Source organism: Nocardia sp. bgisy118 (genome assembly GCF_057708605.1).
In genome coordinates this window covers 57,240-113,966 of record NZ_JBYISM010000003.1, presented here as the reverse complement: position 1 = coordinate 113,966, position 56,727 = coordinate 57,240, and the positions used below count along the sequence as shown (strand labels likewise).

Annotated in this window: 49 protein-coding genes, 4 tRNA genes and 1 pseudogene (2 of these 54 running past the window's edge); 22 read left to right on the top strand and 32 right to left on the bottom strand. The window is 69.1% G+C overall.

The annotated features are described in order from the left end of the window. Positions 1-636, top strand: partial view of a hypothetical protein gene (locus AC3EO7_RS04735; protein WP_435590531.1) — the 3' portion only. Its footprint begins 204 nt before the window's first position; only the last 636 of its 840 coding nucleotides appear in the window; its start codon lies beyond the left edge, outside the window; the stop codon is at positions 634-636. Between the two features lie 7 nt (positions 637-643). Here AC3EO7_RS04735 and AC3EO7_RS04730 read toward each other — a convergent pair whose 3' ends face one another. The 4 genes from AC3EO7_RS04730 to AC3EO7_RS04715 all read right to left on the bottom strand — a co-directional run bounded on the left by AC3EO7_RS04730 (position 644) and on the right by AC3EO7_RS04715 (position 5,171). Then, a complete protein-coding gene (locus tag AC3EO7_RS04730) occupies positions 644-2,035 on the bottom strand; it encodes a M1 family metallopeptidase (protein ID WP_435590530.1) in 1,392 nt (463 codons plus the stop codon). A gap of 72 nt (positions 2,036-2,107) precedes the next feature. Beyond that, complete coding sequence (locus AC3EO7_RS04725) at positions 2,108-2,746, bottom strand: LysE family translocator (RefSeq protein WP_431963789.1); 639 nt, start codon at positions 2,744-2,746, stop codon at positions 2,108-2,110. 57 nt (positions 2,747-2,803) lie between these two features. After that, entirely contained in the window at positions 2,804-3,472 is a 669-nt protein-coding gene (locus AC3EO7_RS04720; RefSeq protein WP_435590529.1) for a DUF3239 domain-containing protein, read from the bottom strand. Positions 3,473-3,512: 40 nt separating this feature from the next. Further along, positions 3,513-5,171: a DNA repair helicase XPB gene (locus tag AC3EO7_RS04715; protein ID WP_431963785.1), complete on the bottom strand. Its 1,659-nt coding sequence runs from the start codon at positions 5,169-5,171 to the stop codon at positions 3,513-3,515. 242 nt (positions 5,172-5,413) lie between these two features. Between AC3EO7_RS04715 and AC3EO7_RS04710 the strand changes: the two genes are divergently transcribed. The 3 genes from AC3EO7_RS04710 to AC3EO7_RS04700 all read left to right on the top strand — a co-directional run bounded on the left by AC3EO7_RS04710 (position 5,414) and on the right by AC3EO7_RS04700 (position 7,672). Beyond that, positions 5,414-6,058, top strand: a complete 645-nt coding sequence (locus AC3EO7_RS04710) for a LysE family translocator (protein WP_431963783.1) — start codon at positions 5,414-5,416, stop codon at positions 6,056-6,058. A gap of 159 nt (positions 6,059-6,217) precedes the next feature. Further along, positions 6,218-6,907, top strand: coding sequence for a trimeric intracellular cation channel family protein (locus tag AC3EO7_RS04705; protein ID WP_431963781.1), 690 nt, complete (start codon positions 6,218-6,220; stop codon positions 6,905-6,907). A 93-nt stretch (positions 6,908-7,000) separates the two neighbouring features. Further along, positions 7,001-7,672: a CPBP family glutamic-type intramembrane protease gene (locus tag AC3EO7_RS04700; RefSeq protein ID WP_431963779.1), complete on the top strand. Its 672-nt coding sequence runs from the start codon at positions 7,001-7,003 to the stop codon at positions 7,670-7,672. 112 nt (positions 7,673-7,784) lie between these two features. On the opposite strand, the gene AC3EO7_RS04695 is transcribed toward AC3EO7_RS04700, so the two are convergent. Further along, positions 7,785-8,972: a pyridoxal phosphate-dependent aminotransferase gene (locus AC3EO7_RS04695; protein ID WP_431963777.1), complete on the bottom strand. Its 1,188-nt coding sequence runs from the start codon at positions 8,970-8,972 to the stop codon at positions 7,785-7,787. Positions 8,973-9,150: 178 nt separating this feature from the next. On the opposite strand from AC3EO7_RS04695, the gene AC3EO7_RS04690 reads away from it, so the two are divergent. Next, on the top strand, positions 9,151-9,369 hold the full coding sequence (locus AC3EO7_RS04690; RefSeq protein ID WP_431963775.1) for a hypothetical protein: 219 nt from the start codon (positions 9,151-9,153) through the stop codon (positions 9,367-9,369). 48 nt (positions 9,370-9,417) lie between these two features. Here AC3EO7_RS04690 and sigJ read toward each other — a convergent pair whose 3' ends face one another. After that, a complete protein-coding gene (sigJ, locus tag AC3EO7_RS04685; protein WP_435590528.1) occupies positions 9,418-10,338 on the bottom strand; it encodes an RNA polymerase sigma factor SigJ in 921 nt (306 codons plus the stop codon). Positions 10,339-10,442: 104 nt separating this feature from the next. On the opposite strand from sigJ, the gene AC3EO7_RS04680 reads away from it, so the two are divergent. Continuing rightward, positions 10,443-11,045, top strand: a complete 603-nt coding sequence (locus AC3EO7_RS04680; protein ID WP_435590527.1) for a GNAT family N-acetyltransferase — start codon at positions 10,443-10,445, stop codon at positions 11,043-11,045. Continuing rightward, a complete protein-coding gene (locus AC3EO7_RS04675) occupies positions 11,038-11,691 on the top strand; it encodes a class I SAM-dependent methyltransferase (protein WP_435590526.1) in 654 nt (217 codons plus the stop codon). The genes AC3EO7_RS04680 and AC3EO7_RS04675 overlap by 8 nt, the downstream gene beginning before the upstream one ends. Positions 11,692-11,758: 67 nt before the next feature. Here the strand turns inward: AC3EO7_RS04675 and AC3EO7_RS04670 are convergent, their stop codons facing one another. The 4 genes from AC3EO7_RS04670 to AC3EO7_RS04655 all read right to left on the bottom strand — a co-directional run bounded on the left by AC3EO7_RS04670 (position 11,759) and on the right by AC3EO7_RS04655 (position 18,271). Then, the gene (locus AC3EO7_RS04670) at positions 11,759-12,901 is read right to left on the bottom strand and encodes a 3-deoxy-7-phosphoheptulonate synthase (protein ID WP_431963767.1); all 1,143 of its coding nucleotides are present in this window, start codon (positions 12,899-12,901) and stop codon (positions 11,759-11,761) included. A 276-nt stretch (positions 12,902-13,177) separates the two neighbouring features. Next, positions 13,178-13,651, bottom strand: coding sequence for a carboxymuconolactone decarboxylase family protein (locus AC3EO7_RS04665; protein ID WP_431963765.1), 474 nt, complete (start codon positions 13,649-13,651; stop codon positions 13,178-13,180). Positions 13,652-13,815: 164 nt separating this feature from the next. Next, on the bottom strand, positions 13,816-14,694 hold the full coding sequence (locus AC3EO7_RS04660; RefSeq protein ID WP_431963763.1) for an oxidoreductase: 879 nt from the start codon (positions 14,692-14,694) through the stop codon (positions 13,816-13,818). Positions 14,695-14,761: 67 nt separating this feature from the next. Continuing rightward, positions 14,762-18,271 carry a non-ribosomal peptide synthetase gene (locus tag AC3EO7_RS04655; protein ID WP_435590525.1) on the bottom strand — a complete coding sequence of 1,170 codons (3,510 nt, stop codon included), beginning with the start codon at positions 18,269-18,271 and terminating at the stop codon, positions 14,762-14,764. 155 nt (positions 18,272-18,426) lie between these two features. Here AC3EO7_RS04655 and AC3EO7_RS04650 point away from each other — a divergent pair, with 155 nt between their 5' ends. After that, positions 18,427-20,034 (top strand): (2,3-dihydroxybenzoyl)adenylate synthase, encoded by a 1,608-nt coding sequence (locus tag AC3EO7_RS04650; RefSeq protein ID WP_435590524.1) that lies wholly within the window; start codon positions 18,427-18,429, stop codon positions 20,032-20,034. A 138-nt stretch (positions 20,035-20,172) separates the two neighbouring features. On the opposite strand, the gene nbtS is transcribed toward AC3EO7_RS04650, so the two are convergent. Beyond that, positions 20,173-21,486: a nocobactin biosynthesis salicylate synthase NbtS gene (gene nbtS / locus AC3EO7_RS04645; protein WP_431963757.1), complete on the bottom strand. Its 1,314-nt coding sequence runs from the start codon at positions 21,484-21,486 to the stop codon at positions 20,173-20,175. Between the two features lie 276 nt (positions 21,487-21,762). On the opposite strand from nbtS, the gene AC3EO7_RS04640 reads away from it, so the two are divergent. The 3 genes from AC3EO7_RS04640 to AC3EO7_RS04630 all read left to right on the top strand — a co-directional run bounded on the left by AC3EO7_RS04640 (position 21,763) and on the right by AC3EO7_RS04630 (position 26,240). After that, on the top strand, positions 21,763-24,210 hold the full coding sequence (locus AC3EO7_RS04640; protein WP_431963755.1) for a glycerol-3-phosphate 1-O-acyltransferase: 2,448 nt from the start codon (positions 21,763-21,765) through the stop codon (positions 24,208-24,210). Beyond that, complete coding sequence (locus AC3EO7_RS04635) at positions 24,207-25,727, top strand: HAD-IB family hydrolase (RefSeq protein ID WP_435590523.1); 1,521 nt, start codon at positions 24,207-24,209, stop codon at positions 25,725-25,727. The genes AC3EO7_RS04640 and AC3EO7_RS04635 overlap by 4 nt, the downstream gene beginning before the upstream one ends. A gap of 69 nt (positions 25,728-25,796) precedes the next feature. Further along, positions 25,797-26,240 carry a DUF6069 family protein gene (locus tag AC3EO7_RS04630; protein ID WP_431963751.1) on the top strand — a complete coding sequence of 148 codons (444 nt, stop codon included), beginning with the start codon at positions 25,797-25,799 and terminating at the stop codon, positions 26,238-26,240. Between the two features lie 129 nt (positions 26,241-26,369). Here AC3EO7_RS04630 and AC3EO7_RS04625 read toward each other — a convergent pair whose 3' ends face one another. From AC3EO7_RS04625 to AC3EO7_RS04590, 8 genes are all read right to left on the bottom strand, one after another. Next, entirely contained in the window at positions 26,370-27,089 is a 720-nt protein-coding gene (locus AC3EO7_RS04625) for a polyprenol monophosphomannose synthase (protein WP_431963749.1), read from the bottom strand. A gap of 249 nt (positions 27,090-27,338) precedes the next feature. After that, a complete protein-coding gene (locus AC3EO7_RS04620; RefSeq protein ID WP_067790454.1) occupies positions 27,339-27,521 on the bottom strand; it encodes a hypothetical protein in 183 nt (60 codons plus the stop codon). 123 nt (positions 27,522-27,644) lie between these two features. Continuing rightward, positions 27,645-28,340, bottom strand: a complete 696-nt coding sequence (locus AC3EO7_RS04615; RefSeq protein ID WP_431963746.1) for a HEAT repeat domain-containing protein — start codon at positions 28,338-28,340, stop codon at positions 27,645-27,647. Positions 28,341-28,351: 11 nt separating this feature from the next. Next, a complete protein-coding gene (locus AC3EO7_RS04610) occupies positions 28,352-29,905 on the bottom strand; it encodes a ComEA family DNA-binding protein (protein WP_435590522.1) in 1,554 nt (517 codons plus the stop codon). 413 nt (positions 29,906-30,318) lie between these two features. Then, positions 30,319-30,395: transfer RNA gene (locus AC3EO7_RS04605), tRNA-Phe, on the bottom strand. Between the two features lie 57 nt (positions 30,396-30,452). Continuing rightward, positions 30,453-30,526, bottom strand: a tRNA-Asp gene (locus tag AC3EO7_RS04600). Positions 30,527-30,555: 29 nt separating this feature from the next. Further along, positions 30,556-30,628 (bottom strand) — tRNA-Glu (locus AC3EO7_RS04595). 94 nt (positions 30,629-30,722) lie between these two features. Beyond that, positions 30,723-31,388, bottom strand: coding sequence for a TetR family transcriptional regulator (locus AC3EO7_RS04590; RefSeq protein WP_431963742.1), 666 nt, complete (start codon positions 31,386-31,388; stop codon positions 30,723-30,725). Between the two features lie 850 nt (positions 31,389-32,238). On the opposite strand from AC3EO7_RS04590, the gene AC3EO7_RS04585 reads away from it, so the two are divergent. After that, positions 32,239-32,311: transfer RNA gene (locus AC3EO7_RS04585), tRNA-Lys, on the top strand. Between the two features lie 943 nt (positions 32,312-33,254). Further along, positions 33,255-34,220, top strand: coding sequence for an acyl-ACP desaturase (locus AC3EO7_RS04580; protein WP_431963740.1), 966 nt, complete (start codon positions 33,255-33,257; stop codon positions 34,218-34,220). 70 nt (positions 34,221-34,290) lie between these two features. Here AC3EO7_RS04580 and AC3EO7_RS04575 read toward each other — a convergent pair whose 3' ends face one another. After that, the gene (locus AC3EO7_RS04575; RefSeq protein ID WP_431963738.1) at positions 34,291-34,941 is read right to left on the bottom strand and encodes a hypothetical protein; all 651 of its coding nucleotides are present in this window, start codon (positions 34,939-34,941) and stop codon (positions 34,291-34,293) included. Positions 34,942-35,107: 166 nt separating this feature from the next. Between AC3EO7_RS04575 and dusB the strand changes: the two genes are divergently transcribed. From dusB to phoU, 3 genes are all read left to right on the top strand, one after another. Further along, positions 35,108-36,250: a tRNA dihydrouridine synthase DusB gene (dusB, locus tag AC3EO7_RS04570; RefSeq protein WP_431964513.1), complete on the top strand. Its 1,143-nt coding sequence runs from the start codon at positions 35,108-35,110 to the stop codon at positions 36,248-36,250. Positions 36,251-36,501: 251 nt separating this feature from the next. After that, positions 36,502-39,030 carry an LCP family glycopolymer transferase gene (locus tag AC3EO7_RS04565; RefSeq protein WP_435590521.1) on the top strand — a complete coding sequence of 843 codons (2,529 nt, stop codon included), beginning with the start codon at positions 36,502-36,504 and terminating at the stop codon, positions 39,028-39,030. Positions 39,031-39,296: 266 nt separating this feature from the next. Further along, the gene (phoU, locus tag AC3EO7_RS04560) at positions 39,297-39,959 is read left to right on the top strand and encodes a phosphate signaling complex protein PhoU (RefSeq protein WP_431963734.1); all 663 of its coding nucleotides are present in this window, start codon (positions 39,297-39,299) and stop codon (positions 39,957-39,959) included. A gap of 281 nt (positions 39,960-40,240) precedes the next feature. On the opposite strand, the gene pstB is transcribed toward phoU, so the two are convergent. The 6 genes from pstB to AC3EO7_RS04530 form a co-directional block, all read right to left on the bottom strand. Further along, positions 40,241-41,017 (bottom strand): phosphate ABC transporter ATP-binding protein PstB, encoded by a 777-nt coding sequence (pstB, locus tag AC3EO7_RS04555; RefSeq protein WP_067790438.1) that lies wholly within the window; start codon positions 41,015-41,017, stop codon positions 40,241-40,243. 18 nt (positions 41,018-41,035) lie between these two features. Next, on the bottom strand, positions 41,036-41,941 hold the full coding sequence (gene pstA, locus AC3EO7_RS04550) for a phosphate ABC transporter permease PstA (protein ID WP_431963731.1): 906 nt from the start codon (positions 41,939-41,941) through the stop codon (positions 41,036-41,038). Continuing rightward, on the bottom strand, positions 41,941-42,915 hold the full coding sequence (pstC, locus tag AC3EO7_RS04545) for a phosphate ABC transporter permease subunit PstC (RefSeq protein ID WP_431963729.1): 975 nt from the start codon (positions 42,913-42,915) through the stop codon (positions 41,941-41,943). Before pstC ends, pstA begins: the two co-directional genes overlap by 1 nt. 88 nt (positions 42,916-43,003) lie before the next feature. After that, a complete protein-coding gene (gene pstS, locus AC3EO7_RS04540) occupies positions 43,004-44,116 on the bottom strand; it encodes a phosphate ABC transporter substrate-binding protein PstS (protein ID WP_431963727.1) in 1,113 nt (370 codons plus the stop codon). A 336-nt stretch (positions 44,117-44,452) separates the two neighbouring features. After that, positions 44,453-45,367: a mycothiol synthase gene (mshD, locus tag AC3EO7_RS04535; protein WP_435590520.1), complete on the bottom strand. Its 915-nt coding sequence runs from the start codon at positions 45,365-45,367 to the stop codon at positions 44,453-44,455. A gap of 129 nt (positions 45,368-45,496) precedes the next feature. Beyond that, the gene (locus AC3EO7_RS04530; RefSeq protein ID WP_431963723.1) at positions 45,497-46,258 is read right to left on the bottom strand and encodes a winged helix-turn-helix transcriptional regulator; all 762 of its coding nucleotides are present in this window, start codon (positions 46,256-46,258) and stop codon (positions 45,497-45,499) included. A gap of 185 nt (positions 46,259-46,443) precedes the next feature. On the opposite strand from AC3EO7_RS04530, the gene AC3EO7_RS04525 reads away from it, so the two are divergent. From AC3EO7_RS04525 to AC3EO7_RS04500, 6 genes and pseudogenes are all read left to right on the top strand, one after another. After that, a complete protein-coding gene (locus AC3EO7_RS04525) occupies positions 46,444-47,256 on the top strand; it encodes an LmeA family phospholipid-binding protein (protein ID WP_431963721.1) in 813 nt (270 codons plus the stop codon). Further along, positions 47,253-47,702, top strand: a complete 450-nt coding sequence (locus AC3EO7_RS04520; protein ID WP_431963719.1) for a thioredoxin family protein — start codon at positions 47,253-47,255, stop codon at positions 47,700-47,702. The genes AC3EO7_RS04525 and AC3EO7_RS04520 overlap by 4 nt, the downstream gene beginning before the upstream one ends. Before the next feature lie 280 nt (positions 47,703-47,982). Beyond that, positions 47,983-48,456: pseudogene (locus AC3EO7_RS04515) on the top strand (DUF4395 domain-containing protein); the annotation flags it as partial. Between the two features lie 128 nt (positions 48,457-48,584). Beyond that, positions 48,585-49,418: a sulfurtransferase gene (locus tag AC3EO7_RS04510; RefSeq protein ID WP_431963717.1), complete on the top strand. Its 834-nt coding sequence runs from the start codon at positions 48,585-48,587 to the stop codon at positions 49,416-49,418. Between the two features lie 5 nt (positions 49,419-49,423). Continuing rightward, the gene (locus tag AC3EO7_RS04505) at positions 49,424-49,729 is read left to right on the top strand and encodes a DUF1416 domain-containing protein (RefSeq protein WP_431963715.1); all 306 of its coding nucleotides are present in this window, start codon (positions 49,424-49,426) and stop codon (positions 49,727-49,729) included. A gap of 183 nt (positions 49,730-49,912) precedes the next feature. Next, positions 49,913-50,641, top strand: a complete 729-nt coding sequence (locus tag AC3EO7_RS04500; protein WP_431963713.1) for a heme-binding beta-barrel domain-containing protein — start codon at positions 49,913-49,915, stop codon at positions 50,639-50,641. A 78-nt stretch (positions 50,642-50,719) separates the two neighbouring features. On the opposite strand, the gene AC3EO7_RS04495 is transcribed toward AC3EO7_RS04500, so the two are convergent. The 6 genes from AC3EO7_RS04495 to AC3EO7_RS04470 form a co-directional block, all read right to left on the bottom strand. Beyond that, positions 50,720-51,058, bottom strand: coding sequence for a Uma2 family endonuclease (locus AC3EO7_RS04495; RefSeq protein ID WP_435590519.1), 339 nt, complete (start codon positions 51,056-51,058; stop codon positions 50,720-50,722). 9 nt (positions 51,059-51,067) lie between these two features. Then, on the bottom strand, positions 51,068-51,304 hold the full coding sequence (locus tag AC3EO7_RS04490; RefSeq protein ID WP_435590518.1) for a hypothetical protein: 237 nt from the start codon (positions 51,302-51,304) through the stop codon (positions 51,068-51,070). 285 nt (positions 51,305-51,589) lie between these two features. Further along, complete coding sequence (locus tag AC3EO7_RS04485; protein ID WP_435590517.1) at positions 51,590-53,254, bottom strand: ATP-binding cassette domain-containing protein; 1,665 nt, start codon at positions 53,252-53,254, stop codon at positions 51,590-51,592. A 112-nt stretch (positions 53,255-53,366) separates the two neighbouring features. Then, positions 53,367-55,289: an ABC transporter ATP-binding protein/permease gene (locus AC3EO7_RS04480; protein WP_435590516.1), complete on the bottom strand. Its 1,923-nt coding sequence runs from the start codon at positions 55,287-55,289 to the stop codon at positions 53,367-53,369. A gap of 6 nt (positions 55,290-55,295) precedes the next feature. Then, on the bottom strand, positions 55,296-56,327 hold the full coding sequence (gene cydB, locus AC3EO7_RS04475) for a cytochrome d ubiquinol oxidase subunit II (protein ID WP_435590515.1): 1,032 nt from the start codon (positions 56,325-56,327) through the stop codon (positions 55,296-55,298). Positions 56,328-56,338: 11 nt separating this feature from the next. Next, positions 56,339-56,727: the end of a cytochrome ubiquinol oxidase subunit I gene (locus AC3EO7_RS04470; RefSeq protein WP_431963701.1), read on the bottom strand. Its footprint extends 1,102 nt past the window's final position; the window shows 389 of its 1,491 coding nt (coding positions 1,103-1,491); its start codon lies off the right edge, out of view; its stop codon occupies positions 56,339-56,341.

Genomic DNA, 56,727 nt, shown 5'->3' with positions numbered 1-56,727 from the left:
CTGCGGCTCGGCGACGCCCTGCGCACAGCGCAGCGCAAGCTGTCCGGCGAGCAATTGCGCACCCTCACCACGCAGCGGCAGCAGGTGGTCAACGCACTGGCCCGGCGGGCGGGGGCGCTGGCCGCCGAGGTGAGCAAGCCGCTGAGCGAAAGCGCGCTGCGCGAGGTGGGCCAGACGCTGACCGCGGCCCTCGCCGACCCAGAGGTCGCCGAGCAGGTGCGCACCGGAACGCTGGCCACCGCCGCGAGCTACGAGGGATTCGGCCCCGCGGGTCCCGCGCTGGTCGCGGTCGACGGCAAAGGCTCGGCGCCGTCGAAGAAGAAGGCGCGCGAAACGCCGAAGAAGCAGCCCGACGCGGAGGCCGAGCGGGAACTCGAGGACGCGCGCGCCACCCTCGAATCCGCCCGGGCCGCACTGGATTCGGCGCAGCAGCAGGCCGATGAGACGACGGCGCGGCGCACCGGGATCGAGGACAGGATCAGCGAACTACGCGCCGAACTCGAGCACGCCGAGCACGAGAAGCAGTTCGCCCGCACCGCCGAACGCAGCGCGCAGGAGCAGCTGCGCGCGGCGCAGCGTCAGCTCGACCGGGCCCAGCGGTGGGTGCGGCGGGCGCAGGATCGGGTGCGGGACTGACCCGAGGTCAGAGCCGCAGGTCGCCGGGGTACAGATATTCGTCGGCGGGCGGGGAGGTCTGGTTCAGCCACGCGTCGAAGAATCCCGTCAGATCCGTCCGGGTCTTCGACTGCACGAAGGTGCGGAACTCGGGCATCGAGGCGTTCCCGTAGGCGTGCCTGCCGAGGAATTCCCTGATCGCGCCGAAGAACACGTCGTCGCCGAGCTGCTTGCGCAGCGCGTGCAGGAACAGCGGGCCGCGATAGTAGACCGAGGTGAATTCGAAACCGGCGCCGGGATTTTCCAGCGGGATGTCCCAGAAGCGCTGCTTGTCATACCATTTCGCGATGGTCTCGCGATACTGCGCGTCGACGTCCTCGCCTTCCATCCGCTCCGGCCACAGGTACTCGGCGGTGTAACTGGCGAAGCATTCGTTCAGGCAGATGTCGGACCACTGCCGCACCGACACCGCGTCGCCCCACCACTGGTGCGCGATCTCGTGCACCACGGTGTGCAGATCGCTGCGCGGCGAGTAGATCGGACGGGTCTGGGTCTCCAGGGAGAATTGGATGTCGGCGTCGACGTAGATGCCACCTCCCGCGTCGAACGGGTACGGCCCGTAGAGCTGCTCGGCGAAATCGAGAATCTCGGGCAAGCGCTCCTCGTTCTCCCTGCTGTGCTCCGCATCGGGAGCGAAGGCACTCAGCAGCGGGGTGCCGTTGGCGCGCCACTGCTCGAGGAAGCTGAAGTGATCGATGGCGACGGTGGTCAGGTAACCGAGGACCGGCATGCGCGATTCCCAACTGACGGTGCGCTTGTCGGCGAGCACCGTGTTCTGCGTGCGCAGCCCGTTGGACATGACCTCCCACTCGGCGGGCACCGTGGCGTGCAGCGCGAAGGTGGCCTTGTCCAAAGGGGTGTCGTTGAGCGGGTACCAGGTGGTCGCGGAGTGCGGCTCACCGGCGACGAACGCGCCGCCGCTCGGCGCGAAGGTCCAGCCTTCGCCCACGGTGCTCGTCATCTCGCCCGCGTAGTCGACGGTCACCGTGAAGGGCAGTCCGGGCAGGATCGGCAGCAGCGGGGTGACGGTGAGTTCGTGCTCGCCGTTGCGGTCGAAGGAGGCGGGCTGATGGTTGACCGAGACCATCCGCACCTCCGGCCCGGCGAAGTCGAGGTTGAACGCGCGCAAAGCCTGCGTCGCGACGGCGTCGATGCGGGCGGTGCCGGTGAGCTGATAGGTCGGCGGGTCGTAATCGATGGTGACGTCGTAGTGGCGCGCGTCGTAGCCGCCGTTGCCGTCCATGGGGTAGTAGGGATCGTCCAAGCCGGGGGCGCCGACGAACAGATCGGCGTTCGCGGGCCCGGCTGCCGTGAGCAGCAGGACGGCGACCGTGCCACACACCAAGCCGGACAACCTCATTCGACCACCGCCCCTTTCCACCACACCCCGAACTCCGGTACCGACGTACCGCGCACGTGGATGGTAGCCGGTTCAGTCGGCCGTGCCGCTGAGCGCCACCGACGCGCCGAGTCCGACGATCATCGCGCCGCCCGCGCCGCCGACGGCTTCGAGCCTACGCGGCGACTTGGCGAACCAGCTGCGGGCCGAGGCCGCCAGCAACGCCCACGCGCTGTCGGAGACCAGCGCGATGGCGAGGAACACCGACCCGAGGACGACGAACTGCCACGGCAGCGAACCGGAGGCCGGATCGACGAAATGCGGCAGCACGGCGGAGAAGAACACGATGCCCTTCGGGTTGGTCACCCCGACGATCACGCTCTGCCGGAAGACGCGTCCGTCGGCGACGGTGTCCGCGCTCGCGCCGAGCGCGTCGCGCAGCGCCTTGCGTTCCCGAATCGCCTGCACGCCCAGATAGACGAGGTACAGCGCGCCCGCGAACTTCACCACGGTGAGAGCCAACGACGACGCCGCGAGCAGCGTGCCGAGCCCGATCGCGACGAAGATCAGGCAGACCAGCACGCCGACGCAGTGGCCGACGGCCGAGATCAGCGCGGCCCGCCTGCCGAGGGCCAGCGCCCGTCCGACGGTGAACAACACGCCGGGACCGGGTATGACGACGATGAGAGTGGCTGCGGCCATGAACGCCACCAGGTTGGTCATGGGAACCATCGGGGCAGTCTAATTCGCGGCGCCGCCGACGCGGCGTGTCGCGCGAGACCCGCCGGGTCAGTTGCCGAGATCGTCCGGCAGCTGCTGCGGATCGAGCAGCAGGCGCTTGGCCGAGGTGCGGCGCACCTGCGCGGCGAGCGCGAGATTGTCGGTGAGCAGCCGCCATTCGACCTCGCTGATGGCGGCGCGCGCCCGATCGATGACCCGGCCGTCCCTGGTCCCCCAGGCGATCGGCATGGCGCTCACCGACTGCCAGCGCTCCCCCACCTGGCGCGATGCGCGGTCGGTGCGGATCGCGACCGAGGGCACCCGCTCGCCCGCCCGCTTCTGGTGGCCGGGCAGATCCCGCACCTTGCGGGTCACCAGTGCGTAGCGCGGATCGGTCGCTTCCGGTGTCGACACGTCGACGAGCGCGAGCAGCACGACCCCGGTCGGATAGGTCTCCGAGACCACGGCGGGCACGAGTTCACCGTCGGCGTAGAGGCGATCGATGCTGGACCGGTGCGGCGCCCACAGCGCCACCCACAGCGACGTCACCGCGCCGAGCGTGGAGGCGACCGCGAGCAGGTAGGACCACGGATGGCCCAGCCAGATCAGATAGGCCGTCACGGCGGCGGATACGACGGCCGCGGCGATCGCGACGACGCGCAACCGGCGCAGATCGGCGAACACTTCGTTCACCGCATGGGCATGCCTGCGGTCCACCGCGAATTCGAAGCGTCGCACGTTACTTTCCTAGCACACGTTGCGGAGGATTTGCCTCCGCTTATCCGATGGCAGGCCCGAGCAGGTCGTCGGCGTCCGTGATGCGGTAGGCGTAGCCCTGTTCGGCGAGAAAACGCTGGCGGTGCGCCGCGTATTCGGCGTCGAGGGTGTCGCGAGCGACCACCGAATAGAAGTGCGCCTGCCCGCCGTCCTGCTTCGGCCGCAACAACCTGCCCAGCCGCTGCGCCTCCTCCTGACGCGAACCGAAGGTACCCGAAACCTGCACCGCCACGGAGGCTTCCGGCAGATCGATGGAGAAGTTGGCGACCTTGCTCACCACGAGCACCGGAATCTCGCCGCGCCGGAACGCGTCGAAAAGTTCTTCGCGCTCTTTGGTTTTCGTGGAGCCCTGGATTACCGGCGCGTTCAGATCGGCGCCCAATTCGTCGAGCTGGTCGAGGTAGGCGCCGATCACCAGACTCGGCGCATCCTTGTGCTTGGCCAGAATCGATTCCACCACAGCGATTTTGGTGCGCGCGGTCGAACACAGCTTGTAGCGCTCCTCCGGCTCCGCGGTCGCGTAGGCCATGCGCTCGGCGTCGGTGAGCGTCACCCGCACCTCGATGCAGTCGGCCGGGGCGATCCAGCCCTGCGCCTCGATGTCCTTCCACGGCGCGTCGTAGCGCTTCGGGCCGATCAGCGAGAACACGTCGCCCTCGCGACCGTCCTCGCGCACCAGCGTGGCGGTGAGGCCGAGCCTGCGGCGCGACTGGAGGTCCGCGGTCATCCGGAAGACCGGCGCGGGCAGCAGGTGCACCTCGTCGTAGATGACCAGGCCCCAGTCGCGGCTGTCGAACAGTTCGAGGTGCTTGTACTCGCCCTTGGTGCGGCGGGTGATCACCTGGTAGGTCGCGATGGTGACCGGCCGGATCTCCTTGCGCTCGCCGGAGTATTCGCCGATCTCGTCCTCGGTCAGCGAGGTGCGGGCCAGCAGCTCGCGCCGCCACTGCCTGCCCGCGACGGTGTTGGTCACCAGGATCAGCGTGGTGGCCTTGGCCTTGGCCATCGCCGCCGCGCCGACCATCGTCTTGCCCGCACCGCACGGCAGCACGACCACGCCGGAGCCGCCCGCCCAGAACGAGTCCGCGGCCATCTGCTGGTAGTCGCGCAGATGCCAGTGGCCGCCGGTGTAATCGAGCTCGATGGCATGCGCCTCGCCGTCGACGTACCCAGCCAGGTCCTCGGCGGGCCAGCCGATCTTGAGCAGCATCTGCTTGATCCGGCCACGTTCGGACGGGTGCACCACCACGGTGTCGTCATCGATGCGCGCGCCGAGCATGGGGGCGATCTTCTTGTGCCGCAGCACCTCTTCGAGCACCGCGCGATCCAGGCTGACCAGCGTCAGGCCGTGCGCCGGATGCTTCACCAGTTGCAGCCTGCCGTACCGGGCCATCGTGTCGACGACATCGACCAGCAACGGCTGCGGGACCGCGTACCGGGAGAAGCTGACCAGAGCGTCGACCACCTGCTCGGCGTCGTGCCCGGCCGCGCGCGCGTTCCAGAGCGCCAGCGGCGTCACCCGGTAGGTGTGCACGTGCTCGGGCGCCCGTTCCAGTTCGGCGAAGGGCGCGATGGACTGGCGCGCCGCGTCGGCCAACTCGTGGTCGACCTCCAGCAGCAGCGTCTTGTCACTCTGAACGATCAGCGGACCGTCGGTCACAGTCTCTCCTCGTATCGGGCGGTGCGGACGTCGTTCGCCCGTGCGCGCCGGTTTCGGCGCTCATTCTCCCCTGGCCCACCGACAACCCGCAGGCTGCGGTGGGTGTGCGCAGCGGGGTCCGGCTCCGGAGATACCAGCGTAGGCCGCGTGCGTTTTGTTCCGTTGCGCTGGTCACGGTCGGGGTCCACCGGCCCCGAAGTGGACCGAGACGCGGCGCGGTCCGGTCGGCGACGATCGTGGACATGATCGAAACAGCGGCGATACTCGGCGTGGCGGCGGCCGCGCTCGGCATGGTGCTCACCCCGGGACCCAACATGATGTACCTGGTCTCCCGCACGGTATCGCAGGGGCGACGGGCCGGGCTGATCTCGTTGACCGGGGTGGCGGCCGGTTTCGGCGTCTATCTCACCGCCGCCGCCGCGGGCATCACCGCGGTGTTCGCGGTGGTGCCGGGGCTGTACGTCGCGGTGAAGCTGGCGGGCGCGGCCTATCTGCTGTGGCTGGCGTGGCACGCGCTGCGGCCGGGCGGCGTCTCGGTGTTCACGCCCTCGGAGCTGCCCACCGACCGAGCGCGCAGGCTGTTCGCCATGGGCCTGGTCACCAACCTGCTCAACCCGAAGATCGCGATCATGTACCTCGCGCTGATCCCGCAGTTCGTCGTGCCCGAGCGCGGGCTGATCTGGCTGCAGAGCCTGTGCCTCGGCGCGGTGCAGATCGCCGTCGCGCTGACCGTGAACGGCCTCATCGTGCTCGCCGCGGGCATGATCTCCGGCTTCCTCACCGGGCGGCCACTGTGGCTGCGCGCCCAGCGGTACGTGATGGGCACCATGCTCGGGTCGATCGCGGTGCTGCTCGCCACCGACCGCGCCCGCCCGGCCCCGGCCTGACGGCGTCGCCGCCGCAACACCCTGGCGATCTCCCCCGCGTTCGCCCCAGTGACAGCTGGTCACCGGGGCGAACGCGGCGTCGGCGGAGGACCCGCCCGTCGCGTGCCCGCAATCGGCGTGCAAACCTGCTGGGCGGAGAAAGAGGAAAGGAGCGGTTTCATGATCGCCGGGTTGGACGTCATGGCCACGCAGCTCGATTCCGCCGTGAACGCCGCCCAGCGCATCGGTGAGCTGCTCGGGGTGATCTCGTTCGCGGCGTCGGGCGCGCTGCTGGCGATGCGCCGGAATCTCGACGTCTTCGGCATGGCGGTGCTGGCCTGTAGCACCGCGCTCGGCGGCGGCGTCATCCGCGACCTGCTCATCGGCCGCACCCCGCCCGCGGCCTTCACCGACCTCACCTACCTGTGCGCATCGCTGCTCACCGCGCTGGTGATCTTCTTCAAGCACCCTTCGCACCGGCTCACCCGCGGCCCGCTCGAGGTCTTCGACGCCATCGGGCTCGGATTGTTCTGCGTGACCGGCACGGCGGTCGCGTATGCCAGCGGGGTGGGCGCGCCGACGGCCGCGCTGCTCGGCATGGTCACCGCGATCGGCGGCGGCGTCATCCGCGACGTGCTCGGCGGCGAGGTGCCGCGGGTGCTGCGCCCGGACCAGGAGCTGTACGCCGTGCCAGCGCTGTTCGGCGCCGCCGCCACCGCGACGCTGCTGCACTTCGACGCCTACTGGACGTGGACCGGTCTGCTCGCGGCCTGCCTCGCCATCGGCTTCCGTATGCTCGCCCGCCGCTACGACTGGCGGGCGCCGCAGGCCCGCCGCAACACCGGCCGTCTCGATCGCACGGCGGACTGACGGACAACCGCGCCCGCGCCGACCTGGACCGCGGATGTCCAGGGGCCGAAGGAGACATGGCATCGCTCGCCGCCCGCCCGTAATCTCGAGAACGTGACGGCGACCGAGCTGCGACGGGACCTTCGATCCGAACGCGGCCGCCGGTCGACCTGGCTCGCCATCGAATTCGTGGCGCTGTACTTCGGACTGGTCGGTGGGTACGCCGCGATCGGCAGCCCGGGCAGCCCGATCCCGCTGCTGGTCGTGCTGGCCGTCGCCGCACACCTCTGGCTGCGACGCCGGGTACAGCCGGACAGCCTTCGGGAGCAGCTCCGCACGCTGCGCGCCGTCTTGCCGTCGATGCTGGCCCTCTGGATCGCCGCGGCGATCGCCATCGGGCTGACGCTCGCGGTGTTCAGCCCCGAACGGCTGCTGTCGCTGCCGCGCACCGAACCGCTGCTGTGGGCGGTGGTGATGGTGTTCTATCCGCTGTTCTCGGTGTACCCGCAGGAGCTGATCTTCCGAAAGTTCCTGTTCCAGCGGTACGCACCGGCTTTCGGCGACGGGTGGGCGCTGATCGCCGCGAACGCCGCCGCGTTCGGATTCGCGCACATCATCTTCGGCAACTGGATCGCCGTGGCGCTGACCCTGGTCGGCGGCGTCCTCTTCGGCTACCGGTACCGGCGGACGGGTTCGCTGCTCGTGGTCTCGGTCGAGCACGCACTGTACGGCTGCCTCGCCTTCACCATCGGCCTCGGCGGGTTCCTGTACCACGGCGCGAGCTGATGCCGCCGCGGCCGGATCAGCTCAGCCGGTAGGTGAGTTGCGCGAACTGCCCCATCCGTTCGACGTCGACCAACCACATCCGATCGGCGAGGCAGCAGCGGCGCACCTTCGGTCAGCGTTTACCGCTCGCCGCGACGCCCGCGCGCAGCCGCCGCACGCCCTCGTCCAGCGTCTCGTCGCGCTTGCAGAAGGTGAACCGCACCAGGTGGTTCCACGCCGGCTTGTCGTCGGCGAAGACGCTCACGGGCACCGCGGCCACGCCGATCCGCCCGGGGATCTCGCGGCAGAACTCGAGACCGTCGGCGTGGCCGGTAGGCGTGAGATCGGCGCACACGAAATACCCTCCGCCACTGGCCTTCACGCCGAAGCCCGCGTCGGCCAGCGCCGCCGATAGCCGAAGGCGCTTGTCCGAGAGCGAATCTCGCAGCCGGGCGACCCAGTCGAGCTCGTTGGTCAGCGCGTGCGCGATGGCGGGCTGGAACGGGCCGCCGCCGACGAAGGACAGGAACTGCTTGGCGGCGAGCACGCCGTCGATCAGGTAGGCGGGGCCGCACGCCCAGCCGATCTTCCAGCCGGTGACGCTGAAAGTCTTTGCGGCGCTGGACACCACGACGGTCCGCTCGGCCATGCCCGGCAGCGTCGCCAGGCTGATGTGTTCGTTGCCGTCGTAGACGAGATGTTCGTAGACCTCGTCGGTGAGCACCAACAGGTCGTGCGCACAGGCGATCTCGGCGATCGCGGCGAGATCGGCCATGCCGAGCACGGTCCCGGTGGGATTGTGCGGCGAATTGACCACCAGCATCCTGGTGCGCGGGGTGATCGCGGCGCGCAGGCTGTCCAGATCGAGCACGAAACGATCCCCGTCGGCCACCAGCCGCGCCGTGCGCCGGTGCGCGCCCGCCAGCGCGACCGCCGCCGCGTAGGAGTCGTAGTAGGGCTCGATCAGCACCACCTCGTCGCCGGGCTCGACGAGTCCGAGCATGGCCGCGCTGATCGCCTCGGTCGCCCCGACGGTCACCAGCACCTCCCGCTCCGGGTCGTATTCGGTGCCGTAGCGGCGGGCGCGGTCGTCGGCGATGGCGCGGCGCAGCACCGTCATGCCGCGACCGGGCGGGTACTGGTTGACGCCGTCGGCGATGGCCTGCCTGGCCACCTCGAGCATGCCCGCGGGTCCGTCGGTGTCGGGGAAGCCCTGGCCGAGATTCACCGCCTCGTGCCGGACGGCGAGTTCGGTCATCTCGGCGAAAATCGTGGCGGCAAAGGGACGGAGGCGAGCGACGGTCGCGGGGCGTGCAGGCATACACCGGAGAGTAGCGGAGCGATCGCCATTGTTGCCATTAGATAGCGAACAGCTATGTTTCACATTCTTTTTGGTGCATCTACCTGCATGGTTGTGCGTTCTCCCACAGAGAGCTAGCCTCGCCGTGTTTTATCTCACAAGCCGCCGCACTACCGGCGGCATCTCGAAAGGGGCGCTCATGGCCTCGTATCTCGACCTCGTACTGCAGCCGGCCGCGTCGGAGGTCGCCGGATCCGTACTCGGTCTGATTCGCGAAGTAGCGCACAATCTGATCGCGGGCACCGGCGACTGGTTCACCGGATCGTCGACCGGCGACTGGTTCACCGGGTCCACCACCGGCAACGGCGGCACCGGATCGTCGACGGGCGACTGGTTCACCGGTTCGACGACTCCCTGACCCGTCCGGCCCCCGCCGGGTCGGACGATGAGGGTCCGGCCCGGCGGCTCAGGACAACCGCACGCCGGTCAGCTTGGCCGGATTCGCGTGATCGTAAGTGCCCCAGATCAATCCGTCGCGCACCGTGAACCCGACGACCCGCGCCGGATGCCAATCCTGTTCCTCGGTCTCCGAATCCAGATTCATCACCAGGCCCAATTGCCCGTTCACCGTGGCGAATTCGTAGCGCGTGGCGGCCTGCTCGGAGTAGCCGATGCCGTGCTTGCGCACCAGCTCCAGCATGAAGCGGGCGATCCGCTCCGCGCCGCCGACGATCTTCACCACCGTGGAGGTGGTGCCGTTGGCGTCGCCGATCAGCACCGCGTCCGGGTGCAACGCCGTCGCGACCGCGTCGACCTCGTCCGTGGCCAGCGCCGCGAGCAGACGCCGCACCGCGGCCTCGTGCTCGACGTCGGACACCGCTGTCGGCACGCCCGCGACGGCCTCGCGCGCCTGGACCGCCAGCTGGCTCGCGTCATCCGCGGAGACGCCGAGGACATCGGCGATCTCCTCGAACGGCACGGCCGCCCCGTCGTGCAGCACGAGCGCCACCCGCTGCGGCGGAGTCAGGGTCTCGAGCGCGACCATCACCGCCATGCGATATTCCTCGCCGCGCACCACCGATTCCAGCGAATCCGGCCTGCTCGACGGGGCGACGCCGGTGACGATGGGCTCCGGCAGCCATTGCCCCACATAGGTTTCCCGGCGCGTCGCGGCGGTGCGCAAGTGGTCCAAGCAGATTCGGCTCACCGTGGTCGTCAGCCAGACGCGCAGATCGTCGATCTCGGACTGGTGTGTCCCCGCCAGACGCAGCCAGCTCTCCTGCACCGCGTCCTCGGCGTCGCCGACGCTGCCCGTCAGCCGGTAGGCGACGGAAAGCAAATGCGCCCGATGTGATTCGAACAGGTCGGCGATAAGAGCGGAAACCATCGGGCCGATTCTACGGTCCGCCCGGCCGGGCGATCACCGCGGTATCCATCCGGTCATCCGATAACCGGATGCTCGCCCCGACCGGTCCGTGTCACGATGACCCGATGGATATCCGCACGCTGTCCGACGGCGCGGTCTGGCTGTCACCGCCCACCGCGGCCGATACGGATGTCATCGTCGCGCACTGCCAGCACCCGTCCATCGGCCAGTGGACGACGATCCCGGTGCCCTACGGCCGGTCCGACGCGGAGCACTTCCTCGCCGACCTGGTCGGTCCCGGCTGGGCGGGACGCAGCCCGACCTGGGCGCTGCGCCCCGCGCCCGACGGGCCCGTCATCGGCATGATCGGCCTGGCCGAACAGGACGCGTCGGCCTGCGAGATCGGTTTCTGGCTGGCCCCCGAGCACCGCGGCCACGGCCACATGGCGCGCGCGGTGGCGCTGGTCTGCGAGTTCGGCTTCGCCGCCGACGGCATGGCGCTGGCCCGCATCAGCTGGCGCGCGTTCGTCGGCAACTACGCCTCGGCCGCCGCGGTACGCCGCAACGGCTTCCGCTACGAGGGACTGGCCAGGCTCGGCGTGCTGCACCGCGGCGTCCGGCGCGACGAATGGCGGGCGGCCCGCCTGCACAGCGATCCGCCGGGACCGGCCGACGACGCCTGGCCCGCCGAGTTCCTCGCGAGCGGGAGCACGGCCCGCCGTGGGTGACGCCCGGTTTCGCTGGTTCGCCGACGTCATGGAGCTGCGCGGCACGGACCGGGTGCTGGAGATCGGCCCCGGTTCGAGCCCGTCGCTGGCACTGCTGGCCGAGCGGGTGACCCATGGGCGCGTCGTCGGCGTCGACCGCTCCGCGACGGCGATCGCCCGCGCGGCGCAACGGCTGGGAGCCGGACGCGGCGCGTCGACAGATCACGCCGAGCCGAGCGCGGACAACCCTGCCGAAGCCGGAGGCCGTGCGCCGACGGACCACGCCCCGCCGAGCGTGGACGAGGCATGTGCGCCTGCGGCGCAAGTGAATTCGGACCGCATCGGTCTCTTCCACGCCGACCTGGCCCGGCTGCGCCCGGAACAGTTGCTCGACACGTTCGGGATCGATGGCTTCGACAAGATCCTGGCGGTCAACGTCAACGTGTTCTGGACGAAACGGCCGACCGCGGAGCTCGCCGTCATCGAGAAACTGCTGGTTTCCGGCGGCGGGCTGTACCTGTGCTACGGCTACGGCGGTCCGGATGGGGCGTCGACCTCACCGAAGCCGCCGCCGGGGCGCCTGGACGAGTACCTGACAGAGGCAGGCTTCACTGTTCGCACGCGCGCCTCCGGCGACCTGCTGTGCGTGCACGCCGCCCGCGACTAGTTCTCCCACACACCCTTCCCACGCCTCACAGACCGAATGGGCCTGTGAGGCGTCGAAAGAGTATGTGTCATCGGGCGCGGCGCTCGGCGACGGCGTCGGCGAGGCGGTCCAGCTGGGCCGCGGTGGTGGACCAGTCGATGCAGGCGTCGGTGATGGACTGGCCGTAGGTCAGATCGGCGGCGCGGCCGAGGGTGAGGTCCTGACGGCCCGCGACCAGGAAGCTCTCCAGCATGACGCCGACCACGCTGCGCTCGCCCGCGGCGACGCGTTCCGCGATGTCGGTGACCACGTCGACCTGCTTGTTGTGGTCCTTGTTGCTGTTGCCGTGGCTGGCGTCCACCACGATGCGCTGCGGCAGCCCGGCCTTCTCCAGGCGCAGGCACGCTTCGGAGACCGAGGCCACGTCGTAGTTCGGGCCGTTGCTGCCGCCGCGCAGGATCACGTGGCAGTCGGGGTTGCCGGTGGTGCGGATGAGCGCGGAGCGCCCGTCCAGGTCGGTGCCGGGGAAGACGTGGCTGGCCGCCGCGGCCCGCACGCCGTCCACGGCCACCTGCACGTCGCCGTCGGTGCCGTTCTTGATGCCGACCGGCATGGACAGCGCGCTGCTCAGCTGGCGGTGCACCTGGCTCGCCGCGGTGCGCGCGCCGATCGCGCCGTAGGAGACCAGATCCGCGATGTACTGCGGGGTGATCGGGTCGAGGAACTCGCAGGCCACCGGAAGACCGAGGGCGGTGATGTCGACGAGTACCTTGCGTCCGATGCCGAGACCGGTGTTGACGTCGAACGAGCCGTCCAGGTGCGGATCGTTGATGAGGCCCTTCCAGCCGAGGCTGGTGCGCGGCTTCTCGAAGTAGACCCGCATCACCACGTGCAGCCGGTCGTCGAGCTCGGCGGCCTTCTCGGCGAGCCGCCGCGCGTAGTCCAGCGCCGCCGCGGGATCGTGCACGGAGCACGGGCCGACGATCACCATGAGGCGGTCGTCAGCGCCGTCGAGCACGTTCACCGTGGCCTCGCGGCCCGCGCGGACGGTGTCGGCCAGCGGATCGGTGATCGGGTGCACCATGCGCACCTCGGCCGGTGAGCGCAGCGGGCTCACGGACAGGGTGCGCTGGTCATCGAGATCGAACAGCATCGCGGAGCGATTCGACGAGGGGCGGCGGTCGGGTGACGGGTGGGCGTGCCGCGCGTCGACGTCGGCTGCGGTTGTCATCTCTGTGGGTTCCTTTTCTCGAGGCCGACCCACGGACGTGAATACCGTCGAGCCGGTCCATCATCCGGCTCGGGGTGGAAGAAAGTCAGCGCACGTGGTTGCCGCAGACCGACCCACCCAGGGCCGGCTTGCTAAACCAGAAATACACGCGCTGCACGTCGGTCACTGTACCAGGCGCTGGCAGCCGGGTGACGCAAGGGCCAACTTCCAAGATCGTGGCGGCGTCGGCCGTCACATCGATGCCCGTCGGCTACCGCCCGTGGCGCCGGGAAACGATCAGCCCCACTGCCCCGGCTGGTAACTGCCCGCGGGCGTGCCCGCGATGACGTTCATCCGGTTGTAGGTGTTGATCAGCGCGACGAGCGAGATGAGCGCGGCGATCTGGTCCGTGTCGTAGTGCTTCTGGACCTGGGCCCAGGTCTCGTCGCTGACGCCGGTGTGCGCGTCGGCCAGCCGGGTGCCTTCCTCGGTGAGCGCCAGCGCGGCCCGCTCCGCGTCGGTGAACACGGTGGCGTCGCGCCACGCGGCCACCAGGTTCAGTCGCACCTGGTCCTCGCCCGCGTGCAGCGCGTCCTTGCTGTGCATGTCGGTGCAGAAGCCGCAGCCGTTGATCTGACTGGCCCGCAGCTTGACCAGCTCCTGGGTCGCGCGCGGGAGGGTGGACTGATCGACGACCAGCCCGGAGTTGCCGATGCGCTTGGTGAACTTCGCGCCGATCTCGGTGCCGTAGTAGTCGAAACGCGCTTCCATGATGTGCTCCTCGGGTTGTCGGATAGTCGCTCCGGCGGGGCCGGAGCGTCTTACACCGATATGACGACCCACCTCCGCGAGGTGTGACATCGCCCGTTGTGAGCCCGGTCACAGCGCCGGACGCACCGGGCAGGGCCGCGGGCGCTCGACGTCCGAGGGACGCGTCAGGAGAACGAGTAGGTGACGCCGGTGAGCTTCTCCGACAGCTCCCACAGACCGCTCGCGACGGCCTCGTCGCGGGACTGCTTGGTGGAACGCGAGGTGCCCGGGTAGCCGCGCATGCCCCCCAGCCCGGTGGGCCCGTAGAACGCGCCCGGCTCGATCGGGGTGACGGTGGCGGCGTAAAGCTCTGGCAGCGCGCCCATTTCGGCGCTCTGTGCGAACACCCGGTTGCCGATCGACATGAGCGGGTCGAGCAACGACTCGGTGTGCGACTGCAATTCGGTCGCGGCGTAGCCAGGGTGCGCGGCGACCGAGACCTTGGCGGAACCGGCGGCGGTGAGCCTGCGCTGCAGTTCGTAGGCGAACATCAGGTTGGCCAGCTTGGCCTGCCCGTAGGCGGCCCAGCGCTGGTATTTCCTGCGCTCCCAGTTCAGATCGTCGAGGTCGATCTTGCCGATGGCGTGCGCGCCGCTGGACACAGTGACCACGCGGTCCGAGATCTTGTCCAGCAGTAGGCCGGTCAGCGCGAAGTGGCCGAGATGATTGGTGCCGACCTGCATTTCGAAGCCGTCGGCGGTGCGGCCCTGCGGCACCGCCATCACGCCCGCGTTGTTGATCAGCACGTCGACGCGGTCCACCGATTCGGCGAACGCGCGCACCGAGGAGAGGTCGGCCAGATCGAGCTCGCGCACCGTGGCGCGGTCGCCGATCTCCGCGGCCACCCGCTCGCCCTTGCTCACATTGCGACAGGCCAGCACCACATCGGCGCCCGCTCCTGCCAGCGCACGCGCGGCGACCGCGCCGAGTCCGCTGTTCGCGCCGGTGACGATGAACGTCCGGCCGCTCTGGTCGGGAATGCTCGAGGTGTCCCAACGGGTCATGCGGCCGAGTCTAGTCCCGGCGCCTGTTCCCGTCGCCCCGATCGGAATCGGGGCGACGGAACCGGGCTCAGGCCTGCGCGAGGATCTCCTCGTCGGTCATGGCCGCGACCTCCAGGTACAGCCGGGCGACCTCGTCGAGCCGATCCGGCGTGCCCGCCTCGGTCTCCTTGGCGAGCAGCCGTTCGGCCAGACCCGCCACCGAACGGCCGACGAGGATGTCGGCGACCAGCGCGTGATCCACGTCGAGCCATTCGCGGACCCGGGCGATCGCGGTGGTCGCGAGCACCGAGTCGCCGCCGAGCCCGAAGAAGTCGTCGTGCACGCCGAGCCGCGACACGCCGAGCACCTCCGCGACGATCGCCGCGAGCGCCTCCTCCAGCGGCGTGCGCGGCGCGAGATCCGCGATGTCCTGCGCCGAGGGCTCCAGCAGCGCAATCACCGCGCGGCGGTCGAGCTTGCCGTTGTCGGTGAGCGGCATGTCGTCGAGCAGCTCGATGCGGGTCGGAATCATATAGCTGGGCAACAGATCCGAGATCGCGCCGACCAGATCCACGGTGCTGCCCGGATACCCGGCCACCGCGGCGACCAGTTTCGGCGCGCCCGTTCCGACCACGGCCGCGACCGCGTGCCGGACGCCGGGCGCGGTGCGCAGCGCGCTCTCCACCTCGCCGAGTTCCACGCGATAACCGCGGATCTGCACCTGATGGTCGGCGCGGCCGAGGAATTCGATGGTGCCGTCGGGCCAGTAGCGAGCCATGTCGCCGGTGCGGTACCAGCGGATGTCGTCGTGCGTCACGAACCGCTCGGCGGTGCGCTCGGGGTCGTTGCGATAGCCCGCGGCGACGTTCGCTCCGCCGACCCAGAATTCGCCGGGCACCCAGTCCGGGCAGTCGCGACCGGCCGAATTCACCACGCGGCAGCGCACATTACGCAGCGGCACGCCGAACGGCACCGTGGTCCAGTGCGCGGGCGGGTCGCTCACCTCGCAGATGGTGTTGTGGATGGACGTCTCGGTGGCGCCGCCCAGGCCGGAGAAGCGGCAGCCGGGCACCTGCGCGGCGAGCCTGCGGGCGAGATCGGCGCCCACCCAGTCGCCGCCGAGGGTCACCGCGCGCAGCGAGTCGCCCAGCCCGTCGCCGCCGATCTCGAGGATCATGTCGAGCATGCTCGGCACGCAGTTGAGGATGGTCACCCCGAAGTGCCGCAGCAGCTCCACCCAGGTGGTCGCCTCCTCGCGCTGGCGCGGGTTCAGCGCGACAACCGAGCCGCCCACCGAGAACATGCCGAAGATGTCGTAGACCGAGGCGTCGAACTCGAGCGCCGACAGGCCGAGCACTCGGTCGCCGGGTCCGACCTGGAACCATTCGTTCACGGCGTCGATGGTGTTCATCGGGCCGCTGTGCGGCAGGTCGACGCCTTTGGGCAGGCCGGTCGATCCCGAGGTGAACAGCACGTAGGCGATCGCGGAGGTATCCGGAATCACGGGCGCGGCAAGCGGATTCGGGTGCAGCTTGGCCTCGGAGACGGGCACGCAGACGATTTCGGGACGGCCCATGTCCGCCCCGTCGACGGTCAGCGCGGCCACCACCTCGCCGGTGCGCAGGATCTCGGCTCGCCTGCCGACGGGCTGATCGAAGCCGATCGGTACGTACGTCGCGCCCGCCGCGAGCACGCCGAGCACCGCGAGGATCTGATCCGGGCCCTTGGGCAGCTGGACGGCGACCGTATCGCCTTGCCGCACACCCTGATCCCGCAGCGCACCGGCGACGGCCAGCGCCTGCGCGGCCAGTTCGCCGTAGCTCCACCCGCCGTCGACGCCGTCGGTGCGCCACAGCACCGCGGGCGCGTCGGGCGTCGCCGCGGCGTGCTGGAAGAAGCCCTCGTGCAGGGCGCGGCCGGAGACCGGGCCGTCGGTCGCGTTCACCTGGGCCCGCACCGTGGCCTGCGCGAGCGGAAGCCGGACTGCCGCTTCGGCGCTCCACCCGGCCTCGCCCGCGCCGAGCCGCGCGATGGCGTCGGTGTAGCCGGCGAACATCGCATCGATCACGCCCGCCGGGAAGGCGGATTCGCGCACGTCCCAGTTCAGCAGCAGGCCGCCGCGCACCTCGGTTACTTGCGCGTCCAGCAGCACCTGCGGGCCCTGCGAGATGATCCAGATCGGTTCGCCGAAGGTCTCGGTCACCGCGTCGGCGAACAGTTCGCCGAGGTTGAGCGCGCTGGTGTAGACGATCGGCGCGAGGACAGGCTCGCCACGGTGACGACCGAGATCGCGTAGCACCTCGAGGCCGGAATAGGCGGTGTGCGCGCCGCTTTCGTGCATCGACCGCTGGAGCGCCCTGGCCCGGTCGGCGACGGTCATGTCCGCGCTGACGTCCACCTCGAGCATGATCGAGGAGGTGAAATCGCCGACCACGCGGTCGATGTCGGGGTGCACCGGCTCACGGTGGAACAGCGGCACGTTCAGCAGGAAGCGGCTCTGCGCGGACCAGCCGCCGATGGTCTCGGCGAACACCGCCGCCAGCGCCATGGCCGGGGTGATGCCCCGCGCGTGCGCGGCGTCCAGCAGCCGCTGCTTGGCCGCGGGCTCCAACCAGTGGTTGTAGCGGACCGTCCGGTGCGGGTCGACCCGCTCGCTGACCGGAATGGTCGGCAGCTCGGGCGAACCCGGGAGTTCCGGGAGTCGTTCCTGCCACCACTGCTTGTCGCGCTCCCGAGCCGCTTCGTCGATCCGACGTTCGGTGCGATAGCGGCGGTAGCTGTAGGTCTCGGCGGGCAGCGTGCCGCCGTGGTAGAGCTCGGCGAGGTCGGACACGAGCACGCGGTAGCTCATGGCGTCGCCCGCGAGCATGTCGACGTCGAGGTGCAGGCGGCTGCGGCCGTCGGCGAGCAGGCTGAGGGTGATGTCGAGGACCTGCCCGTCCTCGATGGCGAGCCGCTGGTGGGTCTTGGCGTCGCGCAGGCGTTCCAGTTCGGCGTCGGCGGCGTCGGCGGATTCCGCGCGCAGGTCGACGACGGAGAACACCGGCCGGTCCGGCGCGGGCATGGTCTGCTGCGTGCCGTCGGGCAGCACTCGGGTGCGCAGCATCGGGTGCGCGGCCACCAGCGCGGCGACGGCGCGCTCCAGCCGCTCGGGATCGACTGCGGCTCCCTCGAATTCGACGTACAGGTGCGCGGCGACGCCGCCCAGATCCTGCTCGTCGGAACGGCCGATCCAGTACGCGTGCTGCATGGTCGCCAGCGGGAAGGGCTCGGACTCGTCGGCCGCGGCGGGCGCGATGTCGGCGGGCGCGGCCTCCGTGGGCGCGGCCTCGGCGCCGAGCAGCCTGGACCATTCCGCGACGGTCGGCGTGGCGGCCAGCTGGGCGAAGTTGACGTCGGCGCCGCGCTTGCGCCAACCGCCCGCCAGCTTCATGGTCCGAATCGAATCCAGGCCCAACTGGATCAGATCGTCCTCGTCGGCGATCGCGTCGATCTCGATGCCGAGTTGCCCGGCGATCGCGGCGCGGATCTCGTCCCGGCCGATCACCGCGTTCGCGGTGCTTCCCGCCCCGTCCCCCTGTCGCTGTGCTGGCTCCATGTGCCGCTGTCACTCCTTGGTCGCCGCCGAATCCGGCGGATCGAGACTGCTCGGCGCTAGCGTATCGCACTGAGATAGGGTTGCCTAACCTACATAAAGAGACCCTAATTACTCGATCCGACAACCCCACCCGTCCGGACCTTGTGAGGCAAACCGTGACCACCACATCCAGCACCCACCGCGAGGGCTACGTCCCCTTCCCCGCCGACGCGGCCGAGAACTACCGGGCCGCCGGTTACTGGACCGGCCGCGCGCTCGGCGACCTGCTGCGCGAGACCGCGCGCCGCGCGCCGGAGCGGGCCGCGCTGCTCACCGGCGACGGCGCTCGCAGCTACGCGCAGGTGGACGCCGACGCCGACCGGATGGCACACGGTCTGCTCGCGCTCGGCATCGCGCCGGGCGATCGGGTCGTCGTGCAGCTGCCCAACATGCCCGAGTTCCTGACGGTGCTGTTCGGCCTGCTGCGAGCGGGCATCATCCCGGTGCTGACGCTGCCCGCGCACCGCAGGGCCGAAATCGAGCACCTCACGGCGCTTTCCGAGGCGGTGGCCTACGTCGTCATCGACCGGCAGGGCGATTTCGACTACCGAGAACTCGCCGCCACCGTGCGCGAGTCCGTGCCCAGCCTGCGCCACGTCTTGGTGCTCGGCGAGCCGGGCGTGTTCACCGACCTGAATACTGTTCCGCGCGAGGGCGGCACACTGCCGGAGATCGACCCGAGCGACATCGCGCTCATGCTGGTGTCGGGCGGCACCACCGGTCTGCCGAAGCTCATCGCGCGCACGCACGACGATTACGTCTACAACGCGACCGCCAGCGCCGCGGTCTGCGAGCTCACTCCCGACGACGTCTATCTCGCGACTCTGCCCGCCGCGCACAACTTCCCGCTGGCCTGCCCGGGCATCCTGGGCACCGTCGGCGTCGGCGGCGCGGTCGCGTTCGTCACCGATCCCAGCCCCGAGAACGCCTTCGCCGCCATCGAGAAGCACCGGGTCACGGTCACCGCCGTGGTGCCGCCGCTGGCCCAGCTGTGGTGCGCGGCAACCGAATGGGAGGACGCCGATCTCGGCTCGCTGCGCCTGCTTCAGGTGGGCGGCGCGCGCCTGGCCGAGGTGAACGCCGTCGAGGTCACCCCCGCGCTCGGCGCCACCCTCCAGCAAGTCTTCGGCATGGCCGAGGGTCTGCTCAACTACACCCGGCTCGACGATCCGGCCGAGCTGCTGCACACCACGCAGGGCAGGCCGCTCTCCCCCGCCGACGAGGTGCGTGTGGTGGACGGCGAGGGCGACGACGTCGCGCCGGGCGAGGAGGGTGAGCTGCTCACCAAGGGCCCGTACACGATTCGCGGCTACTACCGCGCGCCCGAGCACAATGCCCGCGCCTTCACCCCGGACGGCTACTACCGCAGCGGCGACCTGGTCCGCCGCCTGCCCTCCGGTCACCTGGTGGTCTCCGGCCGGATCAAGGACGTGATCAACCGCGGCGGCGAGAACATCTCGTGCGACGAGCTCGAGGAGCACCTGCTCGCCCATCCCGCCGTCCGGCACGCCGCCGCCGTCGGACTGCCGGACGCGGCGCTCGGCGAAAAGGTCGGCGCGGTACTTGTCGTGGACGGCGCGATGCCGACGCTCGCCGAGATCAAGACCTTCCTCACCGGCCGCGGCCTTGCCACCTACAAGCTGCCCGACGTGCTGCGGCAGGCCGACGCGCTGCCGATCACCGCGGTCGGCAAGATCGACAAGAAGGCGCTGCGCGCCCAATAGAAACGAAGCGCTGTGGCACGCAATCCAACGCGTCGCGGCGGATTCGGTATGTCGCTCGTAACTCGTTCCGGCACCGGCAGATACGCCGAAGGGCCGCCCACCGATCGGCGGGCGGCCCGTGTGCCGTTCGGCTCCGGCCTAGGCCTTGACGACGTACGGCGCGACGCTGCCGAGCTTTTCGCAGGTCTCCTCGAATTCCCGCTCGGGGCGCGACTGTCCGACGATGCCCGCGCCCGCGCGCAGCCAGGCGCCCTCGGTGGTCTGGTAGACCGCGCGCAGCACCAGGGTGGCCTCCATCGCACCGGTCGGCGAGATGGTCACCACCGCACCGGAATACAGGCCGCGCGGCGCGCCGTCGAGACGGAACACCGAGTCGACGCCTTCGCGCTTGGGAATCCCGGACGCGGTGACGGACGGGAAGAGCACCTCGAGCGCGTCCCAGCTGGAGCGGTCGGCGGCCAGCCTGCCGCGCACGGTGGAGGCCAGGTGCTGCACGCTGCCGCGCTCGCGCACCGCCATGAAATCGGAGACCGCCGGGGTTCCCGGATCGGCGACCGCGCTGATCTCGGCGAACGAGGTCTGCACCGAGATCGCGTGCTCCACGATCTCTTTCGGATCGCTGATCAGGTCGGCGCGGGCCGCCATGTCGACCTCCGCGCCGAGGCCGAAGGCGCGGGTGCCCGCGAGCGGCTCGGTGGTGACCACGCGATCGTCGTCGACGGAGGCGACCAGCTCCGGGCTGAAGCCCGCGGCCTCGAGACCGCCGAGCCGCAGCAGGAAGGAGCGCGCCGGGGTGTTGTTCGCGCGGCCGAGCCGGTAGGTGGCGGGCACGTCGACCGCGAACGGCAGGTCGACCTTCCTGGACAGGATGACCTTCTGGTAACGGCCGGAACGGATTTCGTCGACCGCCTCGGCGACCCGGTCGCGGTAGCCGGTCGGGTCCACCCGGATGTCGGTGGGGTGCGGCTGCGGGAGTTCGCTGCCCTGAGCGTCGGCGATGAGATCGTGGATGTCACCGGTCTCGGTGGGCGTCGCGCCCGAGACGCGCACACCGGACTCGTCGACGCGGACCTCGATGCGCGGAATCATCAGGTGCGCCAGGGAGGCCCGCTCGTCCAAGTGCGCCGTCGCGTCCAGCGCCCACGCGCAGAACTCGAAGCCGATCCAGCCGTAGGCGCGCCTGCCGTCCAGCGGCAGCAGTCCGAGCGCCTCGTCCAGCGCCCGCGCAGGCGAGCCTTCCCAGCCGCTGATGGTGGTCTTCCCCGCCCAAGTGACGCGCAATTCCCGTGCGTCGAGTTCGATGCTGCCGATCGGGTCGGCCGCGAACACCCACTCTCCCGGACGCTCGTACATCACGTACTCGCCGAACTGATCCGCCGCCGCCAGCCGGGACATCGCTGCCGCCGGATCGGTCACATACTCAACGCGCAAGCGCTCGTCCGTGGTCGACAACGATCCTCCAAAGGTTACCCTGACCTAACTTCGAGAGGTAAGGTTAGCATTACCTGGCCGCCGCGCAGGTGTGCCCGCGGCCACACAGCACTCGCCCCGGCAAACGCCAAGAGCGACACCGGTTGTCCCGCCTGCACCGCGCGCAGACCTCCCTCCGCGCCGCCGAAGTTCCAGCCCTCGCGCATACCGAATCGAACTCGCCGCGCGGAGTTCCTGCGCACAGCGATGCGAAAGGCTTGAATGAAGGAAGCGTCACCTGCGGAGGGAAGAACATCGATGATCGAGCACCGCGGCGGCTCGCCGACGAAGTCAGCTACCGCGCCCCGGTCGGTGGTGGCACTGGTGGACGCCACCTCCGGGGTGGAGCGCAAACTGGTCGGCGCCTGGCTCGGCGACGGCGGCATCGCCAAGGAGATCGGCACCGACGCGCCGATCACCCAGCTCGACCTGGACGCGGGCGCGATCGCGGGCAGGCTGATCGGGCGCCGCGACGATCCGCTGGTCGTCCCGATCCGGGTGCTGTGGCTGCCGCCGGAGCGCGACGGCGTACGCCGGATGACCTTCGCCGATGTGGCGATGCTGACCAATCCCCGCAAACCGCACCGCCTCGCCCAGCGCAAACTGGTGCACCAGTCGCCCGACCGCTACGTCATCCTGACCGGGCAGCCCGCCCTGCTGAGCGAGCTGCGCGCCAACAACCCCGAGGCCTCGGCACTGCACGCGGCGGGAACGGCCGAACCGTTCGCGCGCGCCATTCTGCGCGCCGCGGTCGTCGCGCTGGAGCGCGCGGAGCGCTCGATCATCGGCGACCGCTACAAGGTGCCGCGGCTGGTGGCCGAAGAGATCCTGGATTCACCGGATTTCCTGCGCAGGCTCGAGCTGATCGCCGACCAGATCGGCGCCGACCCCCAGGAGGTGTACCGCCGCGCGGAGAAGGCGCTCAACGAACTGGTCGCCGCGCAGAGCAGGCTGGTCTCGGATCTGTTCACCCAGGCCATGCGCCCGGTGCACGCCTCGACGTGGAAGGTCGACACCGAGGAGTCCGGGCTGACCGCGCTGCGCGCGCTCAATCGCCGGTACCCGCTGGTGTTCCTGCCCTCGCACCGCTCCTATGTGGACGCGTTCGTGCTCGGCGACGTGCTGGCCCGCAACGACTTTCCGCCCAATCACGTGATCGGCGGCGCCAATCTGCGGTTCTGGCCGCTCGGTCCGATCGCGCGGCGCACCGGCACCGTGTTCATCCGGCGCAGCTTCGGCGACGACGAGGTCTACAAGGCGGTCGTCGAGGAGTACTTCGCCTACCTGGTGGCCAAGCGCTTCAACCTGGAGTGGTACTTCGAGGGCGGTCGCACCCGCACCGGCAAGCTGCGTCCGCCGCGCTACGGTCTGCTCAACTACCTCGCCGCGGCGGTGCGCGCCGACCGCGTCGACGACGTGATGCTGGTGCCGGTCTCGATCACCTACGAGCGGCTCAACGAGCTCGGCGCCATCGCCACCGAACAGTCGGGCGGCACAAAGAAGCCCGAGGGGCTGACCTGGATGGCGCGCTACATCCGCAGCCAGCAGCACTCGGCGGGCCGCGTCTACGTGCGCTTCGGCGCGCCGCTCTCGGCGCGCGACCGGCTGGCCGCGCACGGCGACCCGCTCACCCCGCCGCGCATCTCGATTCCCCTGCACCACACCGATTCCGCCGCCGAGCCGATCACCGACGCCGATCCGGAGACCACCGAGCGCGAGCGAAAGGCGGTGCAGCGCCTAGCCTTCGAGATCGCCGTCGGGATCAACACGGTCACCCCGATCACCGTCAACGCGTTGGCCACGCTGGCCCTGCTCGGCGTCGACGAGCGCGCGCTCACCCTCGGCGAGGTGCGCACCCTGCTCGCGCCGGTGCTCGGCTATATCGAGAAGCGCGGGCTGCCCAGCGGCGAACTCGACGCGTTGCGCGACGAGCAGAGTCTGGCCGTTGTGCTGGAACAGCTTTCGCTCGCCAAGGTGGTCACCGTCTATCGCGGCGGCTTGGAGCCGGTGTATTCGATCGAGAGCGGCGCGCACCTGGAGGCGGCTTTCTACCGCAACAGCGCCGTGCACTGGTTCGTGAACCGGGCGATCCTGGAACTGTCGATCCTGGCCGCGGTGGATTCGGATGCGCCCGATCAGCTCAGCACCGGCTGGGACGAAGCCTTCCGGCTGCGCGATCTGCTGAAATTCGAGTTCTTCTTCCCGGACCGCGCGGAGTTCACCACCCAGATCACCGCCGAAGTGCTACTCGTCGACCCGGATTGGCACGCGCGCAGCCGCAAGGACACCCTCGGCACCGACATTCTGGGCAAGCTCACCGCGTCCGGATTCATGATGGCCCACCGCGTGCTTCGCTCGTTCTTCGACGCGCAACTGGTGGTCGCCGAGCGGCTTGCCGCACGGGACCCCGGTCTCGCCATCGACCGCAAGGAATTCCTCGACGAATGCGTGTCGGTGGGTAAGCAGATGCTGCTCCAGCAGCGGCTGCACAGCCCGGAATCGGTGTCCACCGAGTTGTTCGGCAGCGCGTTGAAACTGGCCGACAACCACGGGCTGCTCGCGCCGGTGGCAGGCACCTCGGCCAAGGACCGCGCGGAAGCGACCGCGCGTCGCACCGAATTCGCCGAGCGCCTGCGCGATATCGGGGCGCGGATCGCTCAGGCGGCGGCGCTCGACCCGTCCAATATTCCGGGGGCGGCGCGATGAGCCAGGCCGCCACACCGCGCCCGACCGCCGAAAGCGCCCAGACGGATTCACCCGCCGACCTACGGACGCTGCTGTCTGCCATCCGATCCGGGCCGCAGGGTCCGGAGATCGCCGCGGTCTTCGACTTCGGCGGCGCCGTCGTCGACGGTTTCGCCCGCCCGCCGCTGTATCGCAGAGCACTGCGTGGCCGCGGCTCCGGAAGTCTTTCCGCGACGCTGCTCGGCGGCATCCGCAACGGGCTCACCGACGGCGAGTACAGCCGCTTCCTCCAGCAGGCCTCGTACGCGCTGGCCGGACGGACCGAGGACGAACTCGACGAACTCGGCGAGCGGCTGTTCCGCCGCGCCATCTACGGCCACCTGTTTCCCGAGGCGTGGCAACTGATCCGGACGCACGAGGCGGCCGGGCACACCGTGGTGCTGACCAGTTCGCTGACGCGGTTCCAGGTGGCGCCCGCCGCCGCGGCGCTCGGGGTCGCGCACGTCCTGTGCACGGCGATGGCCACCAGCGACGGCATGCTCAGCGGCTACGCCGAGGGCAAGACCCTGTGGCGCCACGGCAAAGCCGACGCGGTGCGCTCGTTCGCCGCGGCCAACGGCATCGATCTGAGCCGCAGTTACGCCTACTCCGACGGGGTCGCCGACGTGCCGTTGCTCGCGCTGGTCGGCCATCCCGTCGCGGTGAACCCGGAACGCAAACTCGCCGCGATGGCGACCGGCAACGCCTGGCCGTCCGTGGCATTCCGGCCGCGCCGGGCGCCGCGGCCGCGGGACTACCTGCGCACGATCGCGGGTTTCGCCGCACTGGTCGGCGGCGCGGTGTTCGGCGTGCTCGCCAAGGCGTACACCGGACAGCGCAGGAAGATGGCCGACGCACTCATGGCCTACGGCACCGGTGCGACGCTGCGGGCGCTCGGCGTGCGCATCCGGGTCACCGGCGCCGAGCACGCACGCTCGCCCCGCCCCGCCGTCTTCCTCTTCAACCACCAGAGTCAGTTCGACGTGATCATCGTGCCGAACGTGCTCGGCGGCGCGGTCACCGGCATCGGCAAGAAGGAGCTGACCCGCAACCCGCTCTTCGGCCCGCTGATGCGGTTCGTCGGCGTGACCTTCATCGACCGCTCGGACACCCACCGCGCCAAGGCGACCTTGGCACCCATCGTCGAGACGCTACGCGGCGGGCTGTCGATCGCGGTCTCGCCGGAGGGAACCCGTTCGTACACACCGGAAGTCGGCCCTTTCAAGAAGGGCGCCTTCCACATCGCCCACCAGGCGGGCGTGCCGGTGATCCCGGTGGTGATTCGCAACGCGGGCGAAATCTCCTGGCGCAATTCGATGATCGCGCGCCGCGGCACGGTGGACGTCGCGATCCTCGCTCCCATCGACGTGCGCGACTGGGACCCCGCCGCGATGAGCGAGCAGGTCGAGGGGGTTCGCGAGCTCTATCTCGAGACGCTGCTGAACTGGCCGGACGACGCGGTGAGTGAGGTGGAACACACTGCGCGCCACACCGATTGACCTCAACGTTTCTCGAGGTTTCAAGATGGGTCTCACAGCGAAATCACAGCTTCACCTCAGGAGACCGTCATGTCCGTCGCGCACGCCACTCCCGCACGCACCGCCGTCCAGATCCCCGCACTGAACCGCCCCGTCGCCGTCCTGGGCGCGGCGGCCGCGGCCGTGCTGGTCAATCTCGTCGTCTGGCTGATCGGCGCCGCAGCGGGCGGCTCCTTCATCCTGGTCGACGGCACGAAGACCCAGGACGTGGCGCCCGGCGGCGTCGTCGTCATGTCGGCCGTGCCACTGCTGATCGGACTGACTGCCGCCGCGCTGCTGTCCTACCGCTGGGTCGGCGTGCTGCGGGTGGCTGCGGCGGTCGGCTCGGTGCTGACGCTCGCCACCATCGCGGGCACCGTAGCCGCCGCCTTCGACACCGCGTCCACCGTGGCACTGGCGATCATGCACGTGATGCTGGTGCCGGTCATCGTGGTGAGCATGGAGGGTCTGCGCAAGCACCTGACCGAGCGGTGAGCACGCCCGAACCGATCCCCGAACGCACCAGAGCCCCGCTTCCGTCTCACGGATGCGGGGCTCTGTTGTCTGCGGTGGCCCGAGGTCGTCCGCGGTGCTGGGGTCGTCCGCGATGCTGGGGCCGTGCGGTCAGACCGAGCGGCCGAACAGCAGCTTCCACGGCATCAGCGCCGATTCCAGCTGCACCTTCAGGCTCATCTTCGAGGCGCCCAGGGTGCGCTCCTCGAACCGGATCGGCACCTCGGCGATCGCGACGCCCTGCTTGACCGTGCGGTAGTTCATCTCGACCTGGAACGAGTAGCCGTTGCTGCGGATCGAGGCCACATCGATGGCGCGCAGCGTGTCGGCCTGCCACGCCTTGAAGCCCGCGGTGGCGTCCTTCACGCCGAGGCGCAGGATCAGGTTCACGTAGAAGTTCGCCCAGGCCGAGAGGGCCTTGCGGTACCACTTCCACTCCTCGGCGGTGGAACCACCCGGCACGTACCGGGAGCCGAGCACGACGCCCGCGTCGGTGTCGCGCAGCTTCTCCAGCATCGCCGGAATCACCTCGGCCGGGTGCGAGAGGTCGGCGTCCATCTGGATCACCACGTCGGCGCCCTCGTCCAGCGCCCGGGTGATGCCCGCCACGTAGGCGCGACCGAGGCCGTCCTTCTCGGTGCGGTGCAGCACGCCGACCACGTTGGGCAGCTCGGCAGCCAGCTTGTCGGCGACCTCCCCGGTGCCGTCCGGCGAATTGTCGTCGACGACGAGGACGTGCAGGTCGGGCACCGGCAGTGCCGTCAGCCGCTCCACCGCAACCGGCAGATTCTCCCGCTCGTTGTAGGTCGGCACAACAACGGTAACCCTCAAGGGTCGCCCTCCCTGCTCACCTGGTCCAGCCCGCAGCCCACGCTGGACCCGAGCACTCGTTAGATCTGAAGATTCTGAGAAACCGTACTTGATAGACCTGATGGACACCTGAGCGGCTGCTTGCGGAGAGCAGGGCAGCGTGCGCCGCGGCCCGGACCAAGATCAAGTCACGGACCTGCGGCGACGGCGTGGACGCGAGCGGACCCGCCCGCCTTCGCGAACGAAATCGGTTCTCGCGCAGGAGGGGTGTCAGTCGCCGTCGCGCCAGGATCGGTCGCGCGCGTCCTCGCGTTCGTTGCGCGCGCGCACGATTTCCAGCGCGCGTTCGGCCGTGGCCTGGTCCGGGTATGGGCCCATCCGGTCCCGGAACCAGCACTGGCGCCCCTTCTCGGCACGCTGGTGCTTCAAGCAGTAGTACCACCGTTCAGCCATGCCCCCAGCATCCCATTTCGCCGACCACCCGGTCCGCATTTCGCCGAGCGGGACGGGGGATCGGAGGTCGGCGTCATTCTGCGGACCTGGCCGGCACCGCCCGTAGCGAGCAGGCGCCGGAATTCAGCGCCGCTTCTCGGGGGCGGGCGACCGAGGCTCGGGCCGTTCGACCGCTTCCGCGCGATCGAGAACATCGACGTCCACGGCGGAACGGCGCAACCCGTCTTGCGCCGCCTCGACCACGATTGCCGACGAGTCGGCGCTGAGCGCGAGCAGATGGGTGACGGCCTCGACGTCACCGATGCGCCCCAACGCCAGAGCGACCTGCCTGCGCACCATCTCGTCCTTGTCCCCCGCCGCCCGGGCGAGAGTGGCGGTCGCCTCCCGCGCTCCGATCCGGCCCGTCGCGTTCGCCGCGAGCGCGCGCGTCGCCGCGACCTCCGCGCGATCGACCATGATCTCGCCGAGCCGGGGAATCGCGCTGATCACGCCCAGCTGTCCGAGTGTCGCGATCACTCGGTCGCGCAGTGCGGGGCGCCGTCCGATCGCCGGGTCATCGATCATCCTGACCAGCAGCCCGGCCGTCTCGGGACCGAGGACCGCCCAGGCGTCGGCGTCCGGTGGTTCCCGCCGCAACAGCAAGTGCTCGACGCGCAACCGGAGGTCGGCAGGCGAATCCGTTTCGCCCGCTGTCCAATTCCCCTCGGGGGCCACGTCCGCGGCTCGGGGCGGCATCGGCTCGTCGTAGACGCCTTCCGCCGATCCGTCGTCCGGTTCCGAGGGCACCGGGCGATTCGATGGAAAATCACGCTTGTCCATGATGAGTCTCCCTACGGGGTTACCGAGCGCACCAGGCCGTGCTTGCGCATCCGGTTGATCTGACAGCCGGTGATCACGTGACTGTCGGCATGCGACGACGAGAAGATGAAGTTGTCGTCGATATCCGGCGAGGCGGGATCGGTATCGGCACACCCGTCTTCCTCGTCGGCGTGCTCGAGGCCCAGGTAATGCCCGGACTCGTGGGCGAAAGTCTGGCCGAGATTCACGGTGTCGCCGTCCCTGCGCAAGACCAGCCCGCTGCCGTCGCCTTCCTTGTCGACGGGACCGTCCACGGGCGAACTCCCGAACGCGCCGTCCCAGCGACCCTCGACGAAGAACACGTCCAGGTACCAGTTGTCCACGGTGTACTTGCTGCGCAGCTGGTTGATCTCGTCTTGATTGTCGATGAAGCGGAAACGCGCCTTGTCGGCTTCCATCTCCGGCGTGCCCTCGATCCGGTAGAGCTCGACGCCGTGCACGGTCATATCGCGGGACCGGAAGATTCCCGACGCTACCTCGCCGGCCGCCCGCCGGTATTCGTTGCGCTCGTTCGCCGTGAAATCGCCGACCCTGATGATGTTGTAGCCGAGGGTGCGCATCGTCCGCCACACCTGCGAGCGGGTGGGCGTGAAGCCGGATCCGCTCATGCTGTAGGTGTAGGTCAGATCGCCCTTCGCGTGGAAGACGCCGAACGCGGCGCTGCCTTCCTCGTGATAGGTGTGCCAGCTGCCGTACACCGTCGAGCGCGCCGGTATCACGATGTTGCCGGACAGGTTGAAGGTGAACGTGCCGATCTCGGTCCCCGCGTCGGTCATCCGGACGGTGACGGCTCGGCCGAGGTCGACCGCGCGGTCCTCGCCGTTCACCCAGCGGACGTCGGCGTAGCAGTACCAGCGGCGCTGACCGAAGTCGAACTTCGGCGCGCCCGCGGCCCCGGATTGGGTGAAGTGGGTTGGCGTGACGAAGATCTGGACGGGGTTCCTGGTGAACACGTCGAAGGTCGTCACGTACTCGTGCACGCCGCCGTCGGCATCCCGCAGCTTCGCGTAGACGTGCAACTCGCCCGACTCCCCCGAGACGATGTCGCCGACCGTGATGGCTCCGCGTTCGATGTCCTCCGCCGTGAGCCGGAAGTGCGCGCGTCGCATCGCCCCGGAGGGGAACAAGAAGTCGATCGAGAGGATCGCGGGCGCCACGACGCCGACGCGGAACCGGACATCCACGGTGAATCCCTCGTCGACGTACCCGTGCGCCGGGCCTTCGATGCCGATGATCATCGGGCGGATCAGGGTGACCCCGTATGCCACCTGCTCGAGCTCCCGCAGACGCTGCGCCGAGATCAGCCCCGCGTGGAACAGATCGGCAGGCGTCTGCACCGTCCGTTCCGCACGCCACCGAGCGATCCTGCCTGCCAACGCCTTTCCGATCGCCGGTTGATCACCGAGTTCACGGACGGTCGCCCGATTCAGGTCGATCGGCGCGGGCACATCCAGTCCGAGGCGACGCCGCGATGCCGCTAGTTCCGACTTCCGCGCGACGCGTCCGGCTCCCCTGTCGTGGGCCATATCCACACCTCCGGGATCAGTTCCGACCCGCCGCCGACCGGTTCGGTCGACGGCGGGGCTTCGATGTGATCCTCAAGGTAGGCAGGCGGCAGTCCGCGCGAACGAGTAGTCGGCCACCCGACTTCCCGAGCCATACCGCGCCCCGGGCAGGTACAGGAACGGTCCATTCACCGCGCCGGCCGAACAGATTGCGGGACGCGACCGTCCCGCCGGTCGGGGCTCAATCCTTCGGTAGGCCAACGGCGAAGCCGTAGGCGATGACGACACAGCTGACAACGGCCAAGACGGCGATACTCCACACGAACCAGACATTACGGACGGCGATGGGCCGCGAGGAGACCTCTGTCACACTCCGGCCAGTACCCGTATGCGCCAAACGAAAAATCCCCCCACCGGGATCGGCGAGGGGATTGTGGTGGCCAGGGCCGGGATCGAACCGGCGACCTTCCGCTTTTCAGGCGGACGCTCGTACCAACTGAGCTACCTGGCCGCAGGCACCCGTTCCGAATGCCAATGCGAAGCGCCGGATTGCTCCGGCGCTGACTTGCGACCCTGACGGGACTCGAACCCGCGACCTCCGCCGTGACAGGGCGGCGCGCTAACCAACTGCGCCACAGGGCCTTGCTCTGCTTCCAACGGTCCGAAGACCGTACCCCCTACGGGATTCGAACCCGCGCTACCGCCTTGAAAGGGCGGCGTCCTAGGCCGCTAGACGAAGGGGGCTCGTCCCGGATTCCTCCGGACCGGCTTTCAACGGCTGTCCGTTGGGAGCTCGCATAGCTTATGACAGTATCGCCGTGATTCCCAAATCAGCTGGTCAGAGGCCCAGACCGAGCTCTTCCAGCCGTGCCGACGCACGCCAGCCGTCGACACGGAACGCGGCGCCCCACTCCGGGGTGGACATCGACTCGACCACCACCTCGAGCACCTCCTGGAAGCGCGAGCGCAGATCGGTCGCGCCGCCGAGGAGGTCGAGCATGTAGCGCTGCCCCGCCAGGCCGGCGGCCAGTGTCCTGGTGAACCGGTCCGGGTCGGCGTCGGGGCGCAGCTGCCCGTGCTCGATGGCGCGCACGGCAAGCACCCTTGTCGCGCGGCCGAGGATGCGACCGCCGCCGGATTTCACGTCGCGGTAGAAGTCCGGCTCGATGATCAAGCGGTACTCCGCCTGCACGATGATGTCGTGCTCCAGCCGCAGCGCCATCTCGTCGATCATCCCGTGCAGGGTGTCCAGCGGACCGAGATCCGTTCGGGCGAGCCAGCGCTCGGCCGAGGACCGATACCGCTCCACCGCCGTTTCCAGTACCGCGCGGGCCAGATCTTCCTTTGAATCGAAATGGAAGTACATCGCCCCCTTGGTCGCGCGCGAACCTTCCAATATGCGGTTGAGCGATGCAGCGGCATAGCCGCTCTTCCCGAACTCAACGGCGGCGGACCTGATAATCGCCGCACGTGTCCGGCGGGCCCGCTCTTGCTGCCGTGCCATGCTCGAAACGCCTCCGAAGCCTACTCGCCGCCAATCGGTGCCCCCCATAGGAACGAACCCTTGGCGCGAAGTTATGAGTTTTATCAATACTTCAAACCGGGTTTTCGCCCAGTTTCAAACTTTCGGTACGAAAACTTGCGAAAAACCTGAAACACACCAGCTGGTATAGTTTGCCTGCCTGGGTGCGCCGCAGGGGGTGCGCACCCGGGCAAACATCGTCTCGGATCAGCCTCCTGCGGCATCGACTCCTTGTTCGCCACGATCGGCCGTACCGGTCGCGACACGTTCGAGCACAACAACGATAAGCCGAATTCCAGTTCGCCGGGTGTGGCGGCGATTCTTCCGGAATTCACCAAGGCGTCACCGTACCCGGAATCGCGTTCCGACACGCGGCAAACCGAAGAGTCAGGTAGCCGCCGAGTTCGGATATCTGTTACAGCAAACATCTCGCAATCAGAATCGGGCGCTTGCCGGATTTCCGAATTCGCCAGCGTGCCAGCGCCGTTCACCCGAGCCGACCGGCAGGCTCGACGGCGGCCCGCCCGCCACGCGACCATCGCCCACGCCGCCCGCGTGCTCCCCCGAGCTTCGGTCTCCCACCCTCTGCAAATCCAAAGTCCCTGGAAGCCAACATGATTGGATGATATCCAGTTCCGGGAGGAATGAACAAAGCTGGGTGCCAAATGTTTACCGGCACCATCGCATCGCGCGCTTCCCTTGTTACCGCACCCGGGGGCGCGCGTCGAACCATGCCGCGCGCACGCCCGCCACCCGCCGAACCCCGCCACTCCCGACACCGTGCCGCCCGGCTTGGGGGAAACGGACACCGCGCACTACACTTGCCCTTCGCGCCCCTATAGCTCAGTTGGTAGAGCTACGGACTTTTAATCCGCAGGTCGTAGGTTCGAGCCCTACTGGGGGCACATCGCCGCAGGCGCCCGGACGTGTTCCGGGCGCCTGCGGCGTTTCCGGGGTACGTGCGGAGCGGACGGCTTCCTTCGCCTAATTGCGCGCCAATGTTCCGGATTGCCCCCGGATCATCGCGAGGTTCGGCGGCGACGAGGCGATCGCGGTCCGTTCGGGCCTGTGCAGCGTTCTGCGGCGAAATGGCAGATCCGGAGCGAGCGAGAACCCCGGTCGGCACGATCGGTTGGCACGATTGCGGACCCGATCCAAAGCAGCGGCTGCCCATTCTCGCCCCGTTCGTCTGGGCGTCTCGCCCAGCCGTGTCGACGTCCTCGGCTGAGCAGATGCGTGGCGGCACAGGCGCGCTCGTGTCGGAAGCGCGAGGTTGGTGGTCGGGCGGCAGCGCGATCGACGGCACCCCGGGCGATCCGTTCCGGCGGCAGCCGCGTGATCGGAGAGGCGCTTGTCGAGAATGTTCGCGACCCGCTGGCCGGAGACGCGGGCGACCAGCTGGCCAATGGACACGGGCGACCAGCCTGCACACGGGCAATCAGGTGGCCCGAGACACAGGTGACGCACCGGTCGGAAACATGGACGACCCGCTGGTCGGGAACGTAGGCGACACATCGCCGATCGGCTCGGCAGGCCCGCTCGACGGGCAACCGCAGAGCGGCGTACCAAGATCGCGGCCACCGCGAGCTAACGCCTGCGGTCCCGCGGCGATAGACAAGTCGCTGCGAGCGGACGTGCCTCCCGTCACCGGACGCCAAGCTCGACGCGGCTTACACTCGGATGGTGCGCCGAGCGTCGACGTTGACGTATGAAGTGCATCACCAGGCATCGATTGTCAGCTGTATGCGTTTCGCATCACACCTACGGTGCCGTAAGGTATGGCCGCATCAGCACGGTCCACCCGGGGACGACCTGCAAGCGTGCACGCACTCAATGAAGGGCTATTACATGGCAAGGGATCTGACTCAACTCGAGCTGCTCACGGAGTTGGAGCCGGTTGCCGAACAAAACGTCAACCGGCACCTCTCCCTGGCAAAGGAATGGCATCCGCACGACTACGTCCCGTGGGATGAGGGCCGCAACTTCGCGGCACTCGGCGGTGTCGACTGGGACCCGGAGCAGTCCCGGTTGAACGAGGTCGCCAAGGCGGCCATGATCACGAACCTGCTCACCGAGGACAACCTCCCCTCCTACCACCGCGAGATCGCCGAGAACTTCTCACAGGACGGCGCGTGGGGTACCTGGGTGGGCCGCTGGACCGCCGAGGAGAACCGGCACGGCATCGTGATGCGTGACTACCTGGTGGTCACCCGCGGCGTGGATCCGGTCGCCCTCGAAGAGGCGCGCATGGTCCACATGACCAACGGCTTCGCCTCCCCCACCGAGGCCGACGCGGGCTTCCTGCACTCGGTGGCCTACGTGACGTTCCAGGAACTCGCCACGCGTGTGTCGCACCGCAACACCGGCAAGGTCTGCGACGACCCGATCGCCGACCGCATGCTGCAGCGCGTCGCCGCCGACGAGAACCTGCACATGATCTTCTACCGCAACATGTGCGGTGCGGCCTTGGACCTGGCCCCCGACCAGGCCATCGAGGCCATCACGCTGATCCTGGAGAACTTCCAGATGCCCGGCGCAGGCATGCCCAACTTCCGCCGCAACGGCGTGCTGATGGCCAAGCACGGCATCTACGACCTGCGCCAGCACCTCGAAGAGGTCGTGCAGCCGGTGCTGAAGAAGTGGAGCATCTTCGAGCGCGACGATTTCACCGCGCGCGGCGAGGAAGTGCGCGAGCGGCTCGGCAACTTCCTGGAGAAGCTGAGCAAGGACGTCGACAAGTTCGAAGAGCAGCGCGACCGTATGCTCGCCCGCGAAGCCAAGAAGCGCGAACTCGCGGGCTCCGCCGCGATCTGATCGCAGACCGAAAAGCAAGCGCCGCCGCCGGAATCATTCCGGCGGCGGCGTCCTTTTATCGAGACCCTATTCAGTTCAACGGCAATGCGCCGTCGGTTCCGCCGACATCGGTGATCTTCCAGCCGGAGTTCTCGTCCAACGTGACGTTGTAAGTGACCGTGGTTTGCGCGCCTTCGGGGCTCTGCGCATTCGTGGAACTGACGTTCACGAAGACATTCACCTTGTAGACGCCGTTGTCCTCGGAAACGACCTTGGCGGAAATGGGCGAGGCGGTCGACGTCCACTTCAGCGGAACCAGAATCTGCTCCAGCTTGGGCGCCGTCGCGTCGAATTTGTTCGCCAGCTGCGGGGTGGTGTTGGCCTTCAGTTTGCCGACCCACGCATTGATGTCCTGATAATTGACGGTCGCGGCGCCGACCGCGTAATCGGTGGCGACCTGTTCGGCGCGGCGGTCGTCGGCGGCGCGCTGATCTCGTTCGTCGAGATCGCTCTTGGCCGACCACCACAGGACGGCGAACAGCACGGTCAGCACGCCGAGCACGCCGACAGCCGCGCCCCACAGCACCGACGACACCGGAATCGAGACAGTGGCGCCGGACTTCGGGGCGGGGGCTGGATCGTCCTTCTTGTCGAGGCGCACGTCCGACGGGTTCTCACGCTGTTCCGCGGCGGTGGCCTTGTCGTCGTCGGGCGTGCCCGATTCGATGTCCTCGGCTGGCAATGGGTACTCCGATGTCGTGTGGATACAGCTGACTGTCCCAGACTAAGCCGTCGAGCACCTTCCGCATGCGGGAAGGTGCGCCCACCGCCGCAAGTGAATCAGCGCACGTCACGCCACGGCGCCGCTGGGTCGAGCGGGCCCTGATGAGACACTGGAACGCGTGACGATGACTACCGAGGCGCCGACCACGCTGCGGATCGGGCCGTATCCGGTCGATCCGCCGGTGGTGCTCGCGCCGATGGCGGGCATCACCAACCTGGCCTTCCGCAAGCTGTGCCGCGAGTTCGGCAGCTCCACCTCCATCTACGTGTGCGAGATGATCACCGCCCGCGCGGTGGTGGAGCGCAACGAGAAGACGCTGCACATGATGTCCTTCGACGAGGACGAACACCCGCGTTCGATGCAGCTCTACGGCGTCGACCCGGCCACGCTGGGCGAGGCGGTGCGCATCATCGTCGGCGAAGGCTGGGCCGATCACATCGATCTCAACCTCGGCTGCCCGGTGCCGAAGGTGACCCGCCTCGGCGGCGGCGCGGCCCTGCCCTACAAGCGAGCGCTGTTCAGCCGGATCGTGCGCGCCATGGTCGGCGCTGCCGAGCCCGCGGGCGTCCCGGTGACGGTCAAGTTCCGCATAGGCATCGACGACGAGCACTTGACCTACCTGGACGCGGGCCGCATCGCCGAGGCCGAGGGCGCGCAGGCCGTCGCGCTGCACGCGCGCACCGCCGCCCAGCGCTACTCCGGCCAGGCGGACTGGTCGGCCATCGCCCGGCTGAAGGAGGCGGTGACCACCATCCCGGTGCTCGGCAACGGCGACATCTTCTCCGCCGACGACGCGGTCCGCATGATGGCGGAGACCGGATGCGACGGCGTGGTCGTCGGTCGCGGCTGCCTCGGCAGGCCGTGGCTGTTCGGCGAGCTGCAAGCGGCGCTGCGCGGCCAGGAACTGCCCGAGGCGCCGAACCTGGGACGGGTCGGCGAGGTGCTGCACCGGCACGGCGCGCTGCTGTCCGACCATCTGGGCGAGGAGAAGGCCATGCGCGATCTGCGCAAGCACATGGCCTGGTATCTGATGGGCTTCCCGGTCGGCGCCGATCTGCGCCGCGCCTTCGCCACCGTGTCCAGTCTCACCGAACTGGGCGACCTGATCGGCAAGCTCGATCCGGCCGCGCCGTTTCCGAAGGACGCCGAGGGACCGCGCGGGCGGCAGGGTTCGCCCGGCAAGGTGGCGCTGCCACACGGCTGGCTCGACGATCCGGACGATCCCGCGGTACCGACCGCGGCCGACGTGATGCACAGCGGAGGCTGACCGACTGCGATCCGACGCCGCTGCGACGGGCAAACCGACACACGCCGGAACTGCCCTGGTATCGGCTGTTTCGGCACTGATTTCGCTACCATCCGGTTACCGAACAACAGCGAATTGCAAACGGCTTTGCGGCGTATTCGATCTCGCTCCGGACTGGCCCGCCGTGGCGGAATCGTTATCATTGGCGAAATCGGTCATGCTGGTTCGAGCTCGGCGCCGGCGGCAGCAAAGACGAAAAGCGAGGTTCGTTGGTGGGTGACGATCGGCACGGGCGTGCGCCAGGGCCCGGAGGTCGCGCCCCGTGGGAGCGCTATCCCACGGCGGACAACCCCGAACGAGACGGCGCGCGGACGTCCCGCCGCTCTCGGCACACCGATGGCGCGACCGACGCGGGCTCCGCGCCGCTGACTGTCCAGGATCTGGTCGAGAAGGTCGACAGCGAGCGCATCGGCCGCAGGCGCCGCGCCGACGCCGGTGGCCGCCCCGATCGCCGCGCGGAGACCGCACCGGGCTCCACCGCACCCGCACACCCCGCCGACCCCGCCGCGTCGCGTCGCGCGCCCGAGGGACCGGCTCCGCAGCAACGCCGCGCGCCCGAAGGCCCCCAGCGCGGGGCACCGCAGAGTCCACAGCGCGGTGCGCCGGAAAACGTCCAACGCGGGCCTCAGGGCGCTCGGCGCGATGCGCCCGATACCGCCCAGCGCGGCGCGCCCGATACCGCCCGGCGCAGTGCGCCCGAGGGCGCCCAACGCGGCGCACCCGAAGCCACCCAGCGCGGCGGCCCTGAGACCACTCAGCGCCGCCCTCCGGACAGCGCCCAGCGCCGTGCGCCCGAAGGCCAGCGCGGCGCGCCGAACGCTCCCCTGCGCAATGCGGCACAAGCGCCCCCGCGCCGGGCCCCGGAATCCACCCCCGCGAAACCCGCCCCGGGCGCTCGACCCGAGGAAGCCGCGGCGAAGCGTCGAGCCGCAGCGCAGGCCGCGCCCGGCCGGCAGGCCCGCCGGGCTCCGTCCGTCGTCGTGGACGACATCACCGGCTCGTCGCCTGCCGCCCCGCCGCGCCGGGCCGCCGAACCTGCGGAGCCCGCCGAAGAGGTCACCGACGTACTGCCCCCGCTCGATGAGCCGGAGGGCTCCGCGACCGAGAAGTGGCCGACGACCGAGTCCGCCGCGACACCCAAACCGGCGGCCAAGTCCGCCACGTCCAAGATCGCGGCCCCGTCCAAGTCCGTCGGCGGCCCGCCGCTGTCCCGGCTGGCCGCCTCGAAGCAGCGGCGCGACCGGCGGCTGAAGACCGCGGGCCGGGTGTCCGCCGCGCTGGTCGCGGTGCTGGTGCTGGTGATCACGGGCGGTGGCTGGAGCTACATGCGGTCGACCACCAACAATTTCACCCAGGTCTCCGCCCTCGATGAGAACTCAGAAGACGTCATCGATTCCAATGCCCAGCTCGGCGACGAGAACTACCTGCTCGTCGGTACCGACACCCGCGCAGGCGCCAATGGGCAACTCGGCGCGGGCACCCTGGACGACGCCGAAGGCTCCCGCGCGGACACCACCATGCTCGTGCACCTCCCCAAGGACCGGAGTCGGGTCGTCATCATGTCCTTCCCCCGCGACTTGGACGTGACCAGACCGCAGTGCAACGGATGGGACGGCAACAAGTCCTACACCAAGGAGAAGTTCCCGTCCGCCATCGGCGACAAGCTCAATGCCGTCTACAACCTCGGCGGCCCGATGTGCCTCGTCTCCACGATCCAGCGCCTGACCGGCGCCTCGATCAATCACTTCATCGCCATCGACTTCGCCGGCTTCGAGACAATGGTCGACCAGATCGATGGCGTCGAGGTCTGCGCGACCAAACCGCTCGTCGACGGCGTACTCGGCACCATCCTGGAGCAGCCGGGCAAACAGCGCATCAACGGTGAGACCGCGTTGAACTACGTGCGGGCCAGGCACGTCTACGGCGAGGAACGCAGCGACTACGACCGCATCAACCGACAGCAACGCTTCCTGGCCTCACTGCTGCGCGGCGCACTGGCGAGCAAGATGCTCTTCGATCTGGGCAAACTGAACGGTTTCATCAAAGAGTTCACCAATCACACTTTGGTCGACGAAAAGACCAGGCCCGAGGATCTGCTGATGCTGGGCCGCTCGCTGCAGAATCTCGACGCAGGCACGGTCACCTTCCTCACCGTCCCGACCGCGGGCACCACCACTTACGGCAACGAGATCCCCCGCGAATCCGACATCAAGGCGATCTTCAAGGCGATCCGCGACGACCAGCCGCTGCCCGGCGAGAAGCCGACCGCCCACGACGACGCACCCGCCCCCGCTCCGGCCGCACCGACGCCGACGAAGTACACGGCGGTGGATCCCTCCACTGTTTCGCTGCTGGTCTCGAATGGCTCAGGATACGACGGCCTGGCGCGCACGGCCGCCACCAAGCTCGGCAACCAGGGCTTCACGATCTACAACACCGCCAACTACGCCAACGGCACCTCCCAGACCACCAAGGTCCGCTACGGCGCAGGCCTGGAAGCCGAGGCGGCCACCGTGGCCACCTCGATCCCGGGCGCGACGATCGAGGCCGCCGACGATCTCGGCGGGATCGTCGAGGTGGTCGTCGGAGTCGACTCGGCGAACGGCGTCGTCGTCAAGGCGCCGACGCCGGTCGGTGACGCGATCACCAACGTCGTGACGAGCACCTCGACGGACTCGAAGCCGGTCGAACTGCCCTCGGACCTGGAACACGTCAACGCGGGCGAAGAGGTCTGCAAGTAGGCGCACCGCCGATACCCGACGGCACCCCTGAGAGCCAGGGTCGAATCGAATATGCACCCCAGCTGGTAATCGAGCTCGATTCATCGCCGGACTCCCGTGCACGCGCACGCTATGACACTTGTCACGCTTCCTTCGAACCTGGCGCACGCGAACGCCGCCGACGACGTCCGCGAGCGAGTCCGGGCTCAGCTGCGAGGACCCGGTAGCACCCGTCATTCACCCTCCGTTGGTGACTTGGACAGGGCCGGGAACTAGTGTCTGGTTTTATGCGTGTCATCTACAACGAGCAAATGGCCGACCTCGCCCACCTGCTGGGCGAGATGGCCGGTCTCGCGGGTACGGCCATGGACCGGGCCACCCAGTCGCTGCTGCAGGCCGATCTTTCGCTTGCGGAGCAGGTGATCACCGAGTCCGACCGGATCGCCGAAATGATCACCGACGCCGAGGAGAAGGCGTTCGCGCTGCTCGCGCTCCAGGCGCCGGTCGCGGGCGATCTACGCCAGGTGGTCAGCGCCATCCAGATCGTGCAGGACGTGAACCGGATGGGTGCGCTTGCCCTGCACGTCGCCAAGGTCACCCGCAGGCGCCATCCGAATCACGCGCTGCCCGAATCGGTGAACGGCTACTTCGCCGAGATGGGCCGCATCGCGGTGAACATGGGCGCGGGCGCGAAGGAGGTCCTCGAGACCCGCGACCCCGAGCGCGCCGCCCAGCTCAACCAGGACGACGAGGCGATGGACGATCTGCATCGCCACCTGTTCACCCTGCTGATGGACCGGGACTGGAAGTACGGCGTCGCCGCGGCGGTGGACGTCACCCTGCTCGGCCGCTACTACGAGCGTTTCGCCGACCACGCGGTGGAGATCGGCCGCCGCGTCATCTTCCTCGTCACCGGCGTGCTCCCCGCAGACCCCGACACCGAAGCCTGAAACGCGCCGCCCGACGCGCACTGCTGCCGGGCAACAGCAGAGGGCACCCGCGGATCGCAAGCACTTCTCGGGCCCCGGCGGAACACGCCGGGGCCGAGCTGCATACAGCTCGATCAGTTCCTCGCACACTCTTCCCACGCTTCGCAGACGTTGCGGCGTCTGCGAAGCGTGTGAACCCCGCGCGAGGACGCCTGCCGCCGGCGGTCGGCGCCGGGCATGCCAACCAGGACAGACAGAACGGCCCGCGCGAGTTTCGCGCGGGCCGTTCTCGTTTGCGCTTTCTAGCCGAAGCGACCGGAGATGTAGTCCTCCGTCGCCTTCTGGCCCGGGTTGGAGAAGATCTTCTCGGTGTCGTCGATCTCGATCAGCTTGCCCGGCTTGCCCTGGGCCTCCAGGTTGAAGAAGCCGGTCTGGTCGCTCACGCGCGCGGCCTGCTGCATGTTGTGCGTCACGATGACGATCGTGAATTCCTTCTTCAGCTCGGTGATCAGGTCCTCGATCGCGAGCGTGGAGATCGGGTCGAGCGCCGAACACGGCTCGTCCATCAGCAGCACATCGGGCGAGACCGCGATGGCGCGGGCGATGCACAGACGCTGCTGCTGACCGCCGGACAGACCGCCACCCGGCTTGTCGAGGCGGTCCTTGACCTCGTTCCACAGGTTGGCGCCGCGCAGCGAGCGCTCGGCGACCTCGTCGAGTTCCTTCTTGTTGCGCACGCCCTGCAGCTTCAGCCCGGCCACCACGTTGTCGCGAATCGACATGGTGGGGAACGGGTTCGGCCGCTGGAACACCATGCCGATGGTGCGGCGCACGCCGACCGGGTCGACGGTGGCGCCGTAGATGTCCTCGCCGTCCAGCAGCACCGCGCCCTCGACGCGCGCGCTCGGGGTCACCTCGTGCATGCGGTTGAGCGAGCGCAGCACGGTGGACTTACCGCAGCCGGACGGGCCGATGAAGGCGGTCACGCTGCGCGGCAACACGGTGAGCGAGACATCGGCAACCGCGTGGAACTTGCCGTAATAGATGTTCAGGTCTTTGACGTCGATACGCTTGGCCATCCGAATATCCGTTCGCTTCTATCGGTTCCGCGTGAGCAGCTTGTTGACGACCGCCGCCGCCGCGTACAGCAGCGCGATGAGCAGGATCAGCGTGAGCGCCGCACCCCAGACTCGTTCGCGGCCCGCGGCCTCGGGGTTGGCCAGCTCTTGGTAGATCAGCAGCGGCAGCGAGGCCATGTTGCCGTCGAAGAGGTTGGTGTTGATCGACTTCGCGTAGCCGACGAGCACCAGCACCGGGGCGGTCTCACCCATGACGCGGGCGAGCGCGAGCAGGGTTCCGCTGATCATGCCGGGCGCGGCGGTCGGGATGACGATCCGCACGATGGTCTTCCACTTGGGAATACCGAGCGCGTAGGAGGCCTCGCGCAACTCGTCGGGCACCAGCTTCAGCATTTCCTCGGTGCTGCGCACCACCACGGGCAGCATCAGCAGCACCAGCGCCAGCGACACCGCGAAGGCGCTCTGCGGGGCGCCGAACGTGGCGATCCACAGCGCGAAGATGAAGAGCGCCGCGACGATCGAGGGCACGCCGGCCAGGATGTCGACCATGAACGTGGTGACCTTGGCGAGCCTGCCACGGCCGTACTCCACCAGGTAGACCGCGGCCATGATGCCGAGCGGCACAGCGATGATCGCCGCGACCGCCGACTGGACGACGGTGCCGTAGATCGCGTGGTAGACGCCGCCACCGAACTGATCGGGCAGGATGCCCTTCTGCGACTTCTGCCACCAGTCGAGGGAGGCGATCGCGCTGATGCCCTTGCTGATCACCATCCACAGCACCCAGCCGAGCGGCACGAGCGCGATGGCGAAGCAGGCGGTGACCAGGCCGGTGGCGAGGTGGTTCTTCACCCGCCTGGCGGGGCTCACGTGCCGGAAGGTCGGGGCCTTGACCGGCTGGTCGAACTTCGTCAGCGTTGCCATCAGCCGTTCACCTTTCCGCCTGCCGCGAGCCGGGCCAGCGCGTTGACCACGAATGTCAGCGCGAACAGCACGAAGCCCGCGGCGATGTAGGCGCCGGTCGGCAGCGGCGAACTGAATTCCGATGCCGCCGAAGCGATCTTGGAGGCGAAGGTGTAGCCGCCGTCGAACAGCGACCAGCCACCCGCCTGTGCCGAGGTGCGCAGCACGACCAGTACCGCGATGGTCTCGCCGAGCGCGCGGCCGAGGCCGAGCATCGAGCCCGCGATCACACCGCTGCGCCCGTAGGGCAGCACGGTCATCCGCACGACCTCCCACTTGGTCGCGCCGAGCGCCTGGGCGGCCTCGATGTGCGAGACCGGGGTGAGGTTGAAGACCTCACGCGAGACCGAGGTGATGATCGGCAGGATCATCACCGCGAGCACCACGCCCGCGGTGAAGATCGTGCCGCCGCCTGCGATCGAGACGTTGCCGTCGGAGAACAGGAAGAACCAGCCGAGGTTCTCGTTCAGGAAGCGCTGCACCGGTTCCAGCTCCGGGGCGAGCACCAGGAAACCCCACAGACCGAAGACGATGGACGGCACCGCGGCGAGCAGGTCGACCAGCATCGCGAACGGGCGCGCCAACGCCTTCGGCGCGTAGTGGGTCAAGAACAGCGCGATGCCGACGCCGATCGGCACCGCGATCGCCAGCGCGAAGATCGAGCTCAGCACCGTGACCATGAGCAGGTCACGGATGCCGAACCGCAGGTTGTCCGCGTTGGTGGTGCTGAACTCCGTGCTGGTGAAGAAGTTCACCTGGTCGGCCCTGAGCGAAGGCACTGCGCGAATCAAGAGGAACAGCGCGATCAACGCGATGGACGCGACGATGATCGCGCCCGCTGCCGTCGCGAGCGAGTGGAAGATCGCCTCGGCGCGCTGGCTGTGGGGCGGACGGCTCTTCACCCGGGCCGGCTCGGTGTTCGTATCACTCGGCATTTGCGCAGTATCTCCAGCCGCCGACGGGCCCGTCGAGTCCGACGAGCCCGGTGCGGTCACCTCAGGGTGCACGGTCATGGTTATGCGATCAGGAGATGGCGTTGATCGCGGTGGTCAGGCGGGTCTTGAACTGCTCGGGGATCGGGATGTACCCGCCCTCGTCGAGGCCCTTCTGGCCGTTGGTCACGGCGGAGGTCAGGAACGCCTTGACGGCCTTGCCGGTCTCGGCGTCGCTGTACTTCGAGCACACGATCTCGTAGGTCGCCATCATGATCGGGTAGGAGCCCGTGGCGGTCGGCTTGTAGAACGAGCTGGTGTCGAGGATGAGGTCGTTGCCCTCGCCCTTGATCTTCACGCCGTCGATGGCCTTGCCCGCGGTCTCGACCGACAGCTTCACCGGGTCCTTGCCCGCCGAGGTGACGATCTGCGAGACGGAGAGGTTCTGCGACTTCGCGAAGGACCACTCGTTGTAGGTGATCGAGTTCTTGGTGCTCTTGATCGCGGCCGAGGTGCCCTCGTTGCCCTTGGCGCCTTCACCGACGCCGCCGTTGAAGGTCTTGCCCGCGCCCTTGCCCCACGCGCCGTCGGAGGCGGCGTCCAGGTAGAGCTGGAAGTTGTCGGTGGTGCCCGACTCGTCGGAGCGGAAGATCACGGCGATCTTCTCCGAGGGGAGCTTGGCGTTCGGGTTCAGCGCCTTGATCTCGGGCGCGTCCCAGGTGGCGACGGTGCCGTTGAACACCTTGGCGGCGGTCGGGCCGTCGAGCACCAGGTCGGTGACGCCGTCGATGTTGTAGGTGATCGCGATCGGGCCGAAGACGGTCGGCAGGTTCCACGCCGGCGCGCCGCAGCGCTCCTGAGCCTTGGCGGGCTCTTCCTTCTTCGAGCTCAGCGGCGAGTCGGAGCCACCGAAATCGGTCTGGCTGCCGAGGAACTCGTTCACGCCCGCACCGGAGCCGCTGGAGGTGTAGTTCAGGGTGTAGCCGTCGCAGTTCGCCTCGTAGGCGGCGATGAAGCGCTCCATGGCGTTCTTCTGGGAGGAAGCGCCACTGGCCTTCAGCGACTTCTTGCCGCCGCAGGCGACGCTGGTGTTGGCGGCGTTGCTCGGGTCGCCGGTGGTGTTGTCGTCGCTGCCACAGGCGGCAAGGGGCATGGCGACAACGGCCAGCACACCAACCAGGGCGCTGCTGCGCTTGAGATTCACTATTCCTCCGGGAATCGCGTCCGACACGCCCGGTCCCTCACCGGCCCGGGCGGGTGTTGTGGTGCCGTTCGCGGGGAACTTGCGCACCAGGCAGCGGCTGCACTGCCCTTAAGTAACGTAAAGTCGCCCGGTTGACAGTTGGACCAAGCTGAGTGAACGCAAGGTGAACACCCCGGCGCGATTGGGTCTGTTTTGTGTGACATTTGCCGCAGCTTTACTGAGCGGCCCCGGGTCGTCACTTTCGCGCCATGCGCCGTTGGGGTTTCGGCCGAATTGCGTCAGATCCTCGACGCTGGGCCTCGCTTCCCCCACGGGCGGCGAACCGCTTCGTTCGAGTCAGTTCCGATCGGTCTCCTGCGCGGCGTAGGCGACGTCGACGTGTGCGGTGGTGAAGCCGAGGCGGGTGTAGGTGTGGACGGCGGCGGTGTTGTCGGCTTCCGTATAGAGCAGTACCTCCGGAAGCCCGCAGTCGCGCAGGTAGTGCAGACCCGCGAGGGTGAGCAGGCGGCCGAGGCCGCGGCCCTGGGCGGCGGGATCGATGCCGACGATGTAGACCTCGCCGACCGCGGGCCGCTCCTCGTGGTGCACCTTGGTCCAGTGGAAGCCGAGGATGCGGGCGGGGTCGTCGGAGGCGGTGGCGATGAACAGGCCTTTCGGGTCGAACCACGGCTCGGCGCGGCGTACCTCGATATCGCGTTCGGTCCAGCCGCCCTGCTCCGGATGCCAATGGAACGCGGCGTTGTTCACGCGAAGCAGCTCCGCGTCGTCGGCGGGGCCGGAGTAGGTGCGCAGGACGAGCCCGTCCTGGACCGTCAGCTCCGGTAGCTCGGGTGTAGCCAACGGGCGTCGCATCTGCCACAGCTCGCGCGCGGTCACGAGGCCGAGCCGGGCCGCGACCGCCTTGGCCGCGGGTCGGTCGCCGTGCGCCCATACCCGCGCACCCGCCCCGCCTTCCGCCAGTGCGGCGCGCACGAGTTCGGTTCCGACACCGCTGCCACGGGCGCCGGGATCGACGGCGGCTTCCGTCATCGCGGGGTGATCCCCGTGTGCCGGAACGAGATTGGCGTACCCGACGATCGCGCCCGCCCGCTCGGCGAGCAGGTGCCTCGCCGAGCCCTTCTCGTTCAGCGAGAGGACGGCCTGTTCGGAGACGGGGGCCACGCCGTCGGCGGAGGTCGCTCGCCCGAGCAACTCGCGCACTGACCGCGCGGTGTCGGCATCCAACTCGTCGGCCCATCGCACGTCGACCATGCCCTGCCCCTTTTCATCCCGGCGTCGCTCCGTACGCCATCGCCCGCGGCACCCTCTCGGCGCCGCTCTCGTCCGCAGTGTGTCAGCGCCGACAGCCGCTCCGGCATTCCGGCGGCCCGCGCGTGCTTGCTACTGCACCGAGCCGTTGAGCGGCGTCAGGGTGGAGTCGTCGCCCTCGGTGTCGTCGTCGGGGAACGTGACGGGCTCGCCCTTCGTGGCGGTGCGCGACGGGCGGACCGCCTTGTAGCCGACGTTGCGCACCGTGCCGATGAGCGATTCGTACTCACTGCCGAGCTTGGCGCGCAGACGACGGACGTGCACGTCGACGGTGCGCGTGCCGCCGAAGAAGTCGTAGCCCCACACCTCCTGCAGCAACTGGGCGCGGGTGAAGACCCGGCCCGCGTGCTGGGCGAGGTATTTGAGGAGCTCGAACTCCTTGTAGGTGAGGTCGAGCGGACGGCCGCGCAGCCGGGCGGTGTAGGTGCCCTCGTCGATGACGAGCTCGCCCAGGGTGATCTTGCCGGTGTTCTCGGGGCTCGCGACGCCGCCGTTGCGACCGACGAGCAACCGCAGCCGCGCGTCCAGTTCGGCGGGACCGGTGCCGGGCAGCAGGATGTCGTCCAGCCCCCAGTCCGCGTTGACCGCGACCAGCCCGCCCTCGGTGAGCACGGCGACGACCGGCACCGACGAACCGGTGCTGCCGAGCAGGCGGCACAGTCCGCGGGCGGCGGCCAGATCGGTGCGGGCATCGACCAGCGCGACGTCGGCGGTGCCCGCCTCCAACAACGACGCCACCTCGGTCGGAGCAGGCCGCACGTTGTGCGCGAGTAGCGCGAGCGAGGGCAACACCGACTCGGGGTTGGGGTCGGAGGTCAGCAGGAGCAGCTCCACAAGCCCTCCTCCCATCTCGTAGCGCCGAAGCTACGGCAGCATCGCCGAAGCCGCATCGCTAATACACAGGTAATCGAGTGCAAGATTAGCGCGTCAACCCCGATGACCTCGCCATCCGGGTGAGCGAAGTGCCGCCGACGAGACCGTCGCGACTCGGAACGCGCCGTCGCATTACTGTTCATGGCATGCGCAAGCTGATCATCGGACTGCTGTGTCTCGCGGGTTTGGCGGTCGTCATCGATTTCGGTGCCGCCGCCTACTCGGAGTACCGCGTCTCGCGCACCCTGCGTGAGGGGGCCGATCTCAGCGCCGATCCCGAGGTGACCATCCACGGTTTCCCGTTTCTCGCCCAGGCGCTCGACGGGCGTTATCAGAGCATGGTGATCCGCGCGGCCGCGGTCCGTCCCGACATCCCCGGCGAGATCTCGGTGGACGCGACGCTCACCGGCGTCCGGGTGAGCCTGAGCGACCTGGCCGACGGCACTGTGCGCAAGGTGCCGGTGGAGAAGGTCCAGGCGGCGATGCGCATCGAGCCGGTCGAGCTCGGCCGTCTGTTCAATATCCCCGACCTGCAAGTGCATTCGCGGCCGGCGGACAAATCCGACGGAACGGGCGGCTCCGGCGGCACCGGCATGACCACCGAGGGCGCGCTCGTGCTCACCGGCACGCTGCCGGGCAGCACCGCGCAGCCGGGCAAGTCGGGCGCGCAGAGCGGTGACAAGGTCGCGGTGCAGGCCGAGCTGACGCTGGACGGCGACCAGGTCAAGATCGTCGCCACCGGCTTCTACCGGAGCAGCGATACCGACCTGACCACCACCGCCGTCGTGTCCGAGGCCGACCGGCCCGCGGTGCTCGCGCGCTTCACGCGCACTATCGATACGAAGGACCTGCCCTTCGGCGTGCGCCCGACGAAGGTGTTCGCGCTGGGCGGGCAGATCTTGGTCGAGGGCAAAGGAGAGAACGTGACGATCGACCTGGACCAGCTGCAGAGACCATGACCGAACTCACACTTCTCGCTCTCGTTCTGCTCACCGCACTCGCCGTCGGACTGGTGCTGCGCGGCCGCCAAGGCAAGCTGCGCGCCGCCGCGCCCGCCGCCGAGACCGGCTCCGCGCGCGCCGACCTGCTCGCCGCGGTAGGTGTGACCGGGTCCGGTCCCGCGGTGCTGCACTTCTCCGCCGACTGGTGCGGGCCGTGCGTCGCGGTTCGCCGGGTGGTTGCCGGAGTCGCGACGGACCTGGCGGAGACGCCGCGCCCGCCGCAGGACATCGAAGTCGACATCGATGCCGAACCCGCGCTGGCCAAGGAACTGAACGTGCTTTCGCTGCCGACCACGTTCGTCTTCGACATCGAGGGCCGCGAGCGCTTCCGCATCTCGGGTGTGCCCAAGCCCGGCGATCTGCGTACCGCGTTGGCCCCCTTGACGGGGCAAAACCAGTCGTAAAGCCGCTGGACCGCGACTGTGACGCACCCCGGGTCCAATTCTCCGGCCCAATTGGGTAAACTGCCTTTCGTGCAATCCGACCACGAGCTGATGCTCACCCGACGCCGCACAGTGGATCTGTGTCGGCTCGGTGGTTGTTGCTGCCTGTGCCGCTGATCGGTCGGCTGTCCCCGGATCTTCCTGACGCCGACCGCTGCCCGCCGCGCGAGTGATTGGTCAATCCCCCGGCGAGCTGGCGAATTTCCAGCCAATCAACGCTTTCAGCGCAGGAGTACGCACAATGTCCACCGAAACCCGGAACACTTCCGAAGAATCAGTCATTCCCGCCGCAATCGACCGCGTCGACGTGCGCGGTCCGCGCTTCGCGGCCTGGGTCACCACCGCTGTGCTCGTCCTGGTCCTGCTCGTCGCGACCGTTTCGCCCACCGTCGCCGCGGTCCTGATCGCGCTGCAGGCGGTCGTCTTCGCGATCGGCGCGGCCGCCGGTCCGCGCAAGCACCCGTACGGCCGCATCTTCGCCACCTTCCTCGCGCCGCGCCTCGCCCCCACCAGCGAGACCGAACCGACGCCGCCGCTGCGATTCGCGCAGCTGCTCGGCTTCGTGTTCGCGGCCGTCAGCCTGCTGGGCTTCGCGCTCGGCTCCACAGTCGTCGGCGTGGTGTTCGCCGGCTTTGCCCTGTTCGCGGCGTTCCTGAACGCGGCGTTCGGGATCTGCCTGGGTTGCCAGATCTACCCGCTGGTCGCCCGCCTCCGCCGGAACAGAGTCCATGGCGGCGTCCGCGAGCCCTCCGTGGTTACGCGCGCTTCCGCCTCCGGGCCCAACGCTCCCGCCGGGGCCCCGGCATCGAACTGACCCTGCAAGTCATCTCTGAAAGGAAAACAATGGCTCGCTCCGATGTCCTGGTCTCCGTGGACTGGGCCGAAGAGAACCTCAACGCCCCCGGCGTCGTCTTCGTCGAGGTCGATGAGGACACCTCCGCCTACGATGGCGGCCACATCGAGGGCGCCGTCCGGCTCGATTGGAAGAAGGACCTGCAGGATCAGGTTCGTCGTGACTTCGTGAACCAGGAGCAGTTCTCCGATCTGCTCTCGGCGCGGGGCATCGCGAACGACGACGAGGTCGTCCTCTACGGCGGCAACAACAACTGGTTCGCCGCGTACGCGTACTGGTACTTCAAGCTGTACGGCCACAACAACGTCAAGCTGCTCGACGGCGGCCGCAAGAAGTGGGAGCTGGACGGCCGTCCGCTGTCCATCGAGGCCGTGAACCGTCCCGCCACCCAGTACAAGGCGGCGGCGCCCGACCTGACGATCCGCGCGTTCCGCGACGAGGTCATCGCGGCCATCGGCGCCAAGAACCTGGTCGACGTGCGTTCGCCTGACGAGTTCTCCGGCAAGATCCTCGCTCCCGCGCACCTGCCGCAGGAGCAGAGCCAGCGTCCCGGCCACATCCCCGGCGCGATCAACGTGCCGTGGAGCAAGGCGGCCAACGAGGACGGCACCTTCAAGTCCGACGCCGAGCTCACCGAGATCTACAAGGAAGCCGGTCTGGACGGCGAGAAGGACACCATCGCCTACTGCCGCATCGGCGAGCGTTCCTCGCACACCTGGTTCGTGCTGCAGGAGCTGCTCGGCCACCAGAACGTCAAGAACTACGACGGGAGCTGGACCGAGTACGGCTCCCTCGTCGGTGCACCGATCGAGTTGGGAGCGTAATCAACATGTGTGCAGCACCTACCCAGGGTCAGGCCATCCCCGCAGGCGTCGACGTGGAGAAGGAGACGGTCATCACCGGCCGCGTCCTGAGCACCGACGGTCAGCCGGTCGGCGGCGCGTTCGTGCGGCTGCTCGACGGCAACGGTGACTTCACCGCCGAGGTCGTCGCCTCCGGCACCGGTGACTTCCGGTTCTTCGCGGCTCCGGGCTCGTGGACCGTCCGTGCGCTGTCCTCCGCGGGCAACGGCTCGGCCGAGGTCAGCCCCGAGGGCGCGGGCATCCACGCAGTGGACGTCGCGGTCGCCAAGTAAGGCGCTCGAACCCCAACGGCCCCGGCGCTTCCCCCGCGGAAGCTCCGGGGCCGTTGCGTTGCCCGGAGCGGCGCTCGTTAGACTCCGAGACGTGGTCCTCTTCTTCGAAATTCTGCTGGTCCTGGTGTCCGTGCTGATCGGCTGGTTCGGTCTGTACGTCTTCTACCGGCTGTTCACCGAGTCATGAGCGACCTCGCGAGCGAAGGTTCCGATTCGGCCGAGCGAGCGAGTGAACAGATGAACGGCAGCGCTCCCGCCAACGGGCCGAAGCGTGGTGACGACGCGGGCGCCCGGCGCAGCGGCGACCAGGCCGTGGCCGAGGCCGCCGAGCGCGCGAAATCGACCGGCGCCCGCAACATTCCGGTACTGCCGGATCTGCCGCTGCCCGAGGACACCGCGAACCTGCGACTCGGGCCGGACCTCAGCGCGTCCATGCTCGCGCTGCTGCCCATGGTCGGCGTCTGGCGCGGCGAAGGCGAGGGCAACGACCCCGAGCGCGGGGACTACCGCTTCGGCCAGCAGATCGTCGTCTCGCACGACGGCGGCGACTACCTCTCCTGGGACGCCCGTTCCTGGATCATCGAGACAGACGGCAGCTACGGCGGGCCCGATCTGCGCGAGACCGGCTTCTGGCGGGTCGGCATCGACGGCAACGACGAGGTCATCGAACTGCTGCTGACGCACAGCTCCGGCATCGTCGAACTCTTCTACGGCACCGCGCTCACCCAGTCCTCCTGGGAGTTGGCCACCGACGTGGTCATCCGCAGTCAGTCCGGCATCGTCGTCGGCGGCGCCAAGCGCCTCTACGGCATCATCGAAGCCGGCGACCTCGCCTACGTCGAAGAACGCGTGGTAGCCGACGGCCCCCTCGAACCCCGCCTCTCCGCCCGCCTCCAGCGCTACATCGGGTAGACCGACCTCTCGCGTCTCCGGTCGCCGCCTTCGACCGGAGACGCGGTCACTCGTCCGTCATCGCAGCGAGCGCATCTTTCAGCCCCGCTCTCCGATCGCGGTCAAATCGATATCGATAGGGAACGGCACGCTGACCTTCAGCCGGTCATGGAAGATCCCTGTGGGGACATAGCGACTCGTGGCTGGATCGAGCTCGTAGACATACACCACGACGGTGCCGTCTCCTTGCTCGACCCTCCAGTAGTGCGGAATCCCCGCCTTGGCGTACTTGAACGGCTTCGTTTCGCGGTCACGCTCTTCGGAGTCCGGAGAGACCACTTCTACGGCCAAGGCCAGATCGTCTGCGAAGTAGTAGGTGTCCGGGTCCGCACGGTCCATCGCCTCGAGTGTCACCACGATGACGTCCGGCTCCGGCATCTGTCGCTTTCAGAGCTTGACTGCCATCTCACGGTCGGCTCGTAGCTGCGGCGGTGCTTGGAGGTCGAGTTCTCGCTGAAGGAAGTCGATTGCCTGCCGGTGCCACTTCCGCTGCGGGCTCGCGAAAACGAGACTTCCGTCGATCAGCTCGGTGTGCTTCGGGAGCCCCCGCAGACTCAGAAACTTCTCGATGGTGAAACCACCTGCGGGCGGAATCGCCCAGTCCGGGAGCGGTTCGACGGCCATCGTCGCAGCCTAGCGATTCGTCCGGGGCGATCCGGTCGGAAAGTCCGCCCCTGGAAAAGGAACGACCCCCGAGCCGTACCGGTGCGGGTTCGGTAACCTGCACGGGTCCCGGTCGGACAGGACCGGGGGCTCGGGGGTCGGGTGGCTGCCTGGTATTCGCTCAGCGGTCGCGCGGGCGGATACCACCTGCAGCGGCGGCGCTAGCGGACAGCCACCTCACGTGTCCTGGAATTACTCATTCTTCGAACCACCTCCTTCCTGTGTACTGACGAAACTATCGAAGGATCAGCAGGTCGGCAACGGAATTTCGCGCGGGGCGGAAACGGCGCCGTTGCGGGCCGGATATTCGATCGTGACCTGGGCCGATGCGTCGACGTGCACGATCGCGTCGGCCCGATGCCCGGCGGGCAGCTGATGGGTGACGACCACCACCGTCCGATCCGGATCGACCGGTCCGCCAACGGGGTCGAGCAACGCGCGCAGCAGATCCGCGCCGGCCTCTGCCTCGAGGTGTTCGGTCGGTTCGTCGAGCAACAGCACCTTGGCAGGCGCGAGCAGTGCCCGGGCGAGCAGGATGCGGCGGCGCTGTCCCCCGGAGACCGCGGCCGCGCCGCCGACCAGTTCGGTGTGCAACCCGCCGGCGAGCGAATCCAGCCAGTCGCCCAGACCGACCGCGCGCAGCGCCTGCTCCGCTTCCGCTTCGGTGATGTCGCCGCGCGCCACGCGCAGGTTCTCCAGCACGCTGGTGCCGAAGAGGTGGGCGTCCTCGGCGAAGAACGTGGTGTCGGGCCGCGGGGTGTCGAAGAGACCGGCCCAGGACATGAGCAGCGTGGTCTTGCCTGCCCCGCTCGGCCCGACGACGGCGATGCGGCGTCCCGCGGGCAGCTCGGGCAACTCGCGCGGCAGACCGGCTTCCCGGTACGGGTCGGCGGCCTCGGCGGCGGAGAGCCTGCGCAGTGCGGCTCGCGCGGTGGTGATGGCCTGCGCGGCGGCGGGCAGCGGACCGACCGCTTCGAAGGCGGAGAGCGGCAGCAGCACCAGGATGGTGAGCGCCATCGGCGTCATGGCGCCGGGCGCACCGCCGTTCGGTCCGTAGGCCACGATGCCGATGAGCAGGGCGCCCAGCACGCTCGCGCCGATGGCGAGCGGGGTCGCCGCGGCCGCCGACGCGGTGTGGGACGCGGCCTTGTCCTCGGCGGCGACCGCGCGCTTGCCCGCCTCCTTCGCGGCCGTCAGCGCCGCGTCCAGCCGCCCCGCGACGCGCAGCTCGGCCGCGTGGTCCAGCACGGTGAGCGCCTGCGCGGTGAATTCGGCACGGTCGGCGCGCACCGCGGTCTCCGCCTCGCGCGCGGCCCGCGCCGAGAGCCAGGGCGCGAGGATGCCGGAAACCCCGAGCGCCGCGGCCAGAATCACGGCGGCCGCAACGGAAATCGTGGCCAGCAACCCGATCGCGGCGAAAGCCAGGACGATCGCGACCGCGATCGGCACCAGCGCGCGCACGACCACCGCGCCGAGATCATCGATATCGCTGCCGATGCGGACGAGCAGATCGCCGCGCCGCAACCGTGCCGCGCTCTCCGGCCCCGTGTCCCCCGATGCGGTCCGCGCCCGGCGCAACCACACATCCGAGCCCGCCAGCGTGCGGTAGACGCTCGTGCGCGCGGTCGTCATCGACCGCAGCGCGACATCGTGCGTCGCAAGCCTTTCCAGGTACCGGCACAGGCCACGCGAGATGCCGAGCGCCCGCACCGAAACCACCGCGACGCTGAGGTCGAGCACCGGCGGCATCTGCCACGCCCGCGCGATCAGCCACGCGGCCAAGGCCGCCAACCCGAGTCCGCTCCCCAGCGCCAGCACGCCCCAGCCGACCGCCACCGCCACCCGCCAGGGCGACAGCGCCAGCAGATCCCACATCTTGCGGAAATCGTCACGCACGCTCTGCGTACTCATGACCGGCTCACCGCCTCGTCGCATGTCGTGGCACACAGGGGCACAGCGCAATCGGCGGCGGCCAGGACCGTGGGGCGATGACCGATGACGACGACCAAGGCGCGCGCGGTCCTCATGACCCGCTCACCGCCACATCGAGGGTCGAGGCGCGCACGGGCACAACGTAATCGCCTGCGGCCAGGACAGCAGGGCGGTGACCGACGACGACGACCGTGGCTCCGGCGCGGGCCTTGGCCTGGAGTGCGGCGAGTACCGCGGACTCGCTCGCCGCGTCGAGATGCGCGGTCGGCTCGTCCAGCAGAAGCACCGGACGGTCGGCGGCGAGCACCCTGGTCAGTGCGAGGCGCTGGCGTTGCCCCAGCGACAGACCGGCGCCGCCCGCGCCGACGACGGTGTCCCAGCGCTGCGGCAGCTCGTCCAGGACGGCGTCGAATCCGGTGGCTGCGCAGGCGGCTTCGAGGCCCGCCCCGCGATCCGCGTCGGCGGCGGCCCGCGCGCCGAGCAGTTCCAGGTTCTCCCGCAACGTGCCCGGCACCAGCACCGGCCGCTGCGGCAGCCAAGCCACCCGCGCCCACCACGACTCGGCGTCCAGCTCACGCACATCGGTTCCGTCGACGAGCACGCGCCCGCGCTCCGGTGCCACGAGCCCGAGCAGCGCGAGCAGCGCCGTCGACTTCCCGCTGCCATTGGGCCCGGTCAACACGGTCACCGCGCCAGGACGCAACACCGCGGACAGCCCCTCCGGAGCCAAGCCGTCCCGAGCCGCGACGCTCAGTTCACGAATCTCGATGCGACCGAGCGGCTTACGATCGCCTGCCGCGCCGGTGCGCGATTCCGGCTCGCATTCCCCGCCCGCACTCCGCGGGTCCGGGCTCGCAGCGCCGCCGGTAGCCGCCCAACCCTCGGCAGCATCGTCCGCCGGACGTTCGACCGCCGACCCGGGGACCGATTCCCCCCGTCGGTCAGGCGCGCCGCTCGCCGCCGCCGGACGGTCGGCAATTGCTTTACCCGGCTCCAGAATCGCGAACGCCTTGTCGGCCGCCGCCATCCCGTCCTGGGCCGCGTGGAAACGCTCGCCCACCATCCGCAACGGCAGGTACACCTCGGGCGCGAGAATGAGCGCGACCAGTCCGGCGTAGAGGCTCATCCCGCCGTAGACCAGGCGCAGGCCGATGGATACCGCGATCAACGCCACGCTCAGCGTCGCGAGCAACTCCAGCACCATCGAGGACAGGAACGCGATCCGCAAAGCGCGCATCGTGCGCGAACGCAGGGCGTCGCCGAGTTCGCGCACACGGTGTTCCATGGTGCGGGCCTGCGCCGCAACACCACGTTCGGCTGCGGAATCGAACCGTGCGGCAGCGGTGTCGGCACCCGCCTCCCGCCCCAGCGCGCGCAGCGTCGGCATCCCGGCGAACAGATCGAGCAGCTGATCCGACAACCGCGTCGTCGCCTCCAGCGTCGCCGCCGCGCGCCCCTGCGTGAGCAACCCGATCAGCACCATGAAGATCGGAATCAGCGGCAACGTGACCAGCGCGATCCCACCGGACACCGGGTCGTGCATCGCGATGACCAGCAGCACGATCGGCGGCACCAGCACCGCGAGCAGCAGCGCGGGCAGGTAACCGCTCAGATACCCGCGCAACCCGGACAGACCCGTGCCGACCACCACCGCGAGTTCGGTTCTCCGGCTCTCCACTTCGCGCGGAGTCAGCCGGGCGCCCGCTGCCAGCACTTCGGTCTCGAGCTCGGCGACCACGTCCGCCCCGGCTCGGTGCGCCACCCTGGCCTGCACCCAGGTGGCCAGCACCCGCGCGCCGATCGAGCCAGCCAGCACCGCGATTTCCACCGTCCACGAACCGAATCCGCGCGCACCGGGGTCGGTGACGACGCCTGCCAGCACCCTGGCCAGCGTCACCGCGGTGACCACGATCGACACCGTGATCACCACGGACAACCCGACGCTCAGCACCAGATACCTGCGGGCCGAGCGGGCATACCGCCACAGGCGCGGGTCGACGGGTGGACGTGCCATGGCCGATCAGTCCTTCACTGGCCCCAGCGGCAGTCCGGTGTGCGCCGGAATCTGCTCCACCGTCAGGCGTTTGCGGAACACCCAGTAGGTCCACCCCTGGTAGCCGAGCACCACCGGCGTGACGATCACCGCCGCCCAGCTCATCACCTTCAGCGTATACGGCGTCGAGGAGGCGTTGTCGATGGTGAGGTGGAACGCGTCACTGATGGTGGAGGGCAGCACATTCGGGAACAGCGAGCCGAACAGCAGCACCGTCGCGGCACCGATGGCGAAGGTCGTTCCGGTGAACGCCCACCCGTCGCGTTCGGCGAACACGGCGACGGCCGCGACAGCCAATCCGAGCACCGCGACCCCCAACGGAATCCAGGTCCACCCGGCGCCGTAGGCCAGCTGCGTCCAGACGCCGAACCCGGCGACGACGAGCGCGGTCGGGGCGAGCAGCAGCCGCGCGAGGCGCACCGCGTCGGCCCGCACCTCGCCACCGGTCTTGAGGCCGACGAAGATCGCGCCGTGCAGCAGGAACAGCAGGCCGGTGGTCAGCGCGCCGAGCAGGGCGTACGGGCTGAACAGATCCGCCGCCGAGCCGGTGATCTGCTTGTCCGCGTCCAGCGGCACCCCGCGCACGATGTTGGCGAACACCCAGCCCCACGCGAGCGCGGGCACCCAGGACCCGATGCCGATGCCGATGTCGCAGCGGGCCCGCCAGGCGGGATCGTCGATCTTGGCGCGGTATTCGATGGCGCAGATGCGCAGGATCAGCGCGACGAGGATCAGCAGCAGCACGAAGTAGAACCCGGAGAACAGGCTGGCGTACCACTCGGGGAACGCCGCGAACATCGCGCCCGCCGCGGTGATCAGCCACACCTCGTTGCCGTCCCACACCGGGCCGATGGTGTTGAGCACCACGCGCCGCCTGGTGTCGCTGCCCTTGCCGAGGACCGGCATCAGCATGCCGACGCCGAAGTCGAAACCCTCCAGCACGAAGTAGCCGGTGAACAGGACGCCGATCAGAACGAACCAGAACTCTTGCAGACTCATCGTCGGGCTCCTCAGTACGCGAACGAAAGCTGTTCGACGGCAGGTTCTTCGGCGTGCTCACCGGGACCGCCCGTTTCGCCGGGGCCCGACGGCTTGCGCACCGGCGGCTGCTCCGGCCCGGCGATCACGTACCGCCGCATCAGGTAGAACCACACCACCGCGAGCACGCCGTAGAGCAGGGTGAACACCACCAGCGAGGCGATCACGGTGCCCGCCGCGTGGTCGGAGACGCCCTGCTGCACCGTCATTCGCAGGGCGGGGTCACCGGTCGGGTTCGGCACCACAACCCAGGGCTGGCGGCCCATTTCGGTGAACACCCAGCCCGCGCTGTTGGCGAGGAACGGCGTCGGAATGGCCAGCAGGCTCAGCCACGAGTACCAGCGCTGATCGGGCACTCTGC

What these genes read in the sequence shown, in the direction of transcription:
- AC3EO7_RS04730 (WP_435590530.1), bottom strand. Translation starts at nt 2,035, where the DNA reads ATGAGGTTGTCCGGCTTGGTGTGTGGCACGGTCGCCGTCCTGCTGCTC.
- AC3EO7_RS04725 (WP_431963789.1), bottom strand. Translation starts at nt 2,746, where the DNA reads ATGGTTCCCATGACCAACCTGGTGGCGTTCATGGCCGCAGCCACTCTC.
- AC3EO7_RS04710 (WP_431963783.1), top strand. Translation starts at nt 5,414, where the DNA reads ATGATCGAAACAGCGGCGATACTCGGCGTGGCGGCGGCCGCGCTCGGC.
- AC3EO7_RS04705 (WP_431963781.1), top strand. Translation starts at nt 6,218, where the DNA reads ATGATCGCCGGGTTGGACGTCATGGCCACGCAGCTCGATTCCGCCGTG.
- AC3EO7_RS04695 (WP_431963777.1), bottom strand. Translation starts at nt 8,972, where the DNA reads ATGCCTGCACGCCCCGCGACCGTCGCTCGCCTCCGTCCCTTTGCCGCC.
- AC3EO7_RS04690 (WP_431963775.1), top strand. Translation starts at nt 9,151, where the DNA reads ATGGCCTCGTATCTCGACCTCGTACTGCAGCCGGCCGCGTCGGAGGTC.
- sigJ (WP_435590528.1), bottom strand. Translation starts at nt 10,338, where the DNA reads ATGGTTTCCGCTCTTATCGCCGACCTGTTCGAATCACATCGGGCGCAT.
- AC3EO7_RS04680 (WP_435590527.1), top strand. Translation starts at nt 10,443, where the DNA reads ATGGATATCCGCACGCTGTCCGACGGCGCGGTCTGGCTGTCACCGCCC.
- AC3EO7_RS04670 (WP_431963767.1), bottom strand. Translation starts at nt 12,901, where the DNA reads ATGACAACCGCAGCCGACGTCGACGCGCGGCACGCCCACCCGTCACCC.
- AC3EO7_RS04665 (WP_431963765.1), bottom strand. Translation starts at nt 13,651, where the DNA reads ATGGAAGCGCGTTTCGACTACTACGGCACCGAGATCGGCGCGAAGTTC.
- AC3EO7_RS04660 (WP_431963763.1), bottom strand. Translation starts at nt 14,694, where the DNA reads ATGACCCGTTGGGACACCTCGAGCATTCCCGACCAGAGCGGCCGGACG.
- AC3EO7_RS04655 (WP_435590525.1), bottom strand. Translation starts at nt 18,271, where the DNA reads ATGGAGCCAGCACAGCGACAGGGGGACGGGGCGGGAAGCACCGCGAAC.
- AC3EO7_RS04640 (WP_431963755.1), top strand. Translation starts at nt 21,763, where the DNA reads ATGATCGAGCACCGCGGCGGCTCGCCGACGAAGTCAGCTACCGCGCCC.
- AC3EO7_RS04635 (WP_435590523.1), top strand. Translation starts at nt 24,207, where the DNA reads ATGAGCCAGGCCGCCACACCGCGCCCGACCGCCGAAAGCGCCCAGACG.
- AC3EO7_RS04630 (WP_431963751.1), top strand. Translation starts at nt 25,797, where the DNA reads ATGTCCGTCGCGCACGCCACTCCCGCACGCACCGCCGTCCAGATCCCC.
- AC3EO7_RS04620 (WP_067790454.1), bottom strand. Translation starts at nt 27,521, where the DNA reads ATGGCTGAACGGTGGTACTACTGCTTGAAGCACCAGCGTGCCGAGAAG.
- AC3EO7_RS04615 (WP_431963746.1), bottom strand. Translation starts at nt 28,340, where the DNA reads ATGGACAAGCGTGATTTTCCATCGAATCGCCCGGTGCCCTCGGAACCG.
- AC3EO7_RS04610 (WP_435590522.1), bottom strand. Translation starts at nt 29,905, where the DNA reads ATGGCCCACGACAGGGGAGCCGGACGCGTCGCGCGGAAGTCGGAACTA.
- AC3EO7_RS04590 (WP_431963742.1), bottom strand. Translation starts at nt 31,388, where the DNA reads ATGGCACGGCAGCAAGAGCGGGCCCGCCGGACACGTGCGGCGATTATC.
- AC3EO7_RS04580 (WP_431963740.1), top strand. Translation starts at nt 33,255, where the DNA reads ATGGCAAGGGATCTGACTCAACTCGAGCTGCTCACGGAGTTGGAGCCG.
- dusB (WP_431964513.1), top strand. Translation starts at nt 35,108, where the DNA reads ATGACTACCGAGGCGCCGACCACGCTGCGGATCGGGCCGTATCCGGTC.
- phoU (WP_431963734.1), top strand. Translation starts at nt 39,297, where the DNA reads ATGCGTGTCATCTACAACGAGCAAATGGCCGACCTCGCCCACCTGCTG.
- pstB (WP_067790438.1), bottom strand. Translation starts at nt 41,017, where the DNA reads ATGGCCAAGCGTATCGACGTCAAAGACCTGAACATCTATTACGGCAAG.
- pstA (WP_431963731.1), bottom strand. Translation starts at nt 41,941, where the DNA reads ATGGCAACGCTGACGAAGTTCGACCAGCCGGTCAAGGCCCCGACCTTC.
- pstC (WP_431963729.1), bottom strand. Translation starts at nt 42,915, where the DNA reads ATGCCGAGTGATACGAACACCGAGCCGGCCCGGGTGAAGAGCCGTCCG.
- mshD (WP_435590520.1), bottom strand. Translation starts at nt 45,367, where the DNA reads ATGGTCGACGTGCGATGGGCCGACGAGTTGGATGCCGACACCGCGCGG.
- AC3EO7_RS04525 (WP_431963721.1), top strand. Translation starts at nt 46,444, where the DNA reads ATGCGCAAGCTGATCATCGGACTGCTGTGTCTCGCGGGTTTGGCGGTC.
- AC3EO7_RS04520 (WP_431963719.1), top strand. Translation starts at nt 47,253, where the DNA reads ATGACCGAACTCACACTTCTCGCTCTCGTTCTGCTCACCGCACTCGCC.
- AC3EO7_RS04510 (WP_431963717.1), top strand. Translation starts at nt 48,585, where the DNA reads ATGGCTCGCTCCGATGTCCTGGTCTCCGTGGACTGGGCCGAAGAGAAC.
- AC3EO7_RS04505 (WP_431963715.1), top strand. Translation starts at nt 49,424, where the DNA reads ATGTGTGCAGCACCTACCCAGGGTCAGGCCATCCCCGCAGGCGTCGAC.
- AC3EO7_RS04500 (WP_431963713.1), top strand. Translation starts at nt 49,913, where the DNA reads ATGAGCGACCTCGCGAGCGAAGGTTCCGATTCGGCCGAGCGAGCGAGT.
- AC3EO7_RS04495 (WP_435590519.1), bottom strand. Translation starts at nt 51,058, where the DNA reads ATGCCGGAGCCGGACGTCATCGTGGTGACACTCGAGGCGATGGACCGT.
- AC3EO7_RS04490 (WP_435590518.1), bottom strand. Translation starts at nt 51,304, where the DNA reads ATGGCCGTCGAACCGCTCCCGGACTGGGCGATTCCGCCCGCAGGTGGT.
- AC3EO7_RS04485 (WP_435590517.1), bottom strand. Translation starts at nt 53,254, where the DNA reads ATGAGTACGCAGAGCGTGCGTGACGATTTCCGCAAGATGTGGGATCTG.
- AC3EO7_RS04480 (WP_435590516.1), bottom strand. Translation starts at nt 55,289, where the DNA reads ATGGCACGTCCACCCGTCGACCCGCGCCTGTGGCGGTATGCCCGCTCG.
- cydB (WP_435590515.1), bottom strand. Translation starts at nt 56,327, where the DNA reads ATGAGTCTGCAAGAGTTCTGGTTCGTTCTGATCGGCGTCCTGTTCACC.